Raw genomic sequence first — 56,761 nt, forward strand, 5'->3', positions numbered from 1 at the left:
GACTGCCGCCCGCCAACGGCGATCCCGATGCGCTGGCGGCGATCCTCTACACCTCGGGTTCCACCGGGCGACCCAAGGGGGTGATGCTCAGCCACGCCAATCTGTGGCTCGGGGCGATCAGCGTTGCGCATTATCTCAAGATCGCACCCGAGGATCGCGTGCTGGGCGTGCTGCCGCTGAGCTTCGACTATGGGCAGAACCAGCTTTTCTCGACCTGGGCGGCGGGAGCCCGGGTGGTGCCGCTCGACTATCTCACCGCGCGCGACGTGGTGAAGGCGGTGGATCGGTTCGGCATCACCACGCTGGCGGGCGTGCCGCCGCTCTGGGTGCAGCTGCTCGAGGCCGAGTGGCCCACGGAGACTGCCGCGATGCTCCAGCGGCTGACCAACTCCGGCGGGGCGATGACCCGCCCGCTAGTGCAGGGGCTGCGGACGCGCTTTCCGAATGCCGATCTCTACCCGATGTACGGCCTCACCGAGGCATTCCGTTCGACCTATCTCGACCCGGCGCTGGTTGGCACGCATCCGGAATCAATCGGCCGCGCCATTCCCTTCGCCGAGATCCTGATCGTCGATGCCGAAGGGCGACCGGCCAGGCAGGGCGAACTCGTCCATGCCGGGCCATTGGTCGCCAAGGGCTATTGGCGCGACGCCGAGCGCACCGCGCTGCGCTTCCGTCCGGCGCCGGCCTTCGCCGAGCATCCGGGCATGGCGGTATGGTCCGGCGACACCGTGGCCGAGGATGCCGAGGGGCTGCTGCGCTTCGTCGGTCGCGACGACGAGATGATCAAATCCTCGGGCAACCGGATCAGCCCCACCGAGATCGAGGAGGCGGTGGTCGCCGGCGGCGAGACGAGCGAGGCTGTGGCTTTCGGCGTCCCCGACCCGCGGCTCGGCCAGGCGATACTGGTCGTCGCGCGCGGCGACGGCAGCCGTGAGGAGGAACTGCGCGCCCGGCTGCGGCGGGAGCTGCCGAGCTTCCAGCAGCCGGCACGCTATGTCTGGCGGGAAAGCCTGCCGCGGAATGCCAACGGCAAGCTCGACCGGTCCGGGCTGAAGACGGAGATCCTATGAACGCGAAGCCCACCGGGCCCATTCCCGACGACTATGCCGCGCAGCCGGTGCTGCAGGTCGCCGGCCACAGCGCCGCCGACTGGGCGGAAGCCGGCACGCCGCTCTATCTGTACGATGCAGCATCGGTACAGGCCCGGATCGCCCGCTTCCGCGCGGCGATGCCCGAACGGGTGGCGTTGCACTATGCGATCAAGGCCAATCCCTTGCCCTCGCTGATCGCCGCCATCACTCCCCAGGTCGACGGGATCGACGTCGCATCGGCCGGCGAGATGGACAAGGCGCTGGCGTTGATGGGCGCCTCGGCGATCAGCTTTGCCGGACCGGGCAAGCGCGATGCGGAGCTGGAAGCGGCGATCCGGGCTGGGGTGACCCTCAACCTGGAGTCGGAAGGCGAGGCCGACCGCGCGCTGGCGTTCGGCGAGCGGCTCGGCATCACGCCGCGCTTGGCAGTGCGGGTGAACCCCGATTTCGAGCTGCGCGGCTCCGGCATGAAGATGGGCGGTCGTGCCTCTCCCTTCGGGATCGACGCCGAACGCGTACCGGCGCTGGTCCGGCGGCTGATCGCAGCCGGTGCCGACTGGCGCGGCTTCCATATCTATGCCGGCTCGCAGGCGCTCTCGGCCGAGGCGGTGATCGAGACGCAGGGCGCGACGATCGGCTTGGCCGCGCGGCTGGCGAACGAGGCGGGGGCGTTACCGCCGCTGGTCAATCTCGGCGGCGGCTTCGGCATCCCCTATTTCCCCGGCGACCTGCCGCTCGATGTCGAGGCGGTCGGCGCGGCACTGGCGGGGGAGCTGGACCGGCTCGATACCCAGTATGCGATCGAACTCGGCCGCTGGCTGGTCGGCGAGGCGGGCATCTATCTCGCCCGCGTGATCGACCGCAAGGAAAGCCAGGGGGAGACCTTCCTCGTCGTCGACGGCGGGCTCCACCACCACCTCGCCGCGACCGGCAATTTCGGCACCGTCGTCCGCCGCAACTACCCCGTCGCCGTCGCCCACCGGATGCAGGATGCGCCGGAGGAGGTGGTGACCGTCGTCGGCCCGCTGTGCACGCCGCTCGACCGTCTGGCCGACCGCGTCGCGCTGCCGCGCGCAGAGGTCGGCGACCTGATCGCGATCTTCGCCTCGGGGGCCTATGGCGCCAGCGCCAGCCCCCAGGCGTTCCTCGGCCACCCACCGGTACGCGAGGTTCTGGCAGGGGTCTGACGCCTAACGCTAAATTTACGCGTCCTGCGCCATAGGTCGCCATCCGGCACGGGCGCGCGACACGCCGCCCCGTAGCCGCTTGGAGGCATGGCAATGGCGGTTTCGTTCGGGATGAAGGCGGCGGCGACGCTGGCGCTGATGGCGCAGCTATCGGCGTGCGGCGGCGGTGGGCCGCGTCCCGAGCTTCCCGCCGCGGGCTTCGTCGGCGCGAAGGAAGCGCCGAGCGACGAATATGTCATCGGCCCGCTCGACCAGCTCAGCATCTTCGTCTGGCGCAATCCGGAGATCTCGACCAAGGTCCAGGTGCGCCCCGACGGTCGCATCACCACGCCGCTGATCAACGACATGCCCGCGGTGGGCAAGACGCCCGCGATGCTCGCCGACGACCTGAAGCTGGCGCTTAGCGAATATATCAAGGACCCCATCGTCTCGGTGATCGTCGAGAATTTCTCGGGCACCTTCAGCCAGCAGATCCGCGTCGTGGGCGCGACCGAGAAGCCGGCCTCGTTGCCCTATCGCGCCAACATGTCGATCCTCGACGCGATGATCGCGGTGGGCGGCCTCAACGAATTCGCCGCGGGCAACCGCGCCCGGCTGGTGCGCTACGATCCGCAGAGCGGCAAGCAGCAGGAGTTCAAGCTGCGCCTCGCCGATCTCCTGAAGAACGGCGACACCTCGGCCAACGTTTGGCTGGAGCCGGGCGACGTGATCATCATCCCGCAGAGCATGTTCTGATGGGGGGGCTGTTCGACGAGGTTCGCAGCGCGATCCATGCGGTGTGGATGCGCCGCACGCTGGCGCTGGCGATTGCGTGGATGGTCTGCGTGGTCGGCTGGGTGGCGGTGTCGCGTATTCCGGACAGCTACGAATCCAAGGCGCGCGTGCTCGTCGAGCTACGCCAGGTGCTCCCGAACGACGGCGGCGTCGCCGCGGCGGGCCAGCAGCAGGACATCGACCGCATCCGCCAGACGCTGACCAGTTCGGTGAACCTGGAGAAGGTCGTGCGCGGCACCGATCTGGCGAAGACCATCACCAAGCCGGCCGATCTGGCCGCGCGTATCGCCGGGCTGCAAAAGACGATCAAGCTCACCGCCCAGCAGGACAATCTGTTCGAGATCGCGGTGACCGGCGCCGATCCGGTGATCTGCCGCCAGGTGGTGGAAAAGCTGATCGCGCTGTTCCGCGACAACAAGCTCGCCGACAGCCGCGACGAGAGCAGCCAGTCGCTTGCCTTTCTCGACCAGCAGCTCGCCGAGCGCCAGCAGGCGCTGCAGGCCGCGGAAGCCAAGCGCGCCGAGTTCCAGTCGCGCTTTCTCGGCAGCCTGCCGGGCACCGGCTCGCTCGACGACCGGATCGGCGCGGCGCAGCAGCAGTTGCAGCAGATCGAAAGCGATCTGGCGGCGGCGCAGAGCAGCCTCAGCGCGGTCAACGCGCAGATGGCGGGCACGCCGGCCAGCGTGGCGGGGCAGGGCGGGGGTCCGGTGGGAACAGGTCCGGCGCGCGCGCGGCTGGCGGACCTGCAGGCGCAGCTTTCCGATGCCCGCGCGCGCGGCTTTACCGAGGCGCACCCCGATGTGGTTGCGCTCAAGCGCCAGATCGCAGGCGCGCAGGCTGCGGCGGCGCGCGAGCCGACAGGGAGCAGCGGCGGCGGCAGCTTCGCCAACCCGCTCTATCTCAGTCTGCGTTCGATGCAGGCGGACAAGGCGGCGCAGGTCGCCGCGCTCAGCCAGCGGCGCGCGCAGATCCAGGGCGACCTCGCCGCGCTCAGCGCCAAGCTCACCCAGGCGCCGCAGGCCGCTTCCGAGCAGGGCCAGATCGACCGCGACTATCAAGTGCTGAAGGACCAATATGGCAAGCTGCTCGCCGACCGCGAACAGCTGCGGATCAGCAGCCAGGCGCAGAGCCAGACCGACGCGGTGAAGTTCAGCGTCATCGACCCGCCGACCCAGCCGCGCGCGCCCAGCTCGCCCAACCGGCCGATGCTGCTCACCGCGGTGCTGGTCGCGGGGCTGGGCGCGGGCGTGGCGGCGGCGTTCCTGCTGTCCAAGCTGCGGACCACCTTCGACACAGCCACCCGACTGGAGCGCGCCAGCGGCATGCCGGTGATCGGCTCGATCGGCGAGGTGATCACGCCCCGCCAGCGCGCGCGGCGTCGCAAGCAGCTTCAGCATTTCCTCGGCGGTGCTGCGGGCTTGGGCTTCGCCTATGCCGCGATCCTGCTGGTCGGCATGCTCCACCACGCCGCGGGGGCCTGAGCGATGAACGAACATACCCCCAAGCGGCTCACCGGCTCGCTGATCCAGCGCGCGATCGCGATGATGCCCGGCCTTCCCGTCGAGGAAGCACAGGCAAGGCCGCAGCCGGCGTCACCCGCACAGGATCGCCCGATGGTGCCGATCGACCGCAACCGGCTTGCCGCTGCGGGGATGCTGGTGCCCGGCGGCCCGATCACCCCGCTCGCCGAGGAGTTCCGCATGGTGAAGCGGCAACTGCTGCTCACCGCGCGCGGCGTCGCCGGCGTCGATGCCGATCGCGCCCGAATGATCCTGGTCTGCTCGGCCCAGCCCGACGAGGGCAAGACCTTCTGCGCGATCAACCTCGCGCTTTCGATGGCGGCCGAGAAGGATGTCGAGATCCTGCTGGTCGACGCCGATTTCGCCAAGCCCGACGTGTCCAAGCGGCTCGGCATGGGCGAGGGGCCGGGGCTGCTGGACGCGCTCGACGGCCAGATCGACGTCGAGGCCTGCATCGTCGACACCGATGTGCCGCAGCTCGCGATCCTGCCCGCCGGCACCCGCAGCGTCAGCGATACCGAGTTGCTCGCGAGCGACGGCGCCCGGGCGATGCTCGATCGGCTTGCGGCGGCCAATCCGCGCCGCATCGTCATCTTCGATTCGCCGCCGGCGCTCGCCGCGTCCCCGGCCTCGGTGCTGGCCCTGCATGTCGGCCAGACGATGATGGTCGTGCGCGCCGATCGTACCAGCGAGGAGGACCTGCGCGCCGCGGTCGCCGCGCTCGACGGGTGCGAGCATATCCAGCTCGTCCTCAACGCGGTGTCGTTCCAGCCTTCGGGCCGGCGCTTCGGCAGCTATTACGCGCAGGCGGGCCGGTGATTCGTGGTGCGATCGTGCTGGCCGTGTGCGCCGCCGCGATCGTGCCCGCGGCCGCCCAGCGCCGCGCGACCGTCACGCCCTATATCGAGGTGAGCCAGGTCGCCACCGCCGAGCTCAACGGCGGCGAGACGCTGACCTACTCGCAGCTCGGCGCCGGGCTCGACGGCAGCATCCGCACCCGCCGGGTGCAGGTGCAGGTAAGCTACCAATATCAGCACCGCTTTACCGAGAAGGGCAGCCTGCAATCGGGCGACAGCCACAATGGCCTCGCCCAGGCGCGCATCACCGCCGCCCGCGGGCTGACGCTGGAGGCCGGTGCCGTCGCCACGCGCACCCGCACCGATGCGCGCGGCGATGCGCTGACAGGCAATGCCGCCAACGCGCGCAACCTGAGCCAGCTCTACTCGGGCTATATCGGTCCCAAGCTCGACACCCATGCCGGGCCGCTGTTCATGCAGGGAGCCTATCGCTTCGGCTTCACCAAGGTCGACGACGGCACCGCGACCGGCGTGGCATCGACGCTGCCGCAGGTCGATCGGTTCGACCATTCCACCTCGCATGCGGTGAACGCCAGTGTCGGCGCCAAGCCCGGCGCGGTGCTGCCGATCGGGCTGAGCCTCACCGGCGGGCTGGTGCGCGAAAATGCCAGCCAGCTCGATCAGCGCTTTGCCAGCAGTTCGGGGCGCGGCGATGCGATCGCGCCGGTCAGCCGCACGGTCGCGCTGGTCGGGGGGGCGGGGTACGAGCAGATTACCGTCCGTCAGCGCGATCCGCTGCTCGGCACCGACGGCAGGCCGGTGGTCGACGGGACGGGGCGCTATGTCACCGATCCCGCATCGCCTGTGCGGATCGCCTATGATTTCGAGGGCATGTTCTGGGACGGCGGCGTGCTCTGGCGGCCGAGCCGGAGGACCGCGCTCGAGGTACGTATCGGCCGCCGCTACGGGGCGATGCGCTATACCGGCAGCTTCACCTTCCAGCGGAACAACGGCAGCGGCATCCAGGTGGCGGTGTACGATACCGTCGAGACCTATGGCCAGCAGGTCGGCGGCAGCCTCGCGGCGCTGCCGGTGGGATTCGTCACCACCGCCGATCCGTTCGGCAACCAGGTCGGTGCCTGTATCTACGGCACCAGCGGCGCCGCAGCGGGCGGGTGCATCGCCGGGGCCTTCTCCTCGGCGGCGACGGCCGCCTATCGTGGTCGCGGGATGACCGCCAATGCGGTGTGGAGCCGGGGCACGACCCGGTTGGGTGTCGGCGGCGGCTTCGCCCGGCGCGACTTCCTCACCCCCGTCGCCGCGAACCTCGGCGGCGGTAGCTGGGACGAGAGCTTCTATGCTCAGGCCTTTGCCGCGCTCGCCGCCGGGCGCGACGGGACGATCGGGCTCAACCTGCTCGCCAGCTATTATGACGGCGATGTTCCCGGCAGCACGGCGGTGTTCGGCTGGGGTGCCAACACCGCTTACACCCGCCGCCTCGGCCGCCTCAGCCTCACCGCTACGGCGGGGCTGTACGGCTCGATGCGCGACGGCCCCGACCAGGCATCGGCACAGGCGCTGATCGGAGCGCGCTATGGTTTTTGAGAGACTGCACGCATGATGGACGATCATTACGGGCTGCGCGGTCGGCCGTTCCAGCTGACCCCCGATCCGCGCTTCTGGTTCGATACCGCCACGCACGGCAAGGCGATGGCCTATCTCGGCTATGGCCTCAGCCAGGGCGAGGGCTTCGTCGTCATCACCGGCGATCCGGGGGCGGGCAAGACTACGCTGCTCGGCCATCTGCTCGCCGAGCTCGATGGCGAGCGGCTCAACGTGATCAAGATCGTCTCCACCCACTTACGCGCCGACGACATGCTGCGGCTGGTGGCGCAGGGGCTGGGGCTGCCGGGGGACGACCTCTCCAAGGCCGCGCTGCTGCTCGCCATCGAGCGCGGCCTGCACGACGTCGCGCGGGCGGGGCGCCGGACGCTGCTGGTGGTGGACGAAGCGCAGGCGCTGCCGGGCGAGAGCCTGGACGAGCTGCGCATGCTCTCCAACTTCCAGGCGGGCGGCTATCCGCTGCTCCAGATCTTCCTGCTCGGCCAGCCCGAATTCCGGCTGGTGCTGCAGCAGCCCGCCTTCGAGCAGCTTCGCCAGCGCGTCATCGCGATGCACCACCTCGCCCCGATGGAGGTGGAGGAGGTCGAGGCCTATCTGATGCACCGGCTGATGCTGGTCGGCTGGAGCGGCCGCCCGCGCTTCACCGCCGATGCGCTGGCGGCGATGCACCGCTGGTCGGGCGGTATCCCGCGCCGGCTCAACCAGCTGGCGAGCCGGGTGCTGCTCTACGGCGCGGTCGAGCAGATCGAGAATTTCGGCGCGCCCGATGTCGCGGCGGTGATCGAGGATATCGAGCAGGAGGACGTGATCGAACCGGCCCCCGAGCCGGCGGTTGAACCCGCGCCGGTTCGCCCCAGCCGTGTCGCCGAACTGCGCGCGGTACCGGAAGGTTCGACGGAAACGCGGGCGCTCGAACGCCGCGTCGCCGAGCTGGAGGCGCAGGTCGCCTCGCAATCCGATGCGCTGCGCCGCGTGCTCTCGCTGCTGGTCGATTGGGTGGAAAAGGACGATGGCCGCAGCGGCATCGATCTCGACGCCCTGCGCGGCAGCGCGGCCTGAGCCATGGGCATGCGCAACGGCTTGTCGGTCGACGTCGAGGACTGGTTCCAGGTCGGTGCTTTCGAGAACACCATCGCGCGCGGCGACTGGGACGCGCTGGAGCGGCGCGTCGAGGCCAATACCGATCGGGTGCTGGCGCTGTTCGAGGCAGCGGGGGTGCAAGGCACCTTCTTCACGCTCGGCTGGGTGGCGGAGCGTCATCCCAGGCTGATCCGCCGCATCGCCGAGGCGGGGCATGAGGTCGCCAGCCATGGCTGGGACCATGCCAGGGTCTTCACGCTCACGCCCGACCAGTTTCGCGAGGACCTCGCCCGCGCGCGCGCCGCGCTGGAGGATGCCGCGGGCGTGGCGGTCAACGGCTATCGCGCCCCGAGCTTCTCGATCGACCGACGCACGCCCTGGGCGCATGCGGTGCTGGCCGAGGCGGGCTATTGCTACTCCTCGAGCATCGCGCCGATCGCGCACGACCATTATGGCTGGCCCGATGCGCCGCGCACGCCTTTCCGCCCACTGCCCGATGCGCGACTGATCGAGCTGCCGATCACGATCGCGCGGGCGCTGGGGCGCGAGGTGACCGCGGGCGGCGGGTTCTTCCGTCTGCTGCCGCAGGGGGTGACCGATCGCGCGGTCCGTGCTGCGAATGCGGGCGGTGAGGCCGCGATGTTCTACTTCCACCCCTGGGAGATCGACCCCGGCCAACCGCGCGTGCGTGCCGCGCCGCTGAAGTCGCGACTGCGCCATTATGCCCGTCTTGGCGCGATGGAGGGCAAGCTGCGGACGTTGCTGGCGGCGCACGACTGGGGTCGGGTGGATGCGATTGCCGCGCGGGCGGCGGAGCGGCTGCCGTGACCCTGTCCATCCGCACGGCGGACCTCCATGATGCAGGCGAGCGCGGGCGCCTCGCCGCCTGGGTCGATGCTCAGGCGGATGCCACGCCCTTCCATCTGCCCGAGTGGAGCATGGCGGTGGCGAAGGGATGCCGCCAGCGCAGCCACTATCTGGTGGCGGAGGGCGCGGGTGGGCGGATCGCCGGGGTGCTGCCGCTCACCGCCATCACCTCCCCGCTGTTCGGCCGGGCGCTGGTGTCGACCGGCTTTGGCGTGGGCGGCGGTATCCTCGCCGATCAGGGCTATGCCCTCGCTGCGCTGGGGCAGGCGGCCTGGAGTCTCGCGACGCACCTGCGCTGCCCGAGCCTTGATCTGCGCGGCGGGCCCTGTCCGGGGGAGGACTGGGTGCGCGACGACACGACCTATCTCGGCTTCGTCCGCCGGCTCGCGGCCGATGACGAGGCCGAATTGCTCGCCGTGCCGCGCAAGCAGCGCGCCGAACTTCGCAAGGCGCTCGCCGCCGATCTGATGGTGGAGGTGGGTGCCGATCGCGCTGCCCGCCGCGCGCATTACGGCGTCTACGCGGAAAGCGTCCGCAATCTCGGTACGCCGGTCTTTCCGGCGGCGCTGTTCGCGGCGGTGCTGGAGGCTTTCGGGGCGGAGGCGGATATCCTCACCGTCCGTCACCAGCGCCGCGCCGTGGCCAGCGTGCTCAGCCTCTACTGGCGCGGGACCGTCTATCCCTATTGGGGCGGCGGGACCGAGGCAGCGCGCGGGCTGCGCGCCAACGACCGGATGTATTTCGCGCTGATGGCGCATGCCCGTGCGCGCGGCTGTTCGCGGTTCGACTTCGGTCGCTCCAAGGCCGGCACCGGCGCGGCGGCGTTCAAGAAGAACTGGGGCTTCGTGCCGGAACCTTTGGTGTATTTCTCTCGCCACGCCGAGGGTGCTGCACCGCGCAGCATCAACCCGCTCGATCCCAAATACCGGTTGCAGATCGCGGCGTGGAAGCGGCTGCCGTTGTGGGCGGCCAACTGCATCGGGCCGCTGCTCTCGCGCGGGCTCGGCTGATGGGCGATATCCTGTTCCTCGCACACCGCATCCCCTATCCGCCCGATCGGGGCGACAAGATCCGCGCCTACCACCTGCTGCGCCATCTCGCCCGGAACCACCGCGTCCATCTCGTCGCCTTCGCCGACGACCCCGAGGATCTGCCGCACCAGGACGGCCTGGCGCCCTACACAGCGACGCGCACGATCGTCTGGCGCGACGCGCCGACCGTCTGGACGGGTGTGCGTGCCTTGCTGCAGCGCAGGCCGGTGTCGCTGGTCGCCTTCGGCCATCCAGCCGTGCAGCGTGCTGTCGATGCCTTGCTGATGGCCGAGCCCATCGAGACGATCTTCCTCTTCTCCAGCCAGATGGCGCAGTACCTGCCGCCTGCCCCTGAGCAGCGCGTGATCATGGACTTCGTCGACATGGATTCGGCCAAGTTCGCTGCCTATGCCGAGGGCGCGCGGCGACCGATGGCGTGGGTCCATCGCCGCGAGGCATCGTTGCTCCTCGCCCATGAGCGTCGCGTCGCCTGCGCTGCCGATGCCAGCCTGTTCGTTAGCGAAGCCGAGGCGGCGCTGTTCCGGGAGCGCACCGACGCGCCGCGCGTGCATGCGATCGAAAACGGTATCGACACGGTGTTCTACGATCCTGCCCAGCGGTTCGAGCCGATCGAAGGGGAGGGGCCGTTGCTCGTCTTCACTGGGCAGATGGATTACCGACCAAATATCGAGGCGGTGACCTGGTTCGCCGACCAGGTGTTCCCGCGCATCCGCCTGGCGCACCCCGACGCGCGGTTCGCGATCGTCGGCCGTGCACCGACGCCTGCCGTACGGGCGCTGGCGGAGCGGCCGGGCATCCTTGTCACCGGCAGCGTTCCGGACGTGCGCGACTGGCTCGCCGCCGCAGCGCTGGTCGTGGCGCCGCTCCAGCTGGCACGCGGCATCCAGAACAAGGTGCTGGAGGGCATGGCGATGGCGCGCGCGGTGGTCGCCTCGCCGGCCGCGGCCGAGGGGATCGACCATGCCGGCACACTCTGCGTCGCCGAGGGCGCGGACGCGTTCGGTGACGCCGTGCTGCGCCTGCTGGATGCCCCCGACACCGCCACGGCACTCGGAGCCTCCGCCCGCGCGCGGGTGATCGCGCGCTACAGCTGGGACGCACGGCTGGCACCGCTCGACGCGCTGCTCGACGCATCGGCGTGCGCGTGCGCACCGCCGGGGTGGCGCGGCGGCGTTCGGCTTGGTACCGCGCCGCCACGATGCGGATGACGGACAGCGACAATCGGGTGGGGATCGGCAACCGCGAGGGCATGCGCTGATGTGCGGCATCGCCGGCCTCTTCTATCCCGGCCTTCCCAAGCCGATCGACCCCGCCCGCATCGTCGCGATGAGCGACGCCCAGGCGCATCGCGGGCCCGACGGCTCGGGCGTTTGGTGCGTGGCGGGGGTGGGGCTCGGCCATCGCAGGCTGGCGATCATCGACCTTGAAGGCGGCGTGCAGCCGATGGCGCTGCCCGACCAGAGCCTTGCCGTCACCTTCAACGGCGAGATCTACAATTTCCGCGAGGTCCGCGCCGAGCTGGAGGCGCTGGGCGCCCGCTTCGTCACCGACAGCGATACCGAAGTGCTGCTCCACGGCTGGCGCGCCTGGGGGCCGGACCTGCTCGCCCGGCTGAACGGCATGTTCGCCTTCGCGCTCTACGACGCGACCAGCCAGAGCCTGTTCCTCGCCCGCGATCGTTTCGGGGTGAAGCCGCTCCACTATGCCGAGCTCGCCGACGGCGCGATCGCCTTCGCCTCGGAGCTCAAGGGCCTGCTTGCCCACCCGCTGCTCCGCCGCGCCGCCGATTTCCGCGCGGTCGAGGATTATCTGGCGCTGGGCTATGTGCCCGACGACGCCTCGATCGTCGCGGGCGTGCAGAAGCTGCCGGCGGGGCATTTCCTGCGGCTCCAGCGCGGCCGCCCGGCACCGCAGCCGGTGCGCTGGTGGGATATCGACTTCACCCGTCGCGCGACCGGCCGCACGCGGGATCTCAAGGCCGAGCTGATCGAACGGATGCGCACCGCCGTGCGCTCACGGATGATTGCCGATGTGCCCTTGGGCGCGTTCCTCTCGGGCGGCGTTGACAGCTCGGCGGTGGTCGCGCTGATGGCGGAGCGCAGCAAGGCGGCGGTGAAGACGTGCACGATCGGCTTTGATGAGGCGGGACTGGACGAGACGGCCCATGCGGCCAAGGTCGCGGCCCGTTTTGCCACCAGTCACCGCACCCGCACTGTGGGCGCCGAGGATTACGGCCTGATCGACACGCTGGTCGCCGCCTTCGACGAGCCTTTCGCCGATGCCTCGGCGCTGCCGACATACCGCGTCTGCCAGCTCGCCCGCGAAAGCGTGACCGTCGCGCTATCGGGTGACGGGGCGGACGAGGCGCTGGCCGGATATCGTCGCCACCGCTTCTTCGCCGCCGAGGAGCGGGTCCGCGGCCTGTTCCCGCCGGACGTGCGGGCGCGGGTGTTCGGCCAGCTGGGCGCGCTTTACCCCAAGGCCGACTGGGCACCGCGCCCGTTCCGCGCCAAGACGACGCTGCTCGCGCTCGCCGCGGACGGGGCCGAGGCCTATGCCCAGGCGGTCGGCGTCACCACGCCGGCCCTGCGCGACCAGCTCTACAGCGGCACGGCACGGGCGGCGCTGGACGGCTATCGCGCCGAGACGCGCTATGTCGAGACGATGCGGCACGCACCCGCGCGCGATGCGATCGACCGCGCCCAATATGCCGATATCCGCCACTGGCTGCCGGGCGACATCCTCACCAAGGTGGACCGCACCAGCATGGCGGTGGGCCTGGAAGCGCGCGAGCCGCTGCTCGACCACCGGCTGGTCGAGTTTGAGGCGAGCCTGCCGCCGTCGCTCCGCATCCGCGGGGGGCAGGGCAAGTGGCTGATGAAGAAGGCGCTCGAACCCTGGCTGCCGCGCGAGATCCTCTACCGCCCGAAAATGGGCTTCGTGACCCCGATCAGCGCCTGGTTCCGCCATGCGCTGGCCGACGAGGCGGCGGCGCTCGCCCGCTCGCCGCTGCTCCTCCAGAGCGGCTGGTTCGAGCCGCGCACGATCACGCGCCTGGCCGAAGACCACCGCGCCGGCCGCGCCGAGCATGGCCGCACGCTGTGGCAGCTGGTGATGCTGGAGCGCAGCCTGGCGCGGCTGTTCGGCTGATTTATTCCACCGCGGCGAGCGAGGCTTCCACCGCACCGATATAGCTGCTGCCGAACAGGCGCAGGTGCACGAGCAGGGGCCAGAGCCGATAGATCGGCTGTCGTTCCTGCCAGCCCGGCGCCAGCGCGAGCGCTTCAAAGAAGCGCGCCGGCGGCGCATCGAACAGCGTGAGCATCGCGGCGTCGACTTCGCGGTCGCCATGATAGCAGGCGGGGTCGATCAGCGCGGTCACCCGGCCGCCGGAGGTCAGCACATTGCCGCCCCACAGGTCGCCGTGGAGCAGCGCGGGCGCGGGGTGCTGCGGCAGCAGGTCCGGCAGGCGATCGGCCAGCCGGTCCAGCCGGCGGGCAAGCGGCGTAGGTACGTGCGGCAGATGCGTCCGCAGCCGCCGCTCGGCCCAGAAGCTCGGCCAGTCGTCCGTCGTACCGTTCGGAATGGCGACACGGCCGAAGGCGTAATCCGCCGGCCAGCCATAGCCGCGGCCCGGTGCCGCGTGGAGGGCTTGAAACACCCTCGCCAGAGGGTCCCAGGCGGTGCCGAGATGACCGTCGTTCGGCATTTCCTCGATCAGTAGCAGGTCTTCGCCGACCGCCAACACCGCTGGCGCGGGCGCCCCACGCGCGGCGATCGCCACCAGCATCTCCGCCTCTTCCGAGACCAGCGGCCCCTGCTTGGCGATCGCGCTGCCGCCATCGGCCAGCTTCAGCCGGTGTACCGCAGAAAGATCCCCGCCCGAGAGCGCCGCCGCACCCGAAACTCGGATGCCCAGCAGTGCGGCGGCACGATCGGCGAGGCTGGTCTGCATAGTGGGGTCCGATCAGGTGAGATAGCGGCGGACGATCGCGACGAGTTCCTCGGCCGCCTGCACCTTGGGATCGTCCGGGGCGGCGCCGGGTTCGAGCATATGCTCGCGAATATGATCCTCGATCACTTCGGCGATGAAGCCGTCCAGCGCGCCGCGGCACGCGGTCGCCTGCTGCAATACGCGCGCACATTCGGTGTCGGCCTCCACCGCCCGTTCGATCGCCTCGACCTGTCCCCGCAGCCTTTTCAATCGGTTGAGCAGCTTCTGCTTCTCGCGTGCGACATGGCCCATTCTGCGTCGTTCCGTTCTGCTTGCTAGATACCCCCCTAGGGTATACGGGCGCCCCCGTCGAGTCGGCGATCTCCGCCGGATTTCGGGGTACATGTTCATGATCCACGCCTTCCCCAAGTCGGCCGCCGCCGCGGTCGCGCTGTTCTTCCTGCTGCCGACGGCAGCGCAGGCGCAGGACACGGGCGACCCGCAGGCCTTCGCGGTGCATGGCCAGGCGACGATGGTGGTGCAGGGCGTGGGCGGCTTCGACGATCCCTATCGCGGGCCCAACAGCCTGACGCCCAAGCAGGTGCGCGAGACGATCGACGTGACGCTCTATGCCGGGGTACGGCCATGGGCGGGCGGCGAGCTGTGGGTGAACCCGGAGATCGACCAGGGCTTCGGCCTGTCCAACACGCTGGGCGTGGCGGGCTTTCCGAGCGCCGAGGCGTACAAGGTCGGCAAGGACGAGCCCTATCTGCGGCTCCAGCGGCTGTTCTTCCGCCAGACGATCGGGCTGGGCGGGGAAACGAGCGCGGTGGCGCCGGCGATGAACGTGCTGGGCGGCACCCAGAGCGCCAACCGGCTGGTCCTGACGCTCGGCAAGTTCGGCGTCGGCGACGTGTTCGACACCAATCGCTATGCACATGATCCGCGCGGCGATTTCCTCAACTGGTCGGCGGTGGACACCGGCAGCTTCGATTACGCCGCCGATGCCTGGGGATATTCCACCGGTGCGGCGGCCGAATGGTATCAGGGCGCGTGGACCCTGCGCGCCGGGCTCTTCAACCTCTCCAAGATTCCCAATGGCGAGACGCTGGAGCGCGACTTCCGCCAGTACCAGGTCGATGTCGAGGTCGAGCATCGCCACCTGCTCGGCGGCCAGCCCGGCGCGATCCGCGTGACGGCTTTCCGCAATCGCGGGCGCTTCGGGCGGTTCGAGGATGCGCTGGCGCTCGGCGCTGCGCAGGGGCAGGCGGCGGATACCGCGCTGGTCCGCCAGCGTACGACCCGCATGGGCCTTGGAGTGAATGCGGAGCAGGCGGTGACCTCGACGCTGGGGCTGTTCGCCCGCGCGGGCTTTGCCGATGGATCGATCGAGCCCTATGATTTTACCGACATCGATCGCACCGCCCAGCTCGGCGCGTCGCTGAACGGCGCAGGCTGGGGCCGCGCGAACGACCGCGTGGGACTGGTCGGCATCGTCAACGGCATCTCGCGCGACCATCAGCGCTATCTCGATGCGGGCGGGCTGGGCGTGCTGGTCGGCGACGGCAAGCTGCCGCACCCGGGCAGCGAAGCGATCGCCGAAGCCTATTATGACTGGCAGCCGCGCAAGGGCTTCGACGTGACGCTCGATTATCAGTTCATCGCGAACCCGGGGTATAATCGCGATCGGGGGCCGGCCAATGTGTTCGCCGTCCGGTTCCACGGCGGGTTCTGAGGCGGCCTCAGAACACCGGCTGGTTGGCGTCGTCGTCGCCCGTCGGCGTGTGGATGCCGCATTCGGTCTTGTCCCAGCCGCGCCAGCGCCCGGCACGGGGGTCTTCGCCTGGCTTGACCCTGCTCGTGCACGGCGCGCAGCCGATCGAGGGATAGCCCTGCGCGACCAGCGGGTGCACCGGCAGGTCGTGCGCGGTGAAATAGGTGTCGAGATCGGCCTTGGTCCAATCCGCCAGCGGATTGATCTTGAGCCGATCGCCGTCCAGCTCGAAGCGGGGCAGGGCGGCCCGGGTGCTCGCCTGGAACGCCTTGCGCCCGGTGATCGTCGCGTCGAAGCCCGCCAGGCCGGCCTCCAGCGGCAGCACCTTGCGGATCTCGCAGCAGCCGTCCGGGTCGTAGGACCAGCGCAGTTCGGTGCCGTCGCGCTTGGCGAGCAGCTCGGGATCGGGGCGGAGGTTGCGGAAGTCCGTCAGGCCCAGCCGCTCGACCAGCAGGTCGCGATAGGCCAGCGTTTCCGGGAAATGCTTGCCGGTATCGAGGAACAGCACCGGCACCGAGCGATCGACGCTGGCGACTAGGTGCAGCAGCGCGGCCGACTCCGCGCCGAACGAGGAGACGATCGCCGTCTCGCCGGTCAGCTTCTCGGCCAGCACGGTGCGCAGCATTTCCAGTGTGGGGACGCCGAGGAAGCGCGTGTTGAGCCGCACCGCATCCGCCTCGGTGAAGCGCGGCGTCACGTCGATGCGGTCGATCTGGCGCGCCGGTTCAGCCATGGCGCAGTTTCCAGACCGGCACGATGGTGTCTGCTGCCGCCTGATAGCGGAACTCGTAGCGGTCGAGCGCGGCCGTGAGCGTCTCGGGGTCGATCGGCGCATCGGGGGCGAAGCTGTCGAAGCCGCACCGGCGCATCAGCGGGATCTGATCGACCAGCACGTCGCCCTGCGCACGCAGCTCGCCCTGATACCCCGCCTCGCGCAGGATCCGCGCGGTGGAATAGCCGCGGCCGTCGCGGAAGCTCGGGAAGCTCACTTCGATCAGCGCGATACGGCTGAGATGCGGCAGCAGCGCACGGGCATCCTCGCCGGATTCGATCCGCACCGCGGTGGCGTTCGACTGGCCGAAGAAGCTGTCGAGCGTCACGGCGGGCTCGTCATGCGCCTCGTCGTCGCGGTAGCGCAGGAACTCAACCATAGATGGCCTCCTTGAACGGTGCCATGCCGATCCGGCGATAGGTGTCGACGAAGCGCTCGCCGGGCGTGCGCTCGCGGACATAGACGTCCGTGGCGCGCTCGATCGCATCGACCACGCCGTCCTCGCTGAAGCCGGGGCCGGTGATGTCGGCGAGGCTGACATCCTCCGCGCCCGAACCGCCGAGCAGCAGCTGGTAGTTCTCGGTGCCTTTCCGGTCGACGCCGAGTATGCCGATATGGCCGGCATGGTGGTGGCCGCAGGCGTTGATGCAGCCCGAGATCTTGAGCTTCAGCTCGCCCAGGTCGCGCTGGCGCACCGGATCGGCGAAGCGCTCGCTGATCTTCTGCGCGAGCGGGATCGAGCGGGCGTTGGCGAGGCTGCAATAATCGAGCCCCGGGCAGGCGATGATGTCGCTGATCAGGTCGAGATTGGCCTCGGCCAGCCCGGCCTCGCGCAATGCCGTCCAGACCGCGTAGAGATCGGCCTTCCGAACGTGCGGCAGCACGATATTCTGGGCATGGGTCACGCGCAGCTCGTCGAAGCTGTAACGCTCGGCGAGGTCAGCCATCACGTCGATCTGGTCGGCCGAGGCGTCGCCGGGGATGCCGCCGATCGGCTTCAGGCTGATCGTAACCACCGCATAGCCCGGGGCTTGGTGCGCATGGACGTTCTGGTCGAGCCAGACGGCGAAATCGGGATCGCTGCGGTCGACGGTGTCGGGGGCGCCAGCCTCGAACGCCGGCGGCGCGAAATAGGCGGCGATGCGATCGAATTCGGCCTGGGGCGGGTCGATGCCTAGCGCCTTCACCGCCTGGAACTCCTCCTCGACCTGGCGGGCATATTCGTCCGCGCCAAGGGCATGGATGAGGATCTTGATCCGCGCCTTGTAGATGTTGTCGCGGCGGCCGTGGCGATTGTAGACGCGCAGGCACGCTTCCAGATAGCTGACGAAATCGGCGAAGGGCACGAAGTCCTTGATCAGCGAGGCGATCATCGGGGTGCGGCCCATGCCGCCGCCGGCATAGATGCGCGCGCCGAGTTCGCCCGCGTCGCCCCGGACGATCTGGATGCCGATATCGTGCAGCCGCATCGCCGCGCGATCGGTGTCGCTGGCGATCACCGCGATCTTGAACTTGCGCGGCAGGTAGCTGAACTCGGGGTGGAACGTGCTCCACTGGCGGAGCAGCTCGGCCCAGGGGCGTGGATCGGCGATCTCGTCGGCCGCGGCACCGGCGAACTGGTCCGAGCTGATGTTGCGGATGCAGTTGCCGCTGGTCTGGATGGCGTGCATCTCCACCGTCGCCAGCTCGGCGAGGATGTCGGGTGCGTCCTCCAGTTTGATCCAGTTGTACTGGAGATTCTGGCGGGTGGTGAAATGGCCATAGCCGCGGTCGTACTTGCGGGCGATGTGCGCGAGCATGTGCATCTGCCGGCTGTCGAGCGTGCCATAGGGCACCGCCACGCGGAGCATGTACGCGTGGAGCTGCAGGTACAGCCCGTTCATCAGCCGCAGCGGCTTGAACTGGTCCTCGGTCAGGTGGCCGGCGAGGCGGCGCTGCACCTGATCGCGGAATTCCTCGACGCGCGCGGCGACGATCGAGGCGTCATATTCATCGTACTTGTACATGGTTCAAATCACCCAGCTGCCGGCCTTCGGGTCGGCGGGCTTGAGGGTAAGGTCCGCGCGGACGGTAGGTCCAAGCGCGCGGATGCGGTCCTTGATATGCGCGGGGCGGGGGCCTTCGGGCGTCGCCTCCGCGTCGATCACATAGGGCACGTTGACCCGACGCGCGGCCTCTTCGGTCGCGGCGAGCACGTCGCCCTTGTCACCCACGTCGACAGCTTCCGCGAGGTGGCGCGACCAGCCTTCGCCGGTCCACCAGACCACGTCGCCGGTGGGAAGATCGTTGCCGGTCAACAGCTTCATGCCGGATCCTCGCCCAAAGTCTCGGCCGTGCGCGCCCAGCGCGCGAGCTTGTCCTCGGCATCGGCCAGCAGCGTCACTTCGCCGACGACGATGATCGCTGGGCTCTGCACGTCCTCGCGCTCTACCATCGGGCCGAGATCGGCGAGCAAGGTGCGGATCGCGCGGTGGCCCTCCAGCGTGGCGCGCTCGAGCACCGCCACCGGCATGTCGGGTGCTACGCCATCAGCCATCAGCTTGTCGGCGATGGCGGAGGCGGTGGCGACGCCCATATAGATCACCAGCGTGCGGCCCTTGCCGGCGAGGCCCGACCAGTCCTGGTCGGTCAGCCCCTTGCACTGGCCGGCGACGAAGCTGACCGCGCTCGACCAGTCGCGATGGGTGAGCGGCAGCATCGCCTCGGCGGCGGCACCAAGTGCTGCGGAGACACCCGGGATCACTTCCACCGGCAGCCCGGCTTCGCGCACGGCCTCCACTTCCTCGCCGCCGCGGCCGAAGATGAACGGGTCGCCGCCCTTGAGGCGAACGACGACGGCGCCGGTCTTCACATGCGCGACGATCAGCGCGTTGATCGATTCCTGCGGCAGCGTGTGCTTGGAGCGGCGCTTGGCGACCGAGATGCGGTGCGCCTGGGGGGCGAGATCGAGCACGCGATCGTCGACCAGCCCGTCGTGCACGAGCACGTCGCAGATCTTCAGCGCCTCGACGGCACGAACGGTAAGAAGGCCGGGGTCACCAGGACCGGCGCCGACGAGGATCACGCGGCCGCGCGAAAGAGGGTCGAGAAGCGATGCCATGGTGCCGCACATGGCCCGATGGCCGCTGCGGGGCAATGGAGGATCGGTTTGGGGCGGCTAAGGGATTCTTTGCCGCCCGCGCCTCAGCCTTCCGCGCGCCAGTCGCCGGACTTGCCGCCGGTCTTGGTGAGCAGGCGGATGTCGCCGAGCACCATGCCCTTATCGAGCGCCTTGGCCATGTCGTAAAGCGTGAGCAGCGTCACCGACACCGCGGTGAGCGCTTCCATTTCCACCCCGGTCTTGCCCTCGGTGGCGGCAGTGGCGGTGGCGGTGACGCCGGCGTCGTCCAGGTCGAGGTCGATCGCGACGCGGGTGAGGGGCAGGGGATGGCAGAGCGGGATCAGCTCGGACGTCTTCTTCGCCGCCATGATCCCGGCGATCCGCGCGGTGGCGAGCACGTCGCCCTTCTTCACGCTGCCGTCGCGGATCGCGGCGGCCGCCTCCGCCGACATGGTGATGCGGCCGCGCGCCACCGCCTCGCGCGCGGTGACCGCCTTGCCGCCGACATCGACCATGTGCGCGGCGCCGGTTTCGTCGAGGTGGGTGAGCCCGCTCATCCGACCAGCGCCCGCGTCGCCGCCTCGACATCGGCCTGCCGCATCAGCGACTCGCCGATCAGGAAGCATCGAATGTCGTGCTCGGCCATCGCGTCGAGGTCGGCGCGGTTGTTGAGGCCGGACTCCGCCACGAATGTGCAATCCTTGGGTGCATGGCGGACGAGGTCGTACGTTTTCTGCACGTCGACCTCGAAGGTCTTGAGATTGCGGTTGTTCACCCCGATCAACCGCGACCGGAGCTTGAGCGCGCGCTCCAGTTCCTCGGCATCGTGCACCTCGACCAGCGCGTCGATGCCCTGTTCGATCGCCGCTGCCTCGATCTCCGCCATCTGGCCGTCGTCGAGCGCCGAGACGATGATCAGGATCGCATCGGCACCCATCGCGCGCGATTCCTCGACCTGCCACGGGTCGATCAGGAAGTCCTTGCGGATCACCGGCAGATCGCAGGCGGCGCGGGCGGCGACCAGATAGTCCTCGTGGCCCTGGAAATACTCGTGGTCGGTCAGCACCGAGAGGCACGCCGCCCCGCCGGCCGCATAGGCGCGGGCATGAGCAGGCGGATCGAAATCGGCGCGGATCAGACCCTTGGACGGGCTGGCCTTCTTGATCTCGGCGATCAGGCCATAGCCGCCGGCCGCAGCACGCGCGTCGAGCGCCGCCTTGAAGCCGCGCGGCGCGGTGGGCTCGGGCCAGGTGCGCGGGGCGGCCTTGCGGGCGGCGACCTCGGTGCGCTTGGTGGCGATGATCGTGTCGAGAATGGTGCTCATGCGAAGGCGATCCAGCAGTCGAGAAGGGCGTTGGCAAGCCCGTTGTCGAGCATCTCGGCGGCTTCCTCCACCCCGTCCCGAAGGGCATCGGCGCGACCCGCGACCATCAGTGCCGCGGCCGCGTTGAGCAGCACCGCGTCGCGATAGGCGCCGTGCTCGCCCTGGAGAAGGCGGCGCAGGGCAAGGGCGTTATATTCGGGATCGCCGCCGCGGATGGCGGAAAGCGGATGGCGGGGCAGGCCGGCATCCTCGGGGGTGATGCGCGTGGGCAGCTTGGCGCGGCCGACATTGACGACGACGCTCGCCGCCTCGGTAGAAAGCTCGTCGAGCGCATCCTCGCCGGAGACGATCGCCGCCGCTTCGACGCCGAGCTGCTCCAGCGCCTCGGCATAGACAGGGGCGTAATCTGGCCGTGCGATGCCGATCAGCTGGTGGCGGACATGCGCCGGGTTGGCGAGCGGGCCCATCAGGTTGAAGATCGTCCGTCGCCCGATCCGCCGCCGGATCGGTGCGATGCGGCCGAGCGACGGGTGATGGTGCTGCGCGAACAGGAAGGCGATGCCGATTTCGTGCAGGCTTTCCTCGGCGCGCGCGGCGGCGCGATCGAGGTTGAGGCCCAGCGCCTCCAGCGTATCCGCGGCGCCGGCCTTGGAGGAGGCGGCGCGGTTGCCATGCTTGGCCACCGGCACGCCGGCCGCAGCGACGACCAGGCTGACCGCGGTGGAGACGTTCAGCGTGTGATGTCCGTCGCCGCCGGTGCCGCAGACGTCGATCGCGCCCGCGGGGGCGGTGATCGGGATCAGCCGCGCGCGCAGCGCCCGGGCGGCCTCGGCGATTTCGATGCTGGTCTCGCCGCGAACGGAAAGCGCGATCAGGAACGCCTCGATCTCCGCTTCGGGCGCGGTGCCGTCGAGAATGTCGGCGAACGCCTGCGCGGCGGTTTCGCGGGCAAGCGGGGATGACGGATCGGGAAGCAGGCTGAGGCTGGTCACGCCGCCTCTATTCCGGGGCGCGGCCAGCCTGTCGAGCAAATCCTGCTTGGGTGCCTCAGTTGCTCTTCTTCGGCCGGGCGTAGGGGACGAACTCGCCGAGCGACACAAAGCCGCGCGGGAAGAACGAGTTGCGGTCGATCAGCCGCACCGTGTCGATGCTGCACAGCTGCGACCCGAAGGTGTTGGTCACCAGGATCGAATTGTCGTCCAGCTGCTCGGCACCGCCGCGCGGCTGGTTGACGTACAGCGTATTGCCGACGGTGTAGACGATCGCCTTGCCGTCGATGATCTGGCTGGAGCCGGTGCGGACCAGGCTGATGCAGTCGACCGGCTTGCCCGCGACTCGGCCGTCGAGCAGCTTGGCGAGCTGCTGTTCCGGCGTATCGCGGTGGCGAGCGTTGGCGACGGGCGCCGCGAGCAGCGCGGCACCGGCGAGCAGGGTTGCGAGGATCGGTTTCATGGTGTCTCTCCTAGCACGACTGCGATGAACCGAGGCTGAAGCAGGTCAGGCGGTGGCCGTCGCCTCGATGCCGGCCAGGCGCAGGAAGTTGGCGAGCATGGCATGGCCGTGCTCGGTGGCAATACTCTCCGGGTGGAACTGCACGCTGTGGATCGGCAGCGAGGCGTGCCGGAAGCCCATCACCGATCCGTCCTCGGCGGTGGCGTTCACCACCAGGCTCTCGGGAATGTCGGTGACGATCAGCGAGTGATAGCGCGTCGCGGTGAAGGGCGAGGGCAGATCGGTGAACAGCCCGGTCCCGTCATGGGTGACCGGCGAGGTCTTGCCGTGCATCAGCCCGCCGCGCACCACCTTGCCGCCGAAATGCTGGCCGATCGACTGGTGCCCCAGGCACACGCCGAGCAGCGGCTTGCCGAGCTCGGCGCAGGCGGCGACCAGATCGAGGCTGATCCCCGCCTCGTTCGGCGTGCAGGGACCCGGCGAGATCAGGAAGCCCTGCGCATTGCTGGCGATCGCCTCGTTCGCGGTCAGCGCGTCGTTGCGCACCACCTGCACCTCCACGCCCAGCTCCATCAGATAATGGACGAGGTTCCAGGTGAAGCTGTCGTAATTGTCGAGAACGAGGATCATGCGCGCAGACCTAGGCGTTCGCAGCCGCCAGCACAATCCGGCCTTGTGGGCGCCACAGTGCGGCGGCACCGCTGGCTGGGCAGGGACGTTGTGTCACCTTCCAGGAGTATCCCCATGCTTGCCCGCTTGATGCTTGCCACCGCCCTGCTCGCCGCGCCGGCGTTCGCCCAGACCCAGGATCAGACGACGCCGGACGGCCCGCCCAAGCGGGTGCGCAGCATCCTGCTCTATGGCGACCAGAGCTGCCCCAAGCCCGCCGATCCCGACGAGATCGTCGTCTGCTCGAACGCGGGCGATTCGCCCTATCGCATCCCCAAGCGCTTCCGCGATCAGCCCAAGGAAGACGCGCCCTCGACCAGCTGGTCGCGCCGGATGGAAGTGGTGGAGGATTTCAACCGCGCCGGCATGCCCAACAGCTGTTCGCCGGTGGGCAGCGGCGGCCAGACCGGCTGCAGCCGGCAGTTCCTGCAGCAATGGTATCAGGACAAGCTCGACCGCGAAGTGAAGGGCTCGCGCGTTCCCTGATCGGGCGCGGCCCACCTCAACGGTCACACGTCATCCCGGCAAAAGCCGGGATCCATTGGGGTCTCCGTTCCGGCTCTTGCTGAAACCGAGAGGGGACTGGATCCCGGCTTTCGCCGGGATGACGAAGAAGGTGAGGTTTTCCAGTGGTGGGCGGTCCGCCCTATTGCCCGAAGCCTGCCTCGCTGGCCCGCGCGATCGCCTCGCGCGCGGCGGCGAACAGGGCGCCGGACTTGGCCTCGCATTCGCGCTGCTCATAAGCCGGGTCGGAATCGGCGACGATGCCGGCGCCGGCCTGCACGTGCATCACCCCGTCCTTGACCAGCGCGGTGCGCAGCACGATGCACGAATCCATTGATCCGTCAGGCGAGAAATAGCCGACGCCGCCTGCATAGGGCCCGCGCGTCTCGGCCTCCAGCTCGGCAATGACCTCGCAGGCGCGCACCTTCGGGGCGCCGCTCACGGTACCCGCCGGGAAGCCGGCGAACAGCGCGTCGATCGCGTCCGCGTCCTGGCGCAGCTTGCCCACCACGTTGGACACGATGTGCATCACATGGCTGTAGAACTCGACCGTGTAGCTGTCGGTCACCCGCACGCTGCCGGGCGCGGCGGCGCGGCCGACATCGTTGCGGCCGAGATCTAGCAGCATCAGATGCTCTGCACGTTCCTTGGGATCGGCGAGCAGCGACGTGCGATTGGCTTCGTCCTCGGCGGCGGTGCGGCCGCGGGGCCGCGTGCCGGCGATCGGGCGGATGGTGATCTCGCCGTCGCGGGCGCGGACCAGGATCTCCGGGCTCGATCCGGTGAGCGCGAAGCCCGGCAGGTCGAGATGGTAGAGGAAGGGCGAAGGGTTGATCCGCCGCAGCGCGCGGTACAGCTCGAACGGCGGCAGCGGGAAGGGGGCGGTGAAGCGCTGGGCCAGCACCACCTGAAAGATGTCGCCCGCCGCGATATAGTCCTTGGCCGCCGCGACCATTGCGCCATAGCGGCCCTCCGGCAACACCGGCGTCGGCTCAATCGCGAGCGGATCGGCGCGGACCGGCGCGGGCAGCGGCGCGCTGGCGAGCTGCGCGGCGACCGCGTCGATGCGCTCGGCAGCGGCCTCGGGGTCCGCCCCCGGCCAGACCGGCGCGACGAAGAACAGCGTGTCCGCCAGCCGGTCGAACACCAGCAGCACCGTCGGCCGCACGAAGATCATGTCGGGCACGCCGACCGGGCTCTGCGGCGGGCGCGGCAGCTTCTCGACCAGCCCGACCGTTTCGTAGCTGAAATAGCCGACCAGGCAGGCGAGCGCGCGCGGCAGTTCGGCCGGCACGTCCATCCGGCAATCGGCGACCAGCGCGCGGAGCGCCGCCAGCGGGTCCGCCGATACCGGCTCGAATGCGGTGCGGTCGGCGAGCCAGTGGCGGTTGAGCTCGGCCGAAGTCCCGGTCGCGCGGAACACGAGGTCGGGCGCGAGGCCGATCAGGCTGTGCCGCCCGCGCACCGATCCGCCCTCGACCGATTCGAGCAGGAAGTCGCCGCGGCCGGGCTCGATCAGCTTGAGCGCGGCGGCGACCGGCGTTTCGGTATCGGCGACCTGCCGGCGCCAAACCAAAGCGGGCCGGCCGGCGGCAAGCGCGGCGCGGGCGGCGTCGAGGCCCTGGATCACTGGCCGCTGGCGCCCGAGCGCTGCAGGTCGGCGCGGAGGCGGGCGATCGCGGCCTCGTTGCGACGAACCTTGAGTGCGCTCACCAGCGAAGCGGCGAACTGACGCTCATATTCCTGCGCGCCCACCTGGCCCAGCGCCTGGGTGATCGACTGCAGCATCTGCGGGCCCTGCGGATCGCCGGCGACGTTGCCCGGCTGGATCGTGTCGACATAGACGACGTAATAGCCGCCGCGGTTCGGTGCCTCGACCAGACGCGCGGTCTTGGCCGGCATGTCGAACGCCATCTGGATGAAGTTCTCCTTGCCGCGCAGCTCGCTGCGCTTGAAGTCGAACGGCTTGGGCGGGGCGCCCTTGGTCGCACCGACCTCGGCGAGCGCCTGCGCCATCGGCACGCCCTTCTGCAGCTTGGGCAGCATCGCGGTGGCGGCGGCGCGGGCCTTGGCGAGCGCCTGGTCGAGCATATAGTCGGCCTTCACCTTGTCGGTGATCTGGGCGAGCGGACGCGGCGCGGCGGGCACGATCTTCTCGAGCGAGACGAGCGCGAAGCTGCCGTCCTGGCCGATGGGGATCACCTGCGGCTCGTCGCCCGCCTGTTCGAAGCCGAAGCCGGCCTTCATCACCGCGGCGACGGTCGCGTCGGGCTGGTAGGCGGCGTTGTCCGGATCGGTGCCGTTGGCGATCAGCGCGGGGCTGCGCACCGCGGTCAGCTTGGCCTTGGCGACGGCTTCGTCGAAGGTCGCGCCGTCACCCACGGCATCCTCGATCGCCTGGCGCGAATCGGCAAGCAGCGCGGCGAGCTTGCGCTTGGCGACTTCCTCGGTGAGTTCGGCGCGGACCTGGTCAAGCGTGCGGGCGGCGATCTTCTCGACCTTGCTCACGCGGTAGACGAACCAGGCGCCGCCGAGCTGGACGGGACCCTGCATCGCAGTGGCCGGGGCGGCGAAGGCGGCATCGGCGAACGGTGCCGAGACCTGCTTGGCGATAGCAGCCTTGTCGCTGGCGTCGATGGTGCGGGCTTCAAGGCCGGCAGCCTTGGCGGCACCGGCGAGGTCACCGCCCTTGGCGGCTGCCGCTACCTTGGCGGCGACCGACTGGCTGATCGCCTGGACCAGCTCGACGCCGCGCTTCTCGCTGGCGGCGTATTTGGAGGCATCCTTCTTGTAGGCGGCGGCGATCTCGGCCTCGGTCGGCGTGGCCTGCGCCTTCAGCGCATCGGGCTGGGCGAGGGCGTAGCGGAGGATGCGCCGCTCGGGCACCTGATAGCGGCTGCGGTTCTGCGCATAATAGCCGGCGAGCGTGCTGGCGTCGGGCGCGGGGCCCGGGTCCATCGCCAGCGACTGGACGAAGCCGACGATGCCGGTGCGGCGCTCGAGCAGCGTGGCGACATAGGGGGTCACCACGCCGGCGGGGGCAGGCGCGCGCAGGGCGACGGGGCCGACCAGCCAGGCGGCATAGCGCTGCGTGGTCATGCCCTCGCGGAACACTGCCGGGGTGAGCTGATTCTGCGCGAGCAGCTGCTCGAAGGTCTGCTGGCTGAACTTCCCGTCCATGCCTGCGAACTGCGGGTTGTTGGCGATGTCGGTATCGATCAGCTTCTTGCCGACCGCCATGCCGTTCTGGTTGGCGAACGCTTCCATCGCGGCGGTGTTGACGGCGTCGTTCAGCGCGGCCTCGAACCCGCCCTGCGCCAGCAGCTGCGCCATCGTGATCTTCTGGCCCTGCGCCTGCGCGTTGCGGACATAGCGCTCCAGCCGGTCGCGAACCTGCTGCTCGGTCACCTTCTCGCCGGCCACGGTCGCCAGCGCGCCGCTGCTGCCGGTGATCCCCTGGCGCATGCCGGTGACGTCACTCGCCGCAAAGGCGATCGCGAGCAGGCCCAGGAAGATGAAGACGATGATCAGGCCGTAGCGCGACTTGGTGAAGTTCCGGAAGGCGTTGAGCATGGAGAGCCGTTCGTTCGAGGAATTTGGGCCCGCTTTAGGGCGGGTATCGCGTGCCTTCAAGCTTGTGCCGCGCGGCGCAATCGGTATCGACTGTGCCGAAACATTCGGGGAGTGATGAATGCGCCGCAAGCTGGTCGCTGGAAACTGGAAGATGCACGGCATGCGTTCGCATTTGCGCGAGATCGAGGCGATCGCCGCTGCGGCACGGGCGCATCCCGAAGTCGACGCACTGCTGTGCGTGCCGTTCACGCTGATCACGGCTGCGGCAGACGTCGCCCGCGACTTCACCATCGGCGCGCAGGACGTGCACGAGAATGACTATGGCGCGCACACCGGCAACGTCTCCGCGCCGATGCTGGTGGAGGCAGGCGCCAAGGTGGTGATCGTCGGCCATTCCGAGCGCCGCGCCGACCATGCCGAGACCAGCCACCACACTTGGGCCAAGGCGGCCGCCGCCCGCCGCCATGGTCTCAACGTGATCCTGTGTTGCGGCGAGACGGAGGCGGAGCACGATGCCGGCCGGGCCGAGCGCATCGTCCAGTCGCAGATCGAGAAGTCGCTGCCCGATGGCGCCTCGCCAGACTGGCTGACCATTGCCTATGAGCCGCGCTGGGCGATCGGCACCGGCAAGACGCCGACGCTCGACGAGATCGCGACGATGCACGCCATCCTGCGCGCCAAGCTGCGCGGCATGATCGGGCCCTCGGCCAACGACATGCGGATCCTCTACGGGGGTTCGGTGAGCGGCGCCAATGCCGCTGCCATTCTCGCCGTGGACGATGTCGACGGCGCGCTGGTCGGCGGGGCCAGCCTCACCGCCGCCAAATTCGTGCCGATCATCGAGGCGGCGGCGCAAATAGCGACGGCGGATTAACCTGTTGTCGGGGGTCTGGCGCTACAAGGCCTCCATGTTGCCGCGGATTCACCTCGTACGTTCGGGAAGGACCAAGCTCGACCGGGCGATCCTGACCGAGCAATATCGGGTGCTGGGGCAGCAGATCCCGCTGATGTACACCCTCGTCTTCCTCGACGCGGTGTTCCTCGGCTTCGCCTCCTATGGCTCGGTGTCGCCGCGGCTTAGCGTGGTAGCACCGATCCTGCTCGGCTTCGCCGCAGCCGTTCGCAGCGTTCTGTGGCTCACGCGGCGTGGCGACGCTGCGCCGAGCCTGCGAAAGATCCGCCGCTATCTGGTCGGCACGATCATCGCCGGCGCGTTGCTCAGCCTGGCTTTCGGAGGCTGGGCGCTGATCCTGTTCATGGAGGCGGATCTGGCGCGGCGCACCTGCATCGCGCTCTATATCTTCATCGGCGCGATCACCTGCTGCTATTGTCTGCAGACGTTTCCGGTCGCGGCCTGGCTGGTAATGGGATTCGGCGCCTCACCGGTGATCCTGTGCCTGATCGCCTCAGGGGACCGCTTCCTCATTGGCCTGGGCATCAACATCATTCTGGTCTCCGCCGTCGTGTTGCGGATGTTCGGGGCGACTCATGCCGGGTTCGTTGACGTGCTTGCCTCGCGCGCCGAGATGGCAGCCGGCCAGCGCCGCGCCCGGCTCGCCGAGCAGCGCGCGCACCAGCTCGCCTATCACGATCCGCTGACCGGCCTGCCCAACCGCCGTGCGCTCACCGAATATCTCCGCGGCGCCGAGCCACACCGCTTCGGGCTGATGCTGGTCGATCTCGACCGCTTCAAGTCGATCAACGACGTGCATGGGCACCCGATCGGCGACCAGCTGCTCCGCGCCGTCGCCGGGCGGCTGAGCTGGGTGGTGGGCGAGGGCGGCCGCAGCTACCGGCTGGGCGGCGACGAGTTCGCGATCACCCTGCCGTTCGACGGCGACGATCTCGATCGGGTGCGCAGCGTCGCCCACGCCATCGTGCGTGAGGTGGCGCGGCCGTTCCTGATCGACGAGCGCATGCATCATATCGGCGCCAGCGTCGGCATCGCGCTCTATCCGGAGGACGCGTCCGACGCGGACACGCTGATGCGCCGCGCCGATGTCGCGCTCTACCAGGCTAAGGAGGCGGGCCGCGGCTGCTACTGCGCCTTTGCCAGCCAGATGGATGCCGAGATCCGCCGTCGCTCGACGATCGAAGCGGAGATGCGCGACGGGCTGACCCAGGGCCTGTTCTACCCGCGCTACCAGCCGATCATCGACCTGCGCACCGGCCATGTCACCGGCTTCGAACTGCTTGCCCGCTGGCGGCGCGAGGATGCCGAGATCGGGCCCGACCAGTTCATCCCGATCGCCGAGGAGTGCGGGTTGCTCAACACCCTCATGCTCGACCTGCTCGACCGCGCCTGTTCGGAGACACGCGACTGGGCGGTGCCGGCGAGCATCGCGATCAACATCTCGCCCGGCCAGCTGCGCGACGACTGGTTGAGCCACAAGATCCTATCGGTCCTCGCCCGCACCGGTTTCCCGCCGCAGCGCCTGACCGTGGAGATCACCGAAAATGCGCTGATCGTCGATGCCGAGAAGGCGCACCACGCGATCGAGTCGCTCAAGAACCAAGGCGTGCAGCTGGCGCTCGACGATTTCGGTACCGGCTATGCCTCGATCCAGCACCTGCGCATGCTACCGTTCGACAAGATCAAGATCGACCGTTCGTTCGTCGAGTCGCTGAGCGAGAGCACCGAAAAGCTGCGGATCGTCCGCGCCATCCTCGGCTTGGCCAGCACGCTGGAACTGCCGGTGGTCGCCGAGGGGATCGAGACGCTGGAGACGGCCGAAATGCTGCGCGCGCTAGGCTGCGCGCAGGGGCAGGGCTATCTGTTCGGCCGCCCGATGGACAAGGAAGAAGTCGAGCGCTGGCTCGCCGACGGCGTGATGCCGCCGGCGGCCGAAGCGCTTATCCGCCGTAGCGGTCCTTGAGCACCTTCCAGGTGGCGCGCAGGCTCACCGCCTCGGCGCCCTTGGGCCGGCCCGGCTTGGCGCTGCCGTTCCAGCAGAAGATATCGAAATGGGCCCATTGGGCCTTGGCCGGCACGAATTCCTTCAGGAACAGCGCCGCGGTGATCGCGCCGCCGAACGGACCCTCGGCCGCGTTGACCATGTCCGCCACGTCCGACTTCAGCAGATCCTTGTAGGGATCGTAGAGCGGCATCCGCCAGATCGGATCGGCCTCTTCCTCGCCGGCCGCGAGGATCTCGGCTGCCAGCGTATCGTCATTGGCGAACAGCGCCTGGAGGTCGGCGCCCAGTGCCACCCGCGCGGCCCCGGTCAGCGTGGCGAAGTCGAACACCAGCTCGGGGTTCTTCTCCTCGGCCTTGGTGAGTGCGTCGCCCAGGATCAGACGACCTTCGGCATCGGTGTTGCTGTTCTCGACGGTGATGCCCTTGCGCGAGATCATCACGTCGCCCGGGCGGGTCGCCTCGCCCGAGATCGAGTTCTCGACCGCCGGCACCAGCATGTGGAGGCGAACCGGCAGCTTGTTCTGCATGACCAGCTCGGCGAGCGCGAGGGCGTGGGCGGCACCGCCCATGTCCTTCTTCATCAGCCGCATGCCGGCCGCGGGCTTGATGTCGAGACCACCGCTGTCGAAGCACACGCCCTTGCCGATGATCGCGATGCGCGGATGCTCGGGATTGCCCCATTCGAGCTCGATCAGCCGCGGCTCGCGGCCCTTGCCGGCGGCCTGGCCGACGGCGTGGAGCATGCCATAGCCCTGCTCCAGTTCGTCGCCCTTCACCACCGTGAAGGTGGCGCCATAGGCCTTGGCGAGCTCGGCGCCGGCATCTTCCAGGTCGGCGGGGCTCATGTCGTTGGCGCCGGTGTTGATCCGGTCGCGCAGCTTGAAGGTGACGGCGGCCATGCGCACCGCCTCTTCCATCTTCACCGGATCGGCGGTGAGCAGCACGCGCGGGCCCTGCGCCTTGGGATCGGCCTTCTTGTAGCGATCGAACTTGTACTGCGCGGCGAGCCAGCCATAGATCGCCTTGCCGGGCTCGACACCCTCTACGCGGTAGCTGCCCTCGGGCAGCGTCTCGGCCAGCTTGGCGAGACACCAGGGGCCGAGCTTCTCGACATTGGCGACGACCGAGACGACCGACCAGTCCTCGGGCGCGTCGCCGGGCAGAATCGCGCTCGAATGGGCCGAGCCGCTGAGCTTCTGCGCGGCGGCGGCGGCGCGGTGGCGCGGCGCCTGCGCGGCGAGCCAGGCGTCATAGCCCTTGGCGTCGATCAGGTGGATGGTGCGAGCGGCCTGGCCGCGATCGGGCTGAACGAGCGTGTTGAGATCCGTCATGCGCCTGATCTAGGACGCCGCGCGCCCCGCGCCTAGCCCGGACCCCCCTGGTTTTTTGGCCAGGGGGTGCCGGATCACTTCGCCGCGGGCAGCAGCGTCTTCCACCGCGCGTCGAGCCTGGCCTGTGCATGGTCGCGCTTCACCTTCGCGACCAGCGAGATGCCGCGCAGCGTGACGCTGTGGCCGCCGAGGAACTTGCCGGAGATGGTATAGCCAACGTCGTACAGCGCCACGTCCTCGTGCGGATCGCCGTCCGCCAGGAACTGGGTGACGATCACCACCGGCAGCCGCTCGTCGCCGCGGCTGTTGTCGGGCAACCCGGCGGCCTCGCGCGCCTTGACCAGCGCATGCTCGAACCAGCCGCCCTCGATGCGCGGCTCGCCGGTGGTCGCGGCAGGCGAGACGTCCAGCGCCGTCGGGAACAGGATGGTCTGGCTCTGCACCGATTGCTCGGGCGCTGCGGGCTTGAGCGCCAGCGTTTGCTTGCCGCCATCGGCCGCGACCAGCACCAGCTTGGCCACCTTGGCGGAGGCACGCTGTTCGGTCGCCGCCTTCTCGGCCTTGGTCTCGCGGCGTTCGTTCCAGTTGTTCCACAGCGTCAGGCCGGAGATCAGCACCGCAGCGACGCCCAGCACCTCGCCCAGCGTGATCCAGCGCTTACGTACCTTGGCAGCTTCGGCGCGGTCCTTGGCGCGGCTTTCGGCTTCGTCGCTCATCGCGGCATCACCAGGAACTGCTCGAACTTGCCCTCGGCGCCGGGCTCGGCATAGGTCACCGCGACCAGCATGCGATCCTTGTAGCGGATCATGTAGTTGCGGTTGACGAACCCGCCGCGCAGCCGCGGCTTGCCGATCGGGGTGAAGGAGGTCGGCTCGCCGAGCGGGGCGAGGCTGGTGCGGTAGTCGCCGAGTGCGGTGCCATCGAAATAATAGTTGGCGTCGTCGGTCATCAGGCTGCGATCGGGCGTGCCGGCGCGGAGCTGGTCGAACAGTTTCCGCGCGAGCGCATCGCGCTGCTGATCCAGCGTCAGCGCCGCCGGCTGCTGGGCAACGGGCAGCAGCAGATCGCGGATGCCTTGGGCGATCACGTCCTGCGCCCCGCCGAAATCGGCGCTGACCAGCGAGACGACGGCGAATTTCTCCTCGGGGATTACCACGTTGCTCGACAGGAAGCCGACCGCCTCACCGCCGTGCGAGATCTGCTTCTTGCCGCCATACTCGCCCAGCGACACGCCGAGACCGTAATGGGTGGGAGAATCGTCGGCCAGCTTCACCTCGGTTTCCTGCGCCGCCCAGTCCTCGGGGGTCAGCACCTTGCGATCGATGCGGGCGATGTCCCATTTGGCGAGATCGGCGGCGCTCATCGCCAGCTCGCCGGCGGCCCAGAGCCAGCCGTCGGCCGCGGGCTTGGCAGGGCGCACGGGACCCAGCGCATAGCGGTGCGTGCCCTGCGGGAAGCCCTTGCCGATTGCCCTGTCCTGGTCAATCGCCTGCATGCCCAGCGGCTTGAAGATCTTCGCCTGGAGATAGTCGAGCAGCTTCTTGCCCGAGGCCTTCTCGATGATCATGCCGGCGACGACATAGCCGGTGTTCGAATATTGCCAGGCGGTGCCGGGGGCGAAGTCGAGCGGCTTCTTGGCCCAGCGATCGACGATCTGCTGCGGCGTCACCGCCGTCTCCATCGCCTTGAAGCTATAGTCCTGCGGCCAGTAATCCTGCAGGCCGGCAGTGTGGCTGAGCAACTGGCGGATGGTGATCTTGTCGGCATCGGTGACGTCCGGCACCCATTTCGACACCTTGTCGTCGAGGCTCAGCTTGCCCTCGTCCTCCAGCAGCAGGATCGCCGCGGCGGTGAACTGCTTGGAGATCGACGCGATCTGATACTTCGCGTTCACGTCCGGGCCCTTGGCGATGCCGGGCCCCTGGTCGCCATAGGCCTTGGTGAACACGATCTTGCCGTCCCGCACGATCGCGATCGAGGCGGAGGGCACGCCGCTGCTCTTCAGCGCGTCGGCCACGATCGAGTCGACCTTGGCGGTCTGCTCCGCGGTGAGCTGCTGGGCGGCGGAGGGGGTGGCGATCAGCAGGGTGGCGGCAAGGGCGGAACGGAACATCGGGCCTCCGGGAGATGGTCCCAGGGGCTTAGCGCCGCCCGCGCACCCTGCCAACGCAGATCAGCCCATCGGTACGCCGTAGAGGTCGTGCTCGTCTGCGTCCTCGATCAGCACGGGCACGATGTCGCCCTGCTCCAGATGCCCGGCGTCGCGCAGGAAGACTTCGCCATCGATCTCGGGCGCGTCGGCCTGGCTGCGGCCGGTGGCGCCGCCGTCCTCGTCGACCGCATCGATGATCACTTCCAGCTTGCGGCCGATCTTCGCCTGGAGCTTGGCGGCGCTGATCGCGGCGGTCTTCTCCATGATCCGGGCATAGCGCTCTTCCTTGACTTCCTCCGGCACGGCGCCGGGGAGGTCATTGGCCGAGGCACCCTCGACCGGCTCGAAGCGGAACGCGCCGACGCGGTCGAGCTGGGCTTCGTCGAGCCAGTCGAGCAGGTACTGGAAGTCCCCTTCGGTCTCGCCGGGGAAGCCGACGACGAAGGTCGAGCGGATCGTGATGTCCGGGGCGATTGCGCGCCACCCGCGTAGCCGCTCGAGCACCTTGGCCTCGTTCGCCGGCCGCTTCATCGCGCGCAGCACGTTGGGCGCCGCATGCTGGAACGGGATATCGAGATAGGGGAGCACCAGCCCCTCCGCCATCAGCGGGATGACCTGATCGACATGGGGGTAGGGGTAGACATAGTGCAGCCGCACCCAGGGGGCGATCTGGCCGAGCTCGCGGGCGAGGTCGGTCATGTGCGGCACCACCTCACGGCCCTTCCAGGCACGCGGTTCCTTGCGGATGTCGATGCCGTAGGCCGAGGTATCCTGGCTGATGACCAGCAGTTCCTTGGTGCCGGCCGCGACCAGCTTCTCCGCCTCGCGCAGGATGGCGTCGGGGCGGCGGCTGACGAGGTCGCCGCGCAGCGACGGGATGATGCAGAAGCTGCAGCGATGGTTGCAGCCTTCCGAGATCTTCAGATAGCTATAGTGGCGCGGGGTGAGCTTGAGCCCGCTGTCCGGCACCAGGTTGACGAAGGGCGAGGGCGGCATCGGTGCCGCGGTGTGCACCGCGCCGACCACTTCCTCATATTGATGCGCGCCGGTGACCGCGAGCACGTTGGGGAAGCGGGCGCGGATCACCTCGGCTTCCTTGCCCATGCAGCCGGTGACGATCACGCGGCCGTTCTCGGCGATCGCCTCGCCGATCGCCTCGAGCGATTCCTCCTTGGCGCTATCCAGGAAGCCGCACGTGTTCACCAGCACGACGTCCGCGCCGGCATAGTCCGGCGACAGCGCATAGCCGTCCGAACGGAGCTTCGTGAGGATACGCTCGGAGTCGACCAGATTCTTGGGACAGCCGAGCGACACCATGCCCACCTTGGGGGCTTCGGGGAGTCGCGTTGCCATGATCGGATGCGCACATAGGGAAGGACGGGCCGAATTGCTAGCCGGGCGCTGTCCCACGGCTGGAAGCGGAGCGCGCGGGGTGCTCGCCACCTCTCGTCGCCGGGGCGTCCGCGGATGGTAAGGGTTTCACTTTGCAACGTTGAATAGTCTCGCCAGCACAGTCGTGCCTCCATATGTGCGCTATATTGAAGGCAGATCGAGGCCGGGTGCCCTAGGGAATGCAGCAGCTGGAAATGGTTTTGCATGCCGGAACGCTGATTGCCGTGAATGCGCTGATCTCGCTGTTGTCGAGCTTCGTCTTCCTTTTGGCCTATTGGATCCGACCGCGGTTCGTACCACCCTATAGCCTGCTTGCCTGGTGTATCGCCTATTTGGCGTTCGCCGCCGGCTTCGGCGTCCTGATGCTGCCGGCCTTCGCGATTTCGCTGCCTCGGCTGGGCCTTTTCGGCAATCTTCTGATCGATCTGGGGGCGGCTCTTAATTTTGCGGCCGTGCATCTCTACCTGAAGCGGCCGCGGATCGAGTTGTGGATCCTGGTTCCGGCTCTGCTGCTTGCGATGATCGAAGTCGCCTATGTCCTGTCGCACTTCGAGAATATGCGCGTGATGGTGGCGCTGGGCTGTGCCGTGCGCGGCATCCTCACCGTCGGTGCGGCCCTAGCGTTGTGGCAATGTCTCGACGACTCGCGCCGTCCGGTCGCGCGGCTGGCAGGGGCCATCCACGCGATCTGGGCGCTGGTTCTACTCGTTCGAATGCTCTGGTGGGTGTTCAACCCCGCCGCCGACGGCGACTGGGATCCGACGACGTCGTTCGGCCTGACTGCGCGGCTGGTTCTCACCTGCGCGATCACCCCGTGCTTCCTTTGGATGCTCACCCGCCAGCTCGATGCCGAATTGCTCCGCTATGCGTCGCGCGATCCGCTGACGGGCCTCGTCAATCGACGCGTCATCTGGGAGCAGGGCTTGGCGCGGACGGCACAGGCGACCCGGCAGCGCCGCGCGGTTGCGGCGCTCATGATCGACGTCGATCACTTCAAGAAGGTGAATGACGGCTGGGGGCACGCCGCCGGCGACGCGGTCCTGCGCGCGGTCGCCCATGCGCTTTCGGAAACGGTATCGCCGGGGGATGTGGTCGGCCGGGTGGGCGGCGAGGAATTCCTGGTGCTGCCGGCGCATCCCGGCACGGCAGCGGCGCTGGCGGAGCGGCTGCGCGCGGCGGTGGCGGATCTGCAGATCCCGGTTGGGGACGGTGAAGTGCTCCAGTGCACCATCAGCTTGGGCCATGCCGAGGCGCCGAATGGGAACGGCACATGGCAGCGACTGGTCAACGAGGCCGACCACGCGCTATATGCGGCAAAGCAGGGCGGGCGGAACCGGGTCGTTTCGGTAATGATGCCGGCCTTGCAGGCAGCAGATGCAGACAGCGCCGTCGCGCTGGCCTGAAGCCTGCGGCCTTTACGGATAAAAGCGGACCGCCGATAGGTTTACCGCGACACCAGCATTTCCCGGGAGATATCGTCATGACCGTGACCACCGCCGAGCCTGTCCAGCTGCCGACCCGCTCCGGGCTCGTCATCGACGTTCGCACCGTGCGTCCCGACGACGAGGCGCTGCTCAAGGACTTTTTCGATCACGTCTCGAACGAGGATCGCCGCTTCCGCTTCTTCACCGCGGCACCGCAGCTCCAGCCGCATCAGGCCAAGGCGCTGATCGAGGTCGATCATCACAAGACCGAGAGCTATCTGGCGTTCACTCCCGAAGGCGAGCTGGTCGGCTCGGGCATGCTCGCATGCGACGACGCGATGGAGACGGCCGAAGTCGCGATCTCGATCCGCGCCGACCGCAAGGGGCAGGGGGTGGGCTGGAGCCTGCTCAACTATATCACCGCCGAAGCCAAGGCGCGGGGCGTGAAGCGGCTCCAGTCGATCGAGAGCCGCGAGAACCACCTCGCGATTGAGCTGGAGCGCGAGATGGGCTTCGTTGCCCGCGAGGTCGAGGGCGATCCCAGCGTGGTGCTGCTCGAAACGGTGTTCTGATCCCGGATCCCTCTCTCCATCGGGAAGAGGGAGGGGCCCGCCGCCGGAGGCGGTGGGAGGGAGAGGGGGCTGTTCATGCAGCGTAGCTGCGCGAGGCTGCGCCTCGCTCACCCTCTCCAAGCTTCGCTAAGGCGGCACGCCGCCAAGCTACGCCATCCTCCCCCTCGAGGGGGAGGATAGGCAGACATCACCGGAACGGCGGTTCGTTGAACGCGCGCAGCTTGCGGCTGTGGAGCTTGGCGCCTTCGCGGCGGAGTTCCTCGCAGGCTTCGATGCCGATCTTGAGATGCTCGGCGATCGCACGCTCGTAGAAGCGGTTGGCCTGGCCCGGCAGCTTGAGCTCGCCGTGGAGCGGCTTGTCCGAGACGCAGAGCAACGTCCCATAGGGCACGCGGAAGCGATAGCCCTGTGCCGCCAGCGTCGCCGATTCCATGTCCACGCCCACCGCGCGGCTCAGCGAGAAGCGCAGCGCCGACTGCGAATAGCGCAGCTCCCAGTTGCGGTCGTCGGTGGTGACGATGGTGCCGGTGCGCAGCCGCTGCTTGAGCTCGTCGCCCGACTGGCCGGATACGGTCTCCGCCGCCCGCGCCAGCGCCTGCTGGACCTCGGCGATGGCGGGGATGGGGATCTCCGGCGGCAGCACGTCGTCCATGATATGGTCGTCGCGCAGATAGGCATGGGCGAGGACATAGTCGCCGATCCGCTGGCTGGGGCGCAGGCCGCCGCAATGGCCGATCATCAGCCAAGCCTCGGGGCGGATGACCGCGAGGTGGTCGGTGATCGTCTTCGCATTGGACGGGCCGACGCCGATATTGACCAGCGTGATGCCCGTGTCGCCCTCGGCCATCAGGTGATAGGCGGGCATCTGGTGCCGCCGCCACGCGCCGTCGCTCACCAGCCGGTCGGCATCCGCCGCATCCTCGATCACGATCCCGCCCGCGCCCGACACGCCGGTGAAGCGGCTGTCCGGCCCCAGCTGCGCGCAGGCCCAGCGGACGAACTCGTCGACATAGCGGTGATAGTTGGTGAACAGGATATATTGCTGGAAATGCTCGACCGGCGTGCCGGTATAATGCTTGAGCCGCGCCAGCGAGAAATCGGTGCGCAGTGCATCGAACAGCGCCAGCGGCCGGGTCTCGTCCTGGCTGACCCAGATGCCGTCGGCGATCTCGTCGCCGATGTGCGACAGCTCGGTCGCCGGGAAGTGGCGGCCCAGCTCGGTGGCGGAGACGTCGTCCAGGCTCAGGATCGTGTTGGGATCGAGCACATAGGGGAAGGGGATTTCCTGCCGCCCGGTGACCGCGTGCACCTCGACGTCATAATCCTCGATCAGGAAGGTCAGCTGCTCGGTGAGATATTCGGCGAACATCGCCGGGCGCGTCACCGAGATACGGTAGTCGCCCGCCTCGACCAGCCGCCCGAACGAGCGGCGCGGGATCGGCTTGTCGACGCCACCGCGATAGGTGACGCGGAGCTCCGGATAGGCGAAGCTGCCGTCGGTCCGCGTCTCGGGATCGGGCGTGGTGCCGTCGGTGATGTAGCGGTTGAGCGCCTGCTGCAGTCGTTCGACCGAGGCGCGATAGAGCCGATCGAGGTCGGCGACGATATCGGAGGCTTGAGTCATCTTCCATCGCTAAGCGCGGAAGATGACGCTGGCAAGTCGGCGGTGGAACGAGCCGCTCAGCTGATGCCGAGATCGCCCGGCCCGAACGCCTGGGGCAGCAGCTCCGACAGGCGGTAGCTCGCCACCGCATCGCCCTCGGCCGCGCCGCAATGGACGGGCAGGTCGCGCTTGCCGAGCTGTGCCGCCTCGTTGATCACCTGGCGGCAGCGGCCGCAGGGGCTGACCGGCGCGGTTCCCGTCGGCATGCCATCCGCGCCGATCGGGCCGCCGATCACCGCGATCTCCGCCACGTCGCGCAGCCGTCCCTGGGCCGAGACGGTCGCGAGCGCCACCGTCTCGGCGCAGAGCGACAGGCCGTAGCTGGCATTTTCGAAATTGGCGCCGGTCACCACGGTGCCGTCGGTCAGCAGCACGGCGGCGCCGACACCGAAGTTGGAATAGGGCGCGTGGGCGTTGCGCGCAGCGGTGCGGGCGGCTGCGATCAGCGCGCTGGTGTCGGTTGTCATGAAATTCATCCCTTGATGTGGAGCACGCAGATCAGCGTGAACAGCCGCCGCGCAGTGTCGAAATCGACCTCGATCTTGCCCTCCAGCGCGGTGCGGAGCAGCTCGGCGCTGTCGTTGTGGATGCCTCGCCGCGCCATGTCGACCGTCTCGATCTGCGCCGGCGTCGCAGCCCGGATCGCCTGGTAATAGCTGTCGCAGATCGCGAAATAGTCGCGGATCGGCCGGCGGAAGCGGGCGAGACCGAGCACGATCGTCTCCAGCGGCGTATCGTCGGCCCGCTTGATCGAGAGCGCCAGCCGCCCTTCCTCGACGCTGAGGTGCAGCTTGTACGGCCCGGCATAGCCATCGGCCTGTTCGCGCTGGGGGGCGAAGTGATTGTCCTCGAGCAGATCGTAGATCGCGATCCGGCGTTCCTGCTCGATGTCCGCCGAGCGCCACAGGATGGTGCGCTCGTCGAGGGTCACGTCGATGATCCGCGGATCGGCCATAGGCCGCAGCTTTGGAAGCATTCCCCGTTTTCCACAACCCATGCGGTTGCCGTGCCCCCCACATTGGCCGATGAGGGAGGGATGGCACAGCCGATCCCTTTCCCCACCCAGGAGCCCCAAGAGGGCCTCAGCCTCCCCCAGAACGTAGAGGCGGAAGCCGCGCTGCTCGGCGCGATGATGATCGACAACCGAGTCGCGGAAGACGTCCTCCAGAAGATTCGACCCGAGCATTTCTTCGAACCGCTGCACGGCCGCATCTATGAGCAGATCGCGCATCTGGTGGGCGATAACCGTCTCGCCACCCCGGTGACGCTGCGCCCGCTGTTCGCCAACGATCCGGCGATGAAGGAGCTGGGCGGCCCGGCCTATCTCGCCCAGCTGACCGGCAACCCGGCCAGCCTGATCGGCGCACGCTCCTTCGCCGACCAAATCTACGATCTCGCCCAGCTCCGCGCGCTGGTCGATGTGGGCCGCGGCATGGTGGAGGGGGCGCTCGACACCAGCCAGGACATCAATCCCTCGAAGCAGATCGAGCAGGCCGAACTCCGGCTCTACCAGGTCGCCGAACAGGGCGATTCGGAAGCCGGGGTGAAATCCTTCACCCGCGCCGCGACGCTCGCCGTGAAGCAGGCCGAGAAGGCGATGAACTCGGGCGGCGGCATCTCGGGCATCACCACGGGGCTGAGCGACCTCAACGCCTCGACCGGCGGTTTCAACCGATCGGACCTGCTGATCCTCGCCGGCCGCCCGGGCATGGGCAAGACCTCGCTCGCCACCAACATCGCGTTCAACGCCGCCAAGCGCTACATGGACGATCTCGACGCCGGCATCGCCGAGGAAAAGTCGATCGGCGCGCCGGTGGCGTTCTTCAGCCTCGAAATGTCGGCCGACCAGCTGGCGATGCGTATCCTGTCCGAGCAGGCCGAGGTCGTCTCGGAAAAGCTGCGTACCGGCCAGCTGAGCAATGCCGAGTTCCAGAAGTTCGCGCGCGCCGCGGGCGATCTGGAGCGGCTGCCGCTCTATATCGACGACACGCCCGGCCTCACCATCGCGGCCCTTCGCACCCGCGCACGGCGGCTCAAGCGCCAGCACAAGATCGGCATGGTGATCGTCGACTATCTCCAGCTGCTCACCGGCTCGGCCAAGGCGTCGGGCGACGGCCGCGTGCAGGAAATCTCGGAGATTTCGCGCGGCCTCAAGACGCTGGCCAAGGAACTCCATGTGCCGGTGCTGGCGCTCTCCCAGCTGAGCCGCGCGGTGGAAAGCCGCGAGGACAAGCGCCCGCAGCTCTCCGACCTTCGCGAATCAGGCTCGATCGAGCAGGACGCCGATATCGTGCTGTTTGTGTATCGCGACGAATATTATCACGACTTCAAGGCCCCGACGAAGATCCCCGATGGCACCGAGACCGCCGAGGAGCGCATGGCCTATGAGGAATGGCAGGCGCGCCAGCTGGAAGTGGCCAACAAGGCGACGGTGATCATCGCCAAGCAGCGCCATGGTGCCACGGGCTCGGTGCACATGCGCTTCGACCGGCAGTTCACCAAGTTCAGCGATCTGGCGCCGGAGGGGTATTGAGAAGGGCGCCCTGAGGGGTGACGGCACGCGCCGTTTACCCCCTGGCGTCGCGGATCGGCCCCAATACCTGAAGGGCCGTATCCCCTACTCGTGTCTACTGCTCGCCTGTCGCCGGCAGTCCCTATGCTCGCCGGACGTTCTCAAATGCGAGCAAGGTCAAAGACATGTCCGATCCTATCGAAGAACGCCGTCGTCCGCGCCTTGCCATTGCAGGCGCTACCGGGCGGGTGGGCGCTGCGCTCGTCCACCAACTCGTCGCTGATCCTGTCGAGGTCGTGGCGCTCACCCGCGATCCCGGTGCGGCATGCCTGCCTTCGGGCGTGGAGATCGTAGGCGTCGACTTCGACGCACCCGCCACGCTGGCCGATGCGTTGCAGGGCGTCGACCGCCTGTTCCTGGCGCACGGAAGCTCCGACCGTCAGGTGGCCAACGAGATTGCGTTAATCGACGCGGCGATGGATGCTGGCGTCTCCCACATTGTCAAGCTGTCCTCGATGGGGCCCCCCGCCAAGGTGCATCCCTTCGACTGGCATATGGCGATCGAAGCGCATCTGGCGACGAAGGCGATGGGCTATACCGTGCTGCGTCCGGGCCCCTATGCCGATATCCTCGGCAAGGTCGGCAGCGCGGTCGCTGCCGATAATTGGGGCGGCTCTGCCGGCGACGGCCTCGTCAATTTCATCGACACGCGCGACATTGCCGATGTGGCGCGGCTGGCGCTGCTCGACGCCGCCAGCGTCGACGTGCAGCGCGCCTATCATCTCACCGGCCCTGCGCCCGTGACCATGTTGGACGTGGCACAGCTGCTCTCGCAATTGCTGGGGCGGGAGATCGTCTACAGGCACCGTACGCCTGCCGAGCAGCGTAGTGCGTTGATCGCATCGGGTTTCAGCGAAACGGCCGCCGATTTGCGCCTGGGGCTGGAGAAACTGTTCAACGAATCCGTCCTGGCGGAGACGACCGGTACCGTTGCCCAGCTCACCAAGCGGGCACCGCGCGCGCTTTCGGACTGGCTGGCCAGCAACCTGTCTCTGTTCCGCACCTGATCGCACGCGGGCGGCTTCTCCGGGACCTGCTAGACGCTCGTCCCCACAAGCCGCCCGATCCCCGCGGTCAGCGCCATCGCCAGCGCGCCCCAGAACACCACCCGCGCCACCGGCTTGAGCGGCTTGGCCCCGCCGGTGATCGCGCCTAGCGCGCCGAGCAGGGCGAGGAACAGGATCGATCCCGCCGCTTCGCCCGCCGCCATCCAGCGCATTGGCAGCAGTGCGGCGAGCAACAGCGGCAGCGCCGCGCCCGCGGTAAAGGTTCCCGCCGAGGTGAAGGCGGCGACTACCGGCCGCGCGGTCGTCACTTCGGTGATGTGCAGCTCGTCGCGGGCATGGGCCTCCAGCGCGTCGTGCGCCATCATCTGCTCGGCCACCGCCTTGGCGGTCGCGCGGTCGACGCCGCGGGCGATGTAGATCTCGGTGAGCTCGCGCAGCTCGGCCTCGGGGACCGTCGCCAGCTCCACCCGCTCGCGGGCCAGGTCGGCGCGCTCGGTATCGGCCTGCGAGCTGACCGAGACATATTCGCCCGCCGCCATCGACATCGCGCCCGCCACCAGCCCCGCCACGCCCGCGACGAGCAGCGCCGACCGCTCCGCCCCCGAAGCGGCCACGCCCAGGATCAGGCTGGCGGTGGAGACGATGCCGTCATTCGCCCCCAGCACGGCGGCGCGCAGCCAGCCGATCCGGGATACGAGATGCTGTTCGCGGTGCGGGCGCATGGGGGTTCCTCCGGCGGTGGTCTGCGCGGAGGATGGGGCGGTGCTGGCGGCGCGGCAATGGGGGAGTACCCGTGGGCGAGGGCGCCGCCAGATGGGCATAGCTTCCCGTCCTCACTCTCATCGTCATCCCGGCGAAAGCCGGGATCCATTGGGGTCTCCCGCCCGGTTCTTGCTGCGACCGAGTGGCGTCTGGATCCCGGCTTTCGCCGGGATGACAAATGGCCTGGATGCAATAATGCTAATCAATATCACGAATCCAGCGTCAGCAACGCCGTCACGCCTGCTGCCACCGCCAGCGCCGCACAGACCAAGGCCGCGACGTGGAACCCGCCGACCAGCGCCGCGCCGGTCTGCGACAGCACCGCGCCGGCCAGCGCGGTTGCGACCAGCCCGCCGGTCCGCGCGATGGCGCTGTTGAATCCCGAGGCGGTACCCGTGAAGCGATCATCGACCGAGGCGAGCACCGCCGTGGTCAGCGGCGCCACCGCGCCCGCCATGCCGAGCGACAGCACCAGCATGCCCGGCAGGATGCTCGTCCAGTAGCTCGCCTGCGGGTCGGCGCCCGAGAGCAGCCAGAAGCCGATGCCCGTCACGATCGGCCCGATCGAGAGCGGCCAGCGCCCGCCGATCCGCGCCGCCAGCCGTCCGGCGAAGCGCGAGGAGACGCCGATCACGATCGAGAAGGGGAGCAGCGCCAGCCCCGCCTGCGCGGGCGGATAGCCCCCGCCGACGATCAGCAGATAGGGCAGCAGCAGGATCAGCCCGCCCAGCGCGCCGTACAGCAGCAGCGTCAGCACGGTAAGGCCGACGAAGGGCAGCGACCCGAACAGCGCCAGCGGCATCATCGCGCGCTCGCCCAGCCGGTGCTGGTGGAGGACGAACCCGCCGAGCAGTGCGACGCCGCCGACCAGGCCGATGGTCGACTGGGTGGAGACCGCATGGCTGCTCGACCAGAGGGTCAGCGCCCAGGTCAGGCTGCCCAACCCTGCGGTGGCGAGTGCCGCGCCTAGCCAGTCGAGCCCGCCCTTGCCGCGCGGGCTCTCGGGCACGAACCGCCAGGCGATGGCGATCGCCGCGACCGCGACGGGCAGGTTGAGGTAGAAGATCGCGCGCCAGCCGACCGCGTCGACCAGCCAGCCACCGAGCGGCGGCCCCACGGCGGAGGCGATCGCGCCCGCCGAGGCCCAGGTACCGATCGCCCGTCCGCGCGCCTCGCCGTGGAAGCTGCTGCCGAGCAGGCCGAGGCTGTTGGGCATCAGGATCGCCGCGCCGATCCCCTGCGCCGCGCGCGAGGCGAGCAGCAGGTCGGTGCCCCTGGACAGCGCGCAGCCGAGCGAGGCCAGCGCGAAGATCGCGACCCCAAGGATCAGCATCCGGCGGCGGCCGAAATAGTCCCCCGTCGCGCCGCCGAACAGGAGGAGGGCGGAGAGGGGGAGAAGGTAGGCGTTGATGATCCACGGCAGCGTCGCCGGATCGGCGGCGAGCGTCCTGCCGATCGTCGGCAGCGCGACGTTGGTCACCGATCCGTCGAGAAAGGCGAGGCTGGAGGCGCACATGCACGCCGCGATGATCCAGCCGCCATGGCGGGGGGCGGGCGGGGCGGTGTCGCTCATCGGCGGGTGCGGCGTTGCATGGCGCCGGCTGTAGCTTGGGTGGGAGGTGAGGGCCAGCCAGAGGCAAGTATATCCTCCCCCGCGGGGGGAGGTGGTCCGCGCAGCGGGTCGGAGGGGGAGCAAGCACGACGGTGAGGTTCTGGCATCCTCCCCCTCTGTCGCCTTCGGCGCCACCTCCCCCTGGCGGGGGAGGAAACGCGTTGATTTTCGGCCTTATCTCCTCAGAACCGCGTGCGGACCGTCAAGCCATAGGTGCGCGGCTCGGCGAGGAACGAGCCGAACATCGCATTGCCTACGGCGAAGCTCGGCGCACCGAAGGCCTGGACCTGCGAGCGGCTGCCCGCACCCTGGAAGGGCAGGTTGAACGCGACCTGCTGATAGTTGGTGTCGAGCAGGTTCTGCGCCCACAGCTCCACCGCCCATTTCTCGTCGGGCCCACGCACGCCGATGCGGGCGTTCATCGTCACGAAGCCGTCCTGGAGCTTCTCGACGAACAGATCGGAGCCGGTGTTGTAGTCGCTGGTCATGCGCCCATCGACATAGAGCAGTCCGGTCATGCCGTTGGTGCCGATCGGCGGCGTCCAGGTCACCGCGCTGGTCACCGTGTTGCGCGGGGCGTTGGACATCTGGCTGCCGGGGAGCAGGAACAGCGCGGCATTGAGCGGCTCGCCCGCCTTGGACCCGACCAGGTCGTGCTGGTACTTGGCATCGGCCAGCGTGTAGCCCAGGTTCACCGTGAAGTTGGACGTCGGGTAGAAGCCGAGCTCGAGCTCGACGCCCTGGGTCACCACGCCCTTGCCGACGCTGCCGGTGCAGGCGCCCGTTGCCGTGCTGTTGTCCCGGTCCGCGCCGTTCAGCGCGGTGCTGCAGCCGCCGATATTCTGGACGATGTAGCTGGTGCCGTTGAAGGTGTTGAGCTGGAAGTTGGTGAACTCCGAGCGGTACAGCGCCATGTTCGCGGTGATGTGCCGAGCGCTGTACTTGGCGCCGATCTCGAAGGCGTTCACCGTTTCCGGATCGAAGCGTAGATTGGTCACGGCCGATTGGCGCGGGGTGGCGAATACCGTCGTCGACAGGTCCGAGCGATCGAGATTGTAGCCGCCCGCCTTGTAGCCGCGCGCATAGGAGGCATAGAAGAGCGTGCTCTCCGTCGGCTTCCACGAGAGCACCGCGGTGCCGGTCAGCTGGCCTTCCTTGAACTTGTCCGCAAAGGGCACGCCGGTCAGCGCCGAGGTCGAGTTGCCGGTGCAGGTCAGCGTGACGATGCCGCCCGCCAGCGACTGGAGCGTCGCGTTGGTGCTGGTGAGCAAAGGCGCCATCGCCGCCTGCTGCGCCGGGCAGACAGTGTTGTTGTTGGCGAACGACGCCTTCAGCGACTTGCTCTCGTGGGTGTAGCGCGCGCCGAGGGTGAAGCTCAGCGTCTTGGTCAGCTTGTAGATATTGTGGGTGAAGAAGGCCCAGTTCTGGCTCGTCTGGTCATAGAGGTCGAGCGTCGAGCCGAGATCGTTGAGCGTGCTCAGCCGATCGATGCCGCCGATGATCTGCGGGCCCACCGCGGGGGTGAGCACCGCGCGGCCGGGGGTGCTGAGGCAGCCGGGGCGGCTGGGGTCGCGCAGCGCTGCGGCGGGGTTGATCGTCGCCACCATGCGGCAGGCGGCGAAGGCGCCATATTGGGTGCCGAAGCGGAGATTGTCCGCCACGCGCAGCTTCTCATGCGCGTAATAGCCGCCGACCAGCCAGTCGAGCTTGTCGCCCAGGATGGTGCCGGAGAAGCGGCTTTCGTGGCTGAAGGTGTGGAACTGGCGATAGGCATTGCCGTCATTGGCGCGATAGGCGATGTCGACATTGCCGTAATCGATGTCGCCGGCGCCGGCCGACTTGTACTCGCGATAGGCGGTGAGCGAGGTCAGCTGCGTCGCGCCGAGATTCCAGCGGACGCGCGCCGATAGGCCGTAGTCGGTGGTGAGGTTGGCATAGGCGCGGCCGGGCGTGAGCGCGATCTGGCGGTTATAGGGATTGCCCTCGCTCGGCAGCACGCCGCCCAGGCTGCGTAGGATCGCGGTGATGCGGTTGCCCGCCGGGTTGATCGCGAAGTCGCCGGGCTTCCCGGGCGTGGGGTCCAGCTTCTCGCGCGTGTCCATATAGACGGCGCCGCAGCACTTCTCGTTGCGATGGGTATAGTCGGCGATCAGGCGGATGCCGAGATCGGGATTGACCGTGAACAGCAGCTGGCCGCGGACGAAATAGCGGTTGCGGTCGTTATAGTCGGTGTTGTTGACGACGTCGTGCAGATAGCCGTCGCGCTTCGAATAGACGCCGTCGAGGCGGAAGGCGACCACGTCCTTGACCAGCGGGCCCGTCAGCGCGCCGGAGAGGCGGACGGCGTCGAAATTGCCATAGGTCGCCTCGGCGAACCCGCCGAACTTGAACTCGGGCACCTTGGTGTAGATGCTGATCGCGCCCGCGGAGGAATTGCGGCCGGACAGCGTGCCCTGCGGCCCGCGCAGCACCTCGATCCGCTCGATCTCACCCATGTCGTTCAGGCCCGAACCGGTGCGACTGCGATAGATGCCGTCGATGAACACCGCGACCGAGCTTTCGAGGCCGGGATTGTCGCCGACCGTACCGATGCCGCGCACGCGGGCCGAGGCATTGGCTTCCGAGCCGGTGGAGGAGACGAGCAGCGACGGGGCGATCTGGGTCATCTGCCGGATGTCGGTCGCGCCCGAATTCTGCAGCGCCGCCTGGCCGAAGGCGGATACCGCGATCGGCACGTTGGACAGCCGCTCCGAACGCCGGGTGGCGGTGACGACGATGTCCGCTGAATTGGGCGAGTCCTTGTCGGCCTCGACAGGGGTGTTGGCGGCGGACCCGCGCAGATCCTGCGCCGCCGCCGGCGCGGCCAGGGCGAGCACGCCCGCGGACAGCAACAATGCCCATTTCGACATATCGGCTCCTCTCCTTTCCAAGCTTTTGCTTTGGTTTGGCTGCTTGGTTTGGCGAAAGAGCCATAAATTTCGGTGAACGTCGCCTCGGGGTTTCGACGGGGGTGTTTCTCCTTTCAAGCAAGTACCTTGGCGGCGGTTCAGTGAGCGCGACCGGTCTCCAGCGCCTCACTGGCCTTGAGGGCGAACAGCGTCGTCACCGTGCTGCTGCCGTGATCGACCAGGACCGGCAGACCCGCGGCCGTGCGGGCGAAGCGCAGCAGCGGCCGGGCCGGCCAACCCATGGCACCGGGCAGGAGGACGGCGCGCGCTTCGCTCGGCAATGCCTGCGGGAGCTCGGTCCGCGTTGCCTGCAGCGCGAGCACGGCCAGCGCGGTGGCGAGCGGATTGTCGCCATCGACTCCCCAGCCGCGCCCAGCCTGGCGGTTCGCGTGCAGGAAGCTGGCGCCGCGCGTAACCGCGGGGTGGTTGGGCATCACCGCACCGAGCAGGCGCAGCGCCAGCCAGGTGCCGTACAGGGGATCGGCGCCCGCCGCCGCCGCCCAGCTGCCGTCCGGCTGCTGGCGATCCGCGACCCAGCGGGCGCCCGCGACGATCATGCCGAGGAACCGCCGCGCGTCCCAGCGGGCGAGCGCATAGACGAGGCTGGCGACCGTCTCCACCGCATCGGGCGCGGCGTTGTTGGGCAGGACCCAGGTGGGCAGCACGCCGTCGGCCTCGGCATAGGCGAGCAGCACCGCGAGCGGCGGCGCGCAATGCGCGGCGATCAGGTCCCGCCGGCTGAGCCGCACGAACAGGAGCAGGATCTGCGCGAGTTCCTCCACGTCGCCCGAGAGATCATAATAGCGGTCGGCCCCGGCGGGGCGCGATCGGTCGATTGATTGCCGGTGGCGGACGATGCGCTGCACCGTGGCTTCGATCTCCGGATGCCGCGCGTCGAGATCCATGTCGAGCAGCGCGTCGGCGACGAGGATCGGGGCGAACAGGACACCGGAGCGAACGCTGTCCGGGGAATCGGTGGTGCCGACCTGCGCGCCGCCGAGCAGCGGGGCTTCGCGGTAACCCGCGCCGGCAGAGGCCGACAGCAGGGCCTCGGCGCGCGACACGATTGCCGCATGGGCCGTCAGGGCGTCGCTGCCGGCATCCCGGTCGATGGTTGGCGCCGAACCCGGCGGCGGCGATCCGGCGTGCGGGACCCCCGGGCTCGCGACGCGTACCGGCGCCGGCAAGACCGGCATGGCATGTTCGAAGGTACCGCGTCCGGAAGTCGGCATCGCACCCATCCCTTGCCAGACCGCCTCCGCGCATGCTCCGCCGGCTCGATCGAACGAGGGCCGGCATCGGCAGCGCGGAACTTGTCCTGGTTCCCGCTATGTTCACCCACGTCATCGCCTAGCGCGCGGTGGTTGAACATCGGGAAGCTGGTCCGGAACGGAGCGGTCGCGGCACGGTCCGCAGACGCGCGCCGGACCTCGGCGCGTCGGTGCGCGCCAGAGACATACCGCCGCTATGCGAAAGCGGCGCCGGCGCAGCATTTTAGGGGCAGGGCGGATAGGCCAGGGGGGCAGCCGGGAAGGTCCGCTCCGGAGCAGACCTTGCCCGTTTACCGGCCTTCGTCAGCCGCCCTGCACCGGCGGCCGCCGGCCGCCCGCGAGCGTCCGCGCCTTGTCCTGCGCGGTCAGCACCAGCTCGGCGGCGAGCAGTGCCTGCGCCTGGTTCTGCGCGACCTCGGTGCGCTGGACCACGTCGGTGACGAACTGCGGCCCGAACGGCAGCGGCACGTCGTTGCAGTCGATATAGCGGGTGCCCTTGCGGTCGGCGATGAACAGGTGGTTGCCGCCCGGCCGCCCCTGGATGTCGACATACTTGCGCAGCTCGATATAGCCCTCGGTGCCGAGGATGAAGACGCGGCCGTCGCCCCAGGTCGGCAGGCCGTCGGGCGTGTACCAGTCGACGCGGACATAGCCGGTGCCGCCATTGCCGGTCAGCATCATGTCGCCGAAATCCTGGAACTTCGGGTGGTTCGGCGTGGCGAAATTGCCGGTCTGCGAGGCGACGACGTGGGCCTCGGTGGAGCCGGTGTAGAAGACGAACTGGTCGGCCTGGTGGCTGCCGATATCGGTGAGGATGCCGCCATAATTGGCGACGTCCCAGAACCATTCGGGGCGGCTGGGCGCGCTCACCCGGTGCGGGGCGATGTTGATCGTCTGCACCACGCGGCCGATCGCGCCGGCATGGACCAGCTCGCCCGCCTTCACCGCCGCGCGCACCTCGAGCCGTTCCGAATACATGATCGCGAACTTGCGCCTGGTCTCGGCGATCGTGCGGCGCACCTCGGCGAGCTGGGCGAGGCTGGTGATGCCCGGCTTGTCCGACAGGAAGTCCTTGCCAGCGAGCATCACCCGCACGCCCAGCGGCGCACGGAGATTGGGGATCGAGGCGCTGGCGACCACCTGCACGCTCCTGTCGTCGAGGATCTCGGCCTCGCTGCGCGCCACCTTCACGTCGCCGTAGCGGGCGCGGAAGGGGATCAGCTGCTTGGGGTCGCCCGCATGCACCGCCACCAGCGTGCCGCCGCCGCGGATCAGCGCGTCGGTCATCGCATAGATGTGCGAATGGTCGAGCCCGATCACGGCGAAGCGGATGCGGTCCTTGGCACTTGGGTCCGGCCCGGTCGGCGCGGCATTGGCGGAGACGCCGTTGCCCTGCGCGGTCGATTGGGCGCGGGCCGTGCCGGCGAGCCCGGCGCCGATAAGGCCGGCGCTGGCGAGGAGCAGGCGGCGGTCGATCATGTCCATGATGGTGTCCCTTGGGGAGAAGGTCAGAAGGTGACGAGGTCGGTCGGCCAGGCGAGCGCCTTGCCCTGATCGATCGCCTGCTCGCCGAGCAGCGAGGCTACGCTGGCATGGTACGCCTGGGCGAGCAGGCCGGGCACTTCCCTGCCGCTGCGCACCGCTTCTCCGAAGCCCTCGAACTGGAGCATCGTCTCGTCATATTCGCCCCAGCCGAGCGAATCGCCGGGGGTGGTGACGGGGAGTTCGGGGAACCAGGTGGCGCCGCCGATCGGCACGGTGTTCTTGCGGCCGGCCTGCACGTCGGCGCGCATGCGGGCGAGGGCGGGGACCGCGCCGGGCTGGACCTCCTGATAGATCCGGCCTAGCTCGGGCTCGATCGTGCCCTTGCTGCCCTGGATCTGCTCCTCGCAGCCATAGCGGGCATTGTTGAGCATCGAGGTGTAGATCACCTTCCGACCATCCGAGTAATCGTAAATCAAGGCGACCTGATCGTAGACGTCGCGGCCGTCCTTCCAGAAGCAGATGCTGCCGGAGCCCATCACGCGGGTGGGCAGCCCGCCCATGAACCAGTTGGCGACCTGGAGCTGGTGCGTCGCCAGCTCGGTCATCAGCCCGGCCGAGCGATCGCGATAGAGCCGCCAGTTGATCTCGCGCTCGGTGCCGCCGGGCGGGATCTGGCGGCGCCAGCTGCGGTTGCGGTGCCAGCTGGCGCGGATCTGGGTGATCGGGCCGATCTCGCCCGCCTGGGCGCGCTTGAGCGCGTTGAGATAAGTCGGGTTGAACAGCCGCTGATGGCCGATCTGGAGGATCTTGCCGCGTGCGCGGGCGCGGGTGACCATCGCGCCGCAATCGGCGATCGTCCGTGCCATCGCCTTTTCGCAGAACACCGGATAGCCCGCGTCCAGCGCGTCCATCGTGTGGCGGGCATGGAGATCGAGCGGGGTGGCGATCACCACCGCATCGATCTGCTTGGCTTCGAGCATCTTGCGGTGATCGGTGAAGATCGGCGTGTTCGCCGGCACATAGGCGCGCGCCTTGGTCATGTGCGGCTCGAAAGTGTCGCAAAGCGCGGCGACGGTGCAGTTGCGCGTCTTGTTGAGGTTCTGGATCAACGTGCGGCCGCGATCGCCGGTGCCGACGACGCCGATGCGGACGCGCGGGCCCTTGGCGATGTCCTCGGCGGCGCGGGCTGCCCAGGGCGCGGCGGCGCTCATCCCCACGCCGGCGGAGGCGAGCAGCACCCGGTCGAGAAAGGTGCGGCGGGAAAGCGCGAAATCGTCGTCGGTCATGCGGTAGGTTCCAGTGCTCGCTCGGCGCCGACGGGCGCGGCATGGGGAAAGAGGAAGCGGTGTTCGGGAGCTACGGCGCGCAGCCGATCGCGGGCGGCGAGGCCAGCGACGAGCAGCGCGGTGCTCAGCGCCTCGGCCTCGGCGCCGGTCGCGGCGGCCGCGATGGCGGTGGCGGGGGTGGTGACGATCGCCCCATCGGTCGGGCGGATCATCGCGGCGCGGCCCGGCTTGGCGGCGCCCGCACCGATGGTGGACGAGATCGACAGCGATGCGTCCTGCAGCTCCAGTTCGACCAGCCAGGCACCCTCGTCCTCGGGGTGCGGCACGGCGAGCGGCCAGCCGCCGCCGAGCGGGTGCGGGCCGAGCACTGCGATCGAGCTTTCGCCGGCGGAGAGCAGGGCGGAGGTCACGCCCATCGCCCGAAGCGCGGTGACGGCATGGTCGAGCGCATGGCCCTTGCCGAAGCCACCGAAGTCGAAGGTCAGCGGGCGATCGGTCGAAACCCGGCGGCTGGCACGATCGATCGTGAGCGAGGACCAGCTACCGAGGCTGGGATCGAACAGCCCGCCGGTCTCGCGCCAAAGCGCATCCACCTGGACCAGCGCGCCGAACAACAGCCGGTCCTCCACCACCGCGCTTCCGCCGCTGGAGAGCGCGTCGTTGAGCGTAGTGGCGGGCGAGGGGCGATGGATCGTCAGCGCATCCTCCACCGAGAGGATCGCGGCCTTGGCAGCGGCGAGTGCGGCGGGGTCGTCGCAGCCGAACAGGTGCAGCTCGACCCGCGTACCCATGGCGGCGAACCGCGCCACGCTCGCCTCCATCCCCGTCATCTCAGCCGCGCACTTCCCAGCCGGGCTCATAGTCGACCGCCCAGAGCTTCCGCGCGGCGGCTTCCTTGGGCTTGCCGGTGGCGGCGTCGACGGTGATCGCGCCGCTGGTGCGATAGGCCATGTTGCCGAGATGGCAGAGCGTGGTGCTGATATGCCCTTCCTGGATCGGCGAGTGCAGCGCCGTCTCGGTGCCGCGGACCACGCCGAGGAAGTTGGCGGCATGGTAGACGTCCAGCGCGCCTTCGCCGACGGTGCCGGTCGTCTCCGATTCCGCCGGCGCCTTCACCTCGCGCAGCTTCTTGCCGCCGAGATCGTACAGCTCGAAGCCGTTGCGATCGACCACCGCCGAACCCTTGGTGCCGAGCAGCAGCGTGCCGCGGCCGCGGCCGTAGCGGAGCTTGCCGTTGCAGCTTTCGCCGTCCCAGCGGATCGTGCGCCCGCCGTCATAGCCGAGCGTCAGCGCGAGCGAATCGTACATCTCCCAGTCGTCGCCCTGGTAGAAGCGGCGGGCGCCGCGCGCGGTGACCGTGTTCGGATAGGCGACGCCCATCAGCCAGCGCGCGACGTCGAGTTCGTGCATCGCATTGTTGCAGATCTCGCCGGTGCCGTACTTCCAGAACCAGTGCCAGTTATAGTGGACGAGGTTGGAGCGGTACGGCCCGCGCGGTCGCGGTCCCTGCCACATGTTCCAGTCCAGATTGGCGGGCGGCGGCACGATCTGGCCCTTGCCGATCGACTTGCGGTTGTTCGCATACCAGGTCTGCGCCTCGTACACGTCGCCCAGTTCGCCGGCGCGGATCAGCTCGAGCAGCTGACGCGTCTCCACCGCCGAGCGCTGCTGGTTGCCGACCTGGAGCACGCGGCCGGTGCGCTTCTGCGCGGCGATCAGCGCCTCGCCTTCGGCTGGGGCGATGCCGATCGGCTTTTCGATATAGACGTTGCGGCCCGCGTTCATCGCGTCGATCGCGACCTTGGCGTGCCAATGGTCCGGCGTCGCGACGGTGATCACGTCCACCGCCTTGGTGTCGAGCAGCCGGCGATAGTCGCCGGTCGTTTCCACCTTGCTGCCGTAGCGCTGGGCGAACTCGCCGGCGCGCTTGGCGAGCACCGTCGAATCGACGTCGGCGAAATGGGTGACCTGGACGTTGGGCTGCTTGGTGAAGGCGCTCATATGCGCCTGGCCGCGGCCGTTGACGCCGACGATGCCGACGCGGATACGGTCGTTCGCCCCCAGGATGCGCGCATAGCTGCTCGCGCTGATCGCCAGTGCGCCGGTAGCGGCGGCGCCCTTCATCATCGTTCGACGGTCGAACATGGCAGTGCTTCCCCTCGGTTCTTTATAGTCGTGATTGCAACGATGGAGCGAGCGTTCCTCAGAAACGGCGGAGCTTGATCGAGCGGAAATCGACGCGGTCGCCATGATCCTGCAACAGGATCGCGCCCTCGGCGGTAGTGCCGAAGCCGGCGATCTTGGCGAACTTGCTCTCGGCGATCGCCGCCTTGAGCGCATCCGAGCCGCGCTCATATTCGACGACCTTGAAGCCGTTCAGCCAATGCTCGACATGGGTCCCGCGGACCAGGATCGTCGCGCGGTTCCATTCGCCCGGCGGGTTGCCGCGCTTGCCGGGGCTCGATGGGTCGGAAAGGTTGCGCGCCGGGATCAGGTCGTAGAGCGAGGCCAGCGTGCGGTTGCCGTCGCGGCCCATCTTGGCGTCGGGATGCCGCGCATCGTCGAGCAGCTGATATTCGAAGCCTACGTTCGACACGCCGCCATTCTGCAGCGGCGGCAACAGGTATTTGATGCCGCTATTGGCGCCCTCGCTCAGCCGGAAATCGACCGAGAGCTCGAAATTGCGGTAGTTGGCCGCCGTGGCGATGTCGCCGCCGCCGCCATTCTTGTCGACCGTCAGGATGCCGTCGGCGATGCTCCAGCCCTTGGCCGGAAAGCCGCCGCCCTTGGCCGATCGCCACCCCTTCGACGTGCGGCCGTCCCATAGCAGCGTCCAGCCGGCGCGGCGCTCGGCGGCGGTCAGTTGGTTGGACTGCCAGCCCTGTTGCTCGACCTTGGTCTCGGGCAGCGCATAGCGGGCAGGGGAGTCGGTAAGGATGCGCAGGCCCTTGAAGCGCACCTCGGGGCCCTTGGCTGCCACCGCGTCGGGCAGCGCATGGACCTGGAAGGCGAGGAAGCCGCGCGCATCGCTATCGTCGACGATATCGGCGGCGGGCACGCCGTTGAGGAAGGTGCGGATGCGGTTGCCGATCGCCTCGACGCGGTAGTGGTTCCAGTCGCCGGGCTTGAAGGCCTTGCGCGCCGCCTCGTTGCGGCCGAGCGTGAACAGCCACTGGCGGCGCTGCTCGTCATAGATGCCCGCGCTCCACGCGCGCGGCGAGGGGTCGATCTCCGCCTGGTAGCCGAACACCACGCCGTTCCGATAGTCGGGCCGGCTCTGGCCGCGGATCATCATCCCCGAATTGAGCGACGGATCGGTCTTCGCATCGAACTCGACGATGAAGTCGCCATAGAGCTGGTCCGAGACCAGCCAGCTATTGCCCTTGCCGATCACCGCGCGGCCGACCAGCTCGTCGCCCACCACTTCGTAGGTCGCGTTGCCGCCGGTGCGGTGCCAGCCGGAGAGGTCCGCCCGGGGCATGAGGTCGCGCCAGGGGGCAGCGGCGGGCGCGGTGCCGGCGGGTGGCGCCGCATTGAGGGGAAGCGTGCTTGCCGGCAGGACGGCAAAGGCCAACAGTGCGAGTGTGCGAACCACAGTCTCTCCCCTCATCCATGAAGTGGCCCCGTCCGCTTCCCAAAGGGTTGCGGCGAAAAGCTCTTGATGGACTAGGCGTAAAACGTGGTCGGGCCACTTGCAAGTGCCTTGTCTGGCACGACAAAGGCCTGACAACGCTATCTGGCAAATTGGTCAGGCACAGTTGCCAGACACGGCATCGCCTGTTACGCATTGTTGCAGGTCGTACACCCGAAGATGGGGGCGACACCACCCGCGCACCAAAAAGCTTAGACACAGGTGCGCGCGAAATGGGAGAGGGGATATGGACACCGTTCGTGGCCACAAACGCGCCTTGTTCGCATCGTGCAGCGCACTCGCCGCGCTGATCGCAACTTCCGCCGCCGCACAGACCGCGCAGGAACAACCCGCGCCGGCGCAGGCGGACGACACACAGAACAACGAAATCGTCGTCACCGGCTTCCGCGCCTCGCTCAACAGCGCGCTCAACCTCAAGCGCTCCGAAACCGCCGCGGTCGACAGCATCGTTGCGGAAGATATCGGCAAGTTTCCGGATTCGAACCTCGCCGAGTCGATGCAGCGCATCCCCGGCGTGGCGCTTTCCCGCGGCGACGGCGGCGAAGGCCGCAACATCTCGGTCCGCGGTCTCGGCGCGCAGTTCACCCGGGTGCGGATCAACGGCATGGAAGGCGTGTCGCAGGTCAGCGGCAGCGACATCCGCGGCGGCGTCGCGACCGGCCGCTCGTTCGACTTCGTGACCTTCCCGACCGAGATCTTCTCGTCGCTTTCCGTGCGCAAGACGACCTCGGCCGATGTCGAGGAGGGCTCGCTGGGCGCGACGGTCGACCTGCGCGCGCCCAAGCCGTTCGACCAGAAGAAGGATTTCGTCCTCTCCGCCACCGCGCGCGGCATCTACAACGATATCCGCAAGGACGTCGATCCGCGCCTCTCCGCGCTGGTCTCCAAGAAGTTTGGCGACAGCTTCGGCGTGCTCGGCAGCATCGCCTATTCGAAGCGCCACATCGACGAATATGCCTATTCGGCCGCGGACGTCGTGCCAACCACCGTCTATGGTCTGGCGCAGCCTGCCGGCTCTGCCAATGCGGGCGTGATCTTTCCGTTCTGCACCCCCGTCGGCTACATCTACAAGGGCGCGCCGGTGAACAGCCCCACCATCGGCTACACCCAGCCGAGCGGCGCCTCGATCGGCGCGGATGCGAACAACTGCAGCACCAACAATCCGCGCACCGGCAACCAGGCCGCCTATGACTATATCATGAGCCGCACCGGGGTGAACGGAAAGCCCGGCGGCGGCGTGTATCTGCCGCGCCTGCCGCGCCCGGTGAAGAGCAGCCAGAACCAGGAGCGCCTTGCCGGCTCGCTGACCTTCCAGTGGAAGCCCGACGACAATACCGACATCTCGCTCGACGGCCTCTATTCGCGCTTCAAGGTCAAGCGGCTCGACACGATGATGGACGCGCGTTCGTTCGGCCGCGCCATCTCGAACAACGGTCAGCCGCTCACCTCGGTCCGCGAGATCGAAGTCGACAGCAACGGCTCGCTGATCCACGGCCTGTTCGATGGCGTCGACCTGCGCTCGGAAATGCAGGACGAGCGCTTCACCTCCGAATACAAGCAGGCGAACCTCAACTTCGACCATCGCTTCTCGGACCATTTCCGGCTGTTCGGCCTGGCCG

Annotated in this window: 50 protein-coding genes (2 of these 50 cut by a window edge); 20 read left to right on the forward strand and 30 right to left on the reverse strand. The window is 68.7% G+C overall.

Annotated elements, in window-relative coordinates; translation table 11 throughout:
* The 11 genes from ABIC65_RS00530 to ABIC65_RS00580 all read left to right on the forward strand — a co-directional run.
* Positions 1-1,073: the 3' portion of an acyl-CoA ligase (AMP-forming), exosortase A system-associated gene (locus ABIC65_RS00530; protein WP_354306257.1), read on the forward strand. Its footprint begins 415 nt before the window's first position; the window shows 1,073 of its 1,488 coding nt (coding positions 416-1,488); its start codon lies off the left edge, out of view; its stop codon occupies positions 1,071-1,073.
* Positions 1,070-2,281, forward strand: coding sequence for a pyridoxal-dependent decarboxylase, exosortase A system-associated (locus tag ABIC65_RS00535; RefSeq protein ID WP_354306258.1), 1,212 nt, complete (start codon positions 1,070-1,072; stop codon positions 2,279-2,281). Before ABIC65_RS00530 ends, ABIC65_RS00535 begins: the two co-directional genes overlap by 4 nt.
* A gap of 138 nt (positions 2,282-2,419) precedes the next feature.
* Positions 2,420-3,016: an XrtA/PEP-CTERM system exopolysaccharide export protein gene (locus ABIC65_RS00540; protein ID WP_354307746.1), complete on the forward strand. Its 597-nt coding sequence runs from the start codon at positions 2,420-2,422 to the stop codon at positions 3,014-3,016.
* A complete protein-coding gene (locus ABIC65_RS00545) occupies positions 3,016-4,536 on the forward strand; it encodes an XrtA system polysaccharide chain length determinant (protein WP_354306259.1) in 1,521 nt (506 codons plus the stop codon). Before ABIC65_RS00540 ends, ABIC65_RS00545 begins: the two co-directional genes overlap by 1 nt.
* 3 nt (positions 4,537-4,539) lie before the next feature.
* Positions 4,540-5,394 carry an AAA family ATPase gene (locus ABIC65_RS00550; RefSeq protein ID WP_354306260.1) on the forward strand — a complete coding sequence of 285 codons (855 nt, stop codon included), beginning with the start codon at positions 4,540-4,542 and terminating at the stop codon, positions 5,392-5,394.
* Positions 5,391-6,977 carry a hypothetical protein gene (locus ABIC65_RS00555; RefSeq protein WP_354306261.1) on the forward strand — a complete coding sequence of 529 codons (1,587 nt, stop codon included), beginning with the start codon at positions 5,391-5,393 and terminating at the stop codon, positions 6,975-6,977. Before ABIC65_RS00550 ends, ABIC65_RS00555 begins: the two co-directional genes overlap by 4 nt.
* 12 nt (positions 6,978-6,989) lie before the next feature.
* Positions 6,990-8,054, forward strand: coding sequence for an AAA family ATPase (locus tag ABIC65_RS00560; RefSeq protein WP_354306262.1), 1,065 nt, complete (start codon positions 6,990-6,992; stop codon positions 8,052-8,054).
* A gap of 9 nt (positions 8,055-8,063) precedes the next feature.
* Entirely contained in the window at positions 8,064-8,903 is an 840-nt protein-coding gene (locus tag ABIC65_RS00565; protein WP_354306263.1) for an XrtA system polysaccharide deacetylase, read from the forward strand.
* Entirely contained in the window at positions 8,900-9,952 is a 1,053-nt protein-coding gene (locus ABIC65_RS00570; protein ID WP_354306264.1) for a FemAB family XrtA/PEP-CTERM system-associated protein, read from the forward strand. Before ABIC65_RS00565 ends, ABIC65_RS00570 begins: the two co-directional genes overlap by 4 nt.
* Entirely contained in the window at positions 9,952-11,202 is a 1,251-nt protein-coding gene (locus ABIC65_RS00575) for a TIGR03087 family PEP-CTERM/XrtA system glycosyltransferase (RefSeq protein ID WP_354306265.1), read from the forward strand. Before ABIC65_RS00570 ends, ABIC65_RS00575 begins: the two co-directional genes overlap by 1 nt.
* A gap of 49 nt (positions 11,203-11,251) precedes the next feature.
* Positions 11,252-13,144, forward strand: coding sequence for an XrtA/PEP-CTERM system amidotransferase (locus ABIC65_RS00580; protein WP_354306266.1), 1,893 nt, complete (start codon positions 11,252-11,254; stop codon positions 13,142-13,144).
* 1 nt (position 13,145) lies between these two features.
* Here the strand turns inward: ABIC65_RS00580 and ABIC65_RS00585 are convergent, their stop codons facing one another.
* Both ABIC65_RS00585 and ABIC65_RS00590 read right to left on the reverse strand, forming a co-directional pair.
* On the reverse strand, positions 13,146-13,949 hold the full coding sequence (locus tag ABIC65_RS00585; protein ID WP_354306267.1) for a fructosamine kinase family protein: 804 nt from the start codon (positions 13,947-13,949) through the stop codon (positions 13,146-13,148).
* A 12-nt stretch (positions 13,950-13,961) separates the two neighbouring features.
* Positions 13,962-14,240 carry a metal/formaldehyde-sensitive transcriptional repressor gene (locus ABIC65_RS00590; RefSeq protein WP_354306268.1) on the reverse strand — a complete coding sequence of 93 codons (279 nt, stop codon included), beginning with the start codon at positions 14,238-14,240 and terminating at the stop codon, positions 13,962-13,964.
* 97 nt (positions 14,241-14,337) lie between these two features.
* Between ABIC65_RS00590 and ABIC65_RS00595 the strand changes: the two genes are divergently transcribed.
* The gene (locus ABIC65_RS00595; protein ID WP_354307747.1) at positions 14,338-15,663 is read left to right on the forward strand and encodes a carbohydrate porin; all 1,326 of its coding nucleotides are present in this window, start codon (positions 14,338-14,340) and stop codon (positions 15,661-15,663) included.
* A gap of 7 nt (positions 15,664-15,670) precedes the next feature.
* On the opposite strand, the gene ABIC65_RS00600 is transcribed toward ABIC65_RS00595, so the two are convergent.
* From ABIC65_RS00600 to ABIC65_RS00645, 10 genes are all read right to left on the reverse strand, one after another.
* A complete protein-coding gene (locus ABIC65_RS00600; RefSeq protein ID WP_354306269.1) occupies positions 15,671-16,435 on the reverse strand; it encodes a phosphoadenylyl-sulfate reductase in 765 nt (254 codons plus the stop codon).
* Positions 16,428-16,853 carry a DUF934 domain-containing protein gene (locus tag ABIC65_RS00605; protein ID WP_354306270.1) on the reverse strand — a complete coding sequence of 142 codons (426 nt, stop codon included), beginning with the start codon at positions 16,851-16,853 and terminating at the stop codon, positions 16,428-16,430. The genes ABIC65_RS00600 and ABIC65_RS00605 overlap by 8 nt, the downstream gene beginning before the upstream one ends.
* Positions 16,846-18,480 carry a nitrite/sulfite reductase gene (locus ABIC65_RS00610; RefSeq protein WP_354306271.1) on the reverse strand — a complete coding sequence of 545 codons (1,635 nt, stop codon included), beginning with the start codon at positions 18,478-18,480 and terminating at the stop codon, positions 16,846-16,848. The genes ABIC65_RS00605 and ABIC65_RS00610 overlap by 8 nt, the downstream gene beginning before the upstream one ends.
* A gap of 3 nt (positions 18,481-18,483) precedes the next feature.
* Positions 18,484-18,780, reverse strand: a complete 297-nt coding sequence (locus ABIC65_RS00615; RefSeq protein WP_354306272.1) for a DUF2849 domain-containing protein — start codon at positions 18,778-18,780, stop codon at positions 18,484-18,486.
* Positions 18,777-19,574, reverse strand: a complete 798-nt coding sequence (gene cobA, locus ABIC65_RS00620) for a uroporphyrinogen-III C-methyltransferase (RefSeq protein ID WP_354306273.1) — start codon at positions 19,572-19,574, stop codon at positions 18,777-18,779. Before cobA ends, ABIC65_RS00615 begins: the two co-directional genes overlap by 4 nt.
* Positions 19,575-19,657: 83 nt before the next feature.
* Complete coding sequence (moaC, locus tag ABIC65_RS00625; protein ID WP_354306274.1) at positions 19,658-20,131, reverse strand: cyclic pyranopterin monophosphate synthase MoaC; 474 nt, start codon at positions 20,129-20,131, stop codon at positions 19,658-19,660.
* Positions 20,128-20,898 carry an indole-3-glycerol phosphate synthase TrpC gene (gene trpC, locus ABIC65_RS00630; RefSeq protein WP_354306275.1) on the reverse strand — a complete coding sequence of 257 codons (771 nt, stop codon included), beginning with the start codon at positions 20,896-20,898 and terminating at the stop codon, positions 20,128-20,130. The genes moaC and trpC overlap by 4 nt, the downstream gene beginning before the upstream one ends.
* Complete coding sequence (trpD, locus tag ABIC65_RS00635; protein WP_354306276.1) at positions 20,895-21,890, reverse strand: anthranilate phosphoribosyltransferase; 996 nt, start codon at positions 21,888-21,890, stop codon at positions 20,895-20,897. Before trpD ends, trpC begins: the two co-directional genes overlap by 4 nt.
* A 55-nt stretch (positions 21,891-21,945) precedes the next feature.
* Positions 21,946-22,350 (reverse strand): hypothetical protein, encoded by a 405-nt coding sequence (locus tag ABIC65_RS00640; RefSeq protein ID WP_354306277.1) that lies wholly within the window; start codon positions 22,348-22,350, stop codon positions 21,946-21,948.
* Between the two features lie 45 nt (positions 22,351-22,395).
* Positions 22,396-22,980 (reverse strand): anthranilate synthase component II, encoded by a 585-nt coding sequence (locus tag ABIC65_RS00645; protein ID WP_354306279.1) that lies wholly within the window; start codon positions 22,978-22,980, stop codon positions 22,396-22,398.
* 114 nt (positions 22,981-23,094) lie between these two features.
* Between ABIC65_RS00645 and ABIC65_RS00650 the strand changes: the two genes are divergently transcribed.
* Positions 23,095-23,505 (forward strand): hypothetical protein, encoded by a 411-nt coding sequence (locus ABIC65_RS00650; RefSeq protein ID WP_354306280.1) that lies wholly within the window; start codon positions 23,095-23,097, stop codon positions 23,503-23,505.
* A gap of 160 nt (positions 23,506-23,665) precedes the next feature.
* Here the strand turns inward: ABIC65_RS00650 and ABIC65_RS00655 are convergent, their stop codons facing one another.
* On the reverse strand, positions 23,666-25,153 hold the full coding sequence (locus tag ABIC65_RS00655; RefSeq protein ID WP_354306281.1) for an anthranilate synthase component I family protein: 1,488 nt from the start codon (positions 25,151-25,153) through the stop codon (positions 23,666-23,668).
* Positions 25,150-27,096 (reverse strand): peptidylprolyl isomerase, encoded by a 1,947-nt coding sequence (locus ABIC65_RS00660; protein ID WP_354306282.1) that lies wholly within the window; start codon positions 27,094-27,096, stop codon positions 25,150-25,152. The genes ABIC65_RS00655 and ABIC65_RS00660 overlap by 4 nt, the downstream gene beginning before the upstream one ends.
* 118 nt (positions 27,097-27,214) lie before the next feature.
* Between ABIC65_RS00660 and tpiA the strand changes: the two genes are divergently transcribed.
* Both tpiA and ABIC65_RS00670 read left to right on the forward strand, forming a co-directional pair.
* A complete protein-coding gene (gene tpiA / locus ABIC65_RS00665; RefSeq protein WP_354306283.1) occupies positions 27,215-27,970 on the forward strand; it encodes a triose-phosphate isomerase in 756 nt (251 codons plus the stop codon).
* Positions 27,971-28,004: 34 nt separating this feature from the next.
* Positions 28,005-29,972, forward strand: coding sequence for a putative bifunctional diguanylate cyclase/phosphodiesterase (locus tag ABIC65_RS00670; RefSeq protein ID WP_354306284.1), 1,968 nt, complete (start codon positions 28,005-28,007; stop codon positions 29,970-29,972).
* Here ABIC65_RS00670 and ABIC65_RS00675 read toward each other — a convergent pair.
* The 4 genes from ABIC65_RS00675 to rimO all read right to left on the reverse strand — a co-directional run bounded on the left by ABIC65_RS00675 (position 29,950) and on the right by rimO (position 34,849).
* Positions 29,950-31,344 carry a leucyl aminopeptidase family protein gene (locus ABIC65_RS00675; protein ID WP_354306285.1) on the reverse strand — a complete coding sequence of 465 codons (1,395 nt, stop codon included), beginning with the start codon at positions 31,342-31,344 and terminating at the stop codon, positions 29,950-29,952. The genes ABIC65_RS00670 and ABIC65_RS00675 overlap by 23 nt on opposite strands.
* 74 nt (positions 31,345-31,418) lie before the next feature.
* Positions 31,419-32,060: a hypothetical protein gene (locus ABIC65_RS00680; RefSeq protein ID WP_354306286.1), complete on the reverse strand. Its 642-nt coding sequence runs from the start codon at positions 32,058-32,060 to the stop codon at positions 31,419-31,421.
* On the reverse strand, positions 32,057-33,457 hold the full coding sequence (locus ABIC65_RS00685; RefSeq protein ID WP_354306287.1) for a serine hydrolase domain-containing protein: 1,401 nt from the start codon (positions 33,455-33,457) through the stop codon (positions 32,057-32,059). The genes ABIC65_RS00680 and ABIC65_RS00685 overlap by 4 nt, the downstream gene beginning before the upstream one ends.
* Before the next feature lie 60 nt (positions 33,458-33,517).
* Positions 33,518-34,849, reverse strand: coding sequence for a 30S ribosomal protein S12 methylthiotransferase RimO (rimO, locus tag ABIC65_RS00690; RefSeq protein ID WP_354306288.1), 1,332 nt, complete (start codon positions 34,847-34,849; stop codon positions 33,518-33,520).
* Positions 34,850-35,067: 218 nt separating this feature from the next.
* Between rimO and ABIC65_RS00695 the strand changes: the two genes are divergently transcribed.
* Positions 35,068-36,291: a GGDEF domain-containing protein gene (locus ABIC65_RS00695; protein ID WP_354306289.1), complete on the forward strand. Its 1,224-nt coding sequence runs from the start codon at positions 35,068-35,070 to the stop codon at positions 36,289-36,291.
* A gap of 77 nt (positions 36,292-36,368) precedes the next feature.
* Positions 36,369-36,884, forward strand: coding sequence for a GNAT family N-acetyltransferase (locus tag ABIC65_RS00700; protein ID WP_354306290.1), 516 nt, complete (start codon positions 36,369-36,371; stop codon positions 36,882-36,884).
* Between the two features lie 187 nt (positions 36,885-37,071).
* On the opposite strand, the gene ABIC65_RS00705 is transcribed toward ABIC65_RS00700, so the two are convergent.
* Genes ABIC65_RS00705 through ABIC65_RS00715 form a run of 3 tightly spaced genes read right to left on the reverse strand, consistent with a single transcriptional unit; the run spans position 37,072 to position 39,502 of the window.
* The gene (locus ABIC65_RS00705) at positions 37,072-38,508 is read right to left on the reverse strand and encodes an AMP nucleosidase (protein WP_354306291.1); all 1,437 of its coding nucleotides are present in this window, start codon (positions 38,506-38,508) and stop codon (positions 37,072-37,074) included.
* 56 nt (positions 38,509-38,564) lie between these two features.
* On the reverse strand, positions 38,565-39,014 hold the full coding sequence (locus tag ABIC65_RS00710; RefSeq protein WP_354306292.1) for a cytidine deaminase: 450 nt from the start codon (positions 39,012-39,014) through the stop codon (positions 38,565-38,567).
* A 5-nt stretch (positions 39,015-39,019) separates the two neighbouring features.
* Positions 39,020-39,502: a UPF0262 family protein gene (locus ABIC65_RS00715; RefSeq protein WP_354306293.1), complete on the reverse strand. Its 483-nt coding sequence runs from the start codon at positions 39,500-39,502 to the stop codon at positions 39,020-39,022.
* A gap of 81 nt (positions 39,503-39,583) precedes the next feature.
* Between ABIC65_RS00715 and ABIC65_RS00720 the strand changes: the two genes are divergently transcribed.
* Positions 39,584-41,080, forward strand: coding sequence for a replicative DNA helicase (locus ABIC65_RS00720; protein ID WP_354306294.1), 1,497 nt, complete (start codon positions 39,584-39,586; stop codon positions 41,078-41,080).
* 164 nt (positions 41,081-41,244) lie between these two features.
* The gene (locus tag ABIC65_RS00725) at positions 41,245-42,126 is read left to right on the forward strand and encodes an NAD(P)H-binding protein (protein ID WP_354306295.1); all 882 of its coding nucleotides are present in this window, start codon (positions 41,245-41,247) and stop codon (positions 42,124-42,126) included.
* A gap of 29 nt (positions 42,127-42,155) precedes the next feature.
* Here ABIC65_RS00725 and ABIC65_RS00730 read toward each other — a convergent pair whose 3' ends face one another.
* From ABIC65_RS00730 to ABIC65_RS00770, 9 genes are all read right to left on the reverse strand, one after another.
* Complete coding sequence (locus ABIC65_RS00730; RefSeq protein ID WP_354306296.1) at positions 42,156-42,848, reverse strand: VIT1/CCC1 transporter family protein; 693 nt, start codon at positions 42,846-42,848, stop codon at positions 42,156-42,158.
* A gap of 248 nt (positions 42,849-43,096) precedes the next feature.
* On the reverse strand, positions 43,097-44,461 hold the full coding sequence (locus ABIC65_RS00735) for an MFS transporter (protein WP_354306297.1): 1,365 nt from the start codon (positions 44,459-44,461) through the stop codon (positions 43,097-43,099).
* Between the two features lie 221 nt (positions 44,462-44,682).
* A complete protein-coding gene (locus ABIC65_RS00740) occupies positions 44,683-47,409 on the reverse strand; it encodes a TonB-dependent receptor (protein ID WP_354306298.1) in 2,727 nt (908 codons plus the stop codon).
* A gap of 137 nt (positions 47,410-47,546) precedes the next feature.
* Positions 47,547-48,644, reverse strand: a complete 1,098-nt coding sequence (locus tag ABIC65_RS00745) for a hypothetical protein (RefSeq protein WP_354306299.1) — start codon at positions 48,642-48,644, stop codon at positions 47,547-47,549.
* A gap of 378 nt (positions 48,645-49,022) precedes the next feature.
* Positions 49,023-50,204 carry a Gfo/Idh/MocA family protein gene (locus tag ABIC65_RS00750; RefSeq protein WP_354306300.1) on the reverse strand — a complete coding sequence of 394 codons (1,182 nt, stop codon included), beginning with the start codon at positions 50,202-50,204 and terminating at the stop codon, positions 49,023-49,025.
* A gap of 23 nt (positions 50,205-50,227) precedes the next feature.
* The gene (locus ABIC65_RS00755) at positions 50,228-51,490 is read right to left on the reverse strand and encodes a Gfo/Idh/MocA family protein (protein ID WP_354306301.1); all 1,263 of its coding nucleotides are present in this window, start codon (positions 51,488-51,490) and stop codon (positions 50,228-50,230) included.
* The gene (locus tag ABIC65_RS00760; protein ID WP_354306302.1) at positions 51,487-52,299 is read right to left on the reverse strand and encodes an FAD:protein FMN transferase; all 813 of its coding nucleotides are present in this window, start codon (positions 52,297-52,299) and stop codon (positions 51,487-51,489) included. The genes ABIC65_RS00755 and ABIC65_RS00760 overlap by 4 nt, the downstream gene beginning before the upstream one ends.
* Before the next feature lie 22 nt (positions 52,300-52,321).
* Complete coding sequence (locus tag ABIC65_RS00765) at positions 52,322-53,635, reverse strand: Gfo/Idh/MocA family protein (RefSeq protein WP_354306303.1); 1,314 nt, start codon at positions 53,633-53,635, stop codon at positions 52,322-52,324.
* A 58-nt stretch (positions 53,636-53,693) separates the two neighbouring features.
* Positions 53,694-55,085: a 3-keto-disaccharide hydrolase gene (locus ABIC65_RS00770; protein ID WP_354306304.1), complete on the reverse strand. Its 1,392-nt coding sequence runs from the start codon at positions 55,083-55,085 to the stop codon at positions 53,694-53,696.
* A 283-nt stretch (positions 55,086-55,368) separates the two neighbouring features.
* Between ABIC65_RS00770 and ABIC65_RS00775 the strand changes: the two genes are divergently transcribed.
* On the forward strand, positions 55,369-56,761 hold the beginning of the coding sequence (locus tag ABIC65_RS00775; protein WP_354306305.1) for a TonB-dependent receptor. 1,595 nt of this gene lie beyond the right edge of the window; the window shows 1,393 of its 2,988 coding nt (coding positions 1-1,393); the start codon lies at positions 55,369-55,371; the stop codon falls past the right edge of the window.

Origin of the sequence: Sphingomonas trueperi, from assembly GCF_040545665.1 — a bacterium.
GTDB classification, from domain to species: domain Bacteria; phylum Pseudomonadota; class Alphaproteobacteria; order Sphingomonadales; family Sphingomonadaceae; genus Sphingomonas; species Sphingomonas trueperi_B.

Coding starts and splice junctions, on each gene's coding strand:
- ABIC65_RS00730 (WP_354306296.1), bottom strand. CDS start 42,848: ATGCGCCCGCACCGCGAACAGCATCTCGTATCCCGGATCGGCTGGCTG.
- ABIC65_RS00645 (WP_354306279.1), bottom strand. CDS start 22,980: ATGATCCTCGTTCTCGACAATTACGACAGCTTCACCTGGAACCTCGTC.
- ABIC65_RS00705 (WP_354306291.1), bottom strand. CDS start 38,508: ATGACTCAAGCCTCCGATATCGTCGCCGACCTCGATCGGCTCTATCGC.
- cobA (WP_354306273.1), bottom strand. CDS start 19,574: ATGGCATCGCTTCTCGACCCTCTTTCGCGCGGCCGCGTGATCCTCGTC.
- moaC (WP_354306274.1), bottom strand. CDS start 20,131: ATGAGCGGGCTCACCCACCTCGACGAAACCGGCGCCGCGCACATGGTC.
- ABIC65_RS00585 (WP_354306267.1), bottom strand. CDS start 13,949: ATGCAGACCAGCCTCGCCGATCGTGCCGCCGCACTGCTGGGCATCCGA.
- ABIC65_RS00545 (WP_354306259.1), top strand. CDS start 3,016: ATGGGGGGGCTGTTCGACGAGGTTCGCAGCGCGATCCATGCGGTGTGG.
- ABIC65_RS00535 (WP_354306258.1), top strand. CDS start 1,070: ATGAACGCGAAGCCCACCGGGCCCATTCCCGACGACTATGCCGCGCAG.
- ABIC65_RS00590 (WP_354306268.1), bottom strand. CDS start 14,240: ATGGGCCATGTCGCACGCGAGAAGCAGAAGCTGCTCAACCGATTGAAA.
- ABIC65_RS00745 (WP_354306299.1), bottom strand. CDS start 48,644: ATGCCGGTCTTGCCGGCGCCGGTACGCGTCGCGAGCCCGGGGGTCCCG.
- ABIC65_RS00610 (WP_354306271.1), bottom strand. CDS start 18,480: ATGTACAAGTACGATGAATATGACGCCTCGATCGTCGCCGCGCGCGTC.
- ABIC65_RS00550 (WP_354306260.1), top strand. CDS start 4,540: ATGAACGAACATACCCCCAAGCGGCTCACCGGCTCGCTGATCCAGCGC.
- ABIC65_RS00715 (WP_354306293.1), bottom strand. CDS start 39,502: ATGGCCGATCCGCGGATCATCGACGTGACCCTCGACGAGCGCACCATC.
- ABIC65_RS00660 (WP_354306282.1), bottom strand. CDS start 27,096: ATGCTCAACGCCTTCCGGAACTTCACCAAGTCGCGCTACGGCCTGATC.
- tpiA (WP_354306283.1), top strand. CDS start 27,215: ATGCGCCGCAAGCTGGTCGCTGGAAACTGGAAGATGCACGGCATGCGT.
- ABIC65_RS00605 (WP_354306270.1), bottom strand. CDS start 16,853: ATGGTTGAGTTCCTGCGCTACCGCGACGACGAGGCGCATGACGAGCCC.
- ABIC65_RS00695 (WP_354306289.1), top strand. CDS start 35,068: ATGCAGCAGCTGGAAATGGTTTTGCATGCCGGAACGCTGATTGCCGTG.
- ABIC65_RS00740 (WP_354306298.1), bottom strand. CDS start 47,409: ATGTCGAAATGGGCATTGTTGCTGTCCGCGGGCGTGCTCGCCCTGGCC.
- ABIC65_RS00540 (WP_354307746.1), top strand. CDS start 2,420: ATGGCGCAGCTATCGGCGTGCGGCGGCGGTGGGCCGCGTCCCGAGCTT.
- trpC (WP_354306275.1), bottom strand. CDS start 20,898: ATGAGCACCATTCTCGACACGATCATCGCCACCAAGCGCACCGAGGTC.
- ABIC65_RS00650 (WP_354306280.1), top strand. CDS start 23,095: ATGCTTGCCCGCTTGATGCTTGCCACCGCCCTGCTCGCCGCGCCGGCG.
- ABIC65_RS00580 (WP_354306266.1), top strand. CDS start 11,252: ATGTGCGGCATCGCCGGCCTCTTCTATCCCGGCCTTCCCAAGCCGATC.
- ABIC65_RS00755 (WP_354306301.1), bottom strand. CDS start 51,490: ATGACCGACGACGATTTCGCGCTTTCCCGCCGCACCTTTCTCGACCGG.
- ABIC65_RS00735 (WP_354306297.1), bottom strand. CDS start 44,461: ATGAGCGACACCGCCCCGCCCGCCCCCCGCCATGGCGGCTGGATCATC.
- ABIC65_RS00720 (WP_354306294.1), top strand. CDS start 39,584: ATGGCACAGCCGATCCCTTTCCCCACCCAGGAGCCCCAAGAGGGCCTC.
- ABIC65_RS00640 (WP_354306277.1), bottom strand. CDS start 22,350: ATGAAACCGATCCTCGCAACCCTGCTCGCCGGTGCCGCGCTGCTCGCG.
- ABIC65_RS00560 (WP_354306262.1), top strand. CDS start 6,990: ATGATGGACGATCATTACGGGCTGCGCGGTCGGCCGTTCCAGCTGACC.
- ABIC65_RS00710 (WP_354306292.1), bottom strand. CDS start 39,014: ATGACAACCGACACCAGCGCGCTGATCGCAGCCGCCCGCACCGCTGCG.
- ABIC65_RS00595 (WP_354307747.1), top strand. CDS start 14,338: ATGATCCACGCCTTCCCCAAGTCGGCCGCCGCCGCGGTCGCGCTGTTC.
- ABIC65_RS00670 (WP_354306284.1), top strand. CDS start 28,005: ATGTTGCCGCGGATTCACCTCGTACGTTCGGGAAGGACCAAGCTCGAC.
- rimO (WP_354306288.1), bottom strand. CDS start 34,849: ATGGCAACGCGACTCCCCGAAGCCCCCAAGGTGGGCATGGTGTCGCTC.
- ABIC65_RS00725 (WP_354306295.1), top strand. CDS start 41,245: ATGTCCGATCCTATCGAAGAACGCCGTCGTCCGCGCCTTGCCATTGCA.
- ABIC65_RS00765 (WP_354306303.1), bottom strand. CDS start 53,635: ATGTTCGACCGTCGAACGATGATGAAGGGCGCCGCCGCTACCGGCGCA.
- ABIC65_RS00750 (WP_354306300.1), bottom strand. CDS start 50,204: ATGGACATGATCGACCGCCGCCTGCTCCTCGCCAGCGCCGGCCTTATC.
- ABIC65_RS00615 (WP_354306272.1), bottom strand. CDS start 18,780: ATGAAGCTGTTGACCGGCAACGATCTTCCCACCGGCGACGTGGTCTGG.
- ABIC65_RS00600 (WP_354306269.1), bottom strand. CDS start 16,435: ATGGCTGAACCGGCGCGCCAGATCGACCGCATCGACGTGACGCCGCGC.
- ABIC65_RS00575 (WP_354306265.1), top strand. CDS start 9,952: ATGGGCGATATCCTGTTCCTCGCACACCGCATCCCCTATCCGCCCGAT.
- ABIC65_RS00680 (WP_354306286.1), bottom strand. CDS start 32,060: ATGAGCGACGAAGCCGAAAGCCGCGCCAAGGACCGCGCCGAAGCTGCC.
- ABIC65_RS00685 (WP_354306287.1), bottom strand. CDS start 33,457: ATGTTCCGTTCCGCCCTTGCCGCCACCCTGCTGATCGCCACCCCCTCC.
- ABIC65_RS00565 (WP_354306263.1), top strand. CDS start 8,064: ATGCGCAACGGCTTGTCGGTCGACGTCGAGGACTGGTTCCAGGTCGGT.
- ABIC65_RS00700 (WP_354306290.1), top strand. CDS start 36,369: ATGACCGTGACCACCGCCGAGCCTGTCCAGCTGCCGACCCGCTCCGGG.
- ABIC65_RS00675 (WP_354306285.1), bottom strand. CDS start 31,344: ATGACGGATCTCAACACGCTCGTTCAGCCCGATCGCGGCCAGGCCGCT.